Here is a 57671-nt window from a genome sequence, read left to right on the forward strand (position 1 = left end):
GTGGGTGACCTCGAGGAGGGTGAGGCCCAGGTCGCGGACGCGCTGGATGAGGCCGTGGAGCGCGGCCTGGTCGCTCACCTGCCCGCGGATGACGGTGGTCCCGTCCGCGTCGCGGATGACGGTCATGCCGTCGAACCAGGTGCTCCACCTCGCGTCGAGGCGCCCCTGGACGCGGATGCGGTACGACTCCGGACCTGGCCCCGGCTCGGGGTGGGCGTTCGGTGCTTCCATGCCGCGGACGCTAGGAGCCGACGTGGTGACCGGGGCTCACCACAGGTGGTGATTGTCGTGGTGAGCCCCGGTCCGAGGCACCGACGTCAGAGCAGGTCGAGCTCCTTGCCCCGGACGACGGCCGAGCGACGGCTCGTCACGCCGAGCTTCATGTAGAGGTTCTTGGTGTGGGTGCGCACCGTGTTGAGCGAGACCACCAGCTCCCGGGCGATCTCCGGGCCGTTCAGCTCGGTGCCCAGCAGCCGGAGCACGTCCCGCTCGCGGCTGCTCAACGTCTCCACCGGCATGTCGTGGCGCGAGGGCGTACGCCCCGGGGCCGGACGCGTGGGCACCCGATCGAGTGCCGACCGCAGGCGCCGGACGTACGCCGTGGGCGAGCGCCGCTCCGCGGCCGCGAGCAGGGTGGCCATGGGTGGGCCCTCGTCGAGGAAGGTCCGGACGTAGCCCTCCGGCTCCGCCACCCGGAGTGCCGCCTCGAGCGCCGTGACCGCTGCCTCCCCGTCGCCCTGCTGCTGGAGCACGAGTGCCCGGGTCACCTGGATCTCGACGACCGATCCCTGCCGCCCCCCGTCCGTCGCTGCGATCAGCATCCGGTCCAGGAGCGCGACGACGTCGGACAGGTCGGCGGTGCCTCCTCGACGGGCGTGGTCGGCCGCCAGGACCCGTGCCAGGGTGACGTGCTCGAACTCCCGCAGGTAGGTCAGCGGGTCGTCGAGTGACAGGCCGACGCGGTCCACCCATGCGAGAGCGGCGTCGACGTGGCCGTGTCGCGCCCACGCCCGGGCGCGGACTGCGGGCACCGGTCGGACGGGCGGGGAGAAGTCGCCGACGTAGAGCCGCTCTGACTCGTCCAGGAGGTCGATGGCCGCCTCCACGTCACCCTCCGCCTCGCGGATCCCGGCCATGACGAGGCGCCAGCGGTAGGCGTCCTGGAGGAGTCCTGCCTGCTCCCCCAGGTCCCGGCTGCGGGCGAGCTCCAGGCGGGCGGCATCGAGGTCGTCGGCCTCGCGGTGCCGGGCAGCCAGACCCACGTGCATGTCGGCCCGGCCCCGGAGGACAGGGGTGTGGTGACGGTCGGCCAGGGCGAGGGCCGAGCGGTACGTCTGCGCAGCGCTGCGCAGCCGACCCTGGACGACCTCGATGTCGGCGAGGGTGATGGAGCAGGCCAGCACGTCCGAGACGTGGTCGATCCGCTCGAACTCGACGAGGCACGCGGCGTACGACGCGTGTGCCGTCGCCAGGTCTCCGCCCGACCAGGCCGCCAGGCCACGCAGCGCGAAGGCAGCACCCCGGGTCAGGTGGTCCCCTCCTTCGCCGACGTGGTCGAGTGCGCGGCGCGCGTGCTCCAGCGTCCGCTCGACGTCGCCGCGCACGAGGGCGATGCCGGCCCGGTGGACCGCGAGGTCGCCGGGCAGGCGCCGGTACTCGTCGTCGTCGACTCCCGCACCTCGGGTCGACGGACCGGGGCGCTGCGCACCGGAGGCCAGCCAGTCCTCCGTCGCGTCCAGCAGCTCGTCGACCCCGTCGAACTCCCCGGTGGACATGCGCGCGCCGGCCAGCGCGTTGCCGAGCACCGGCCGGGCCTGCAGCACCTCCGACGGCAGGGCCTCGATCCAGCCCCGCATGATCGCCTCGCGACGGTCGCGACGGAAGGAGGGCAGGAGGCTCTCGACGAGCTCAGCGGCGCCGACGAAGTCCGCGCCGAGCAGGGAGTGCCGGATCGACTCGACGATGTCGCCCTCCTGCTCGTGCCAGGTCGCGGCCATCGCGTGCAGCTCCTGCACGAGGTCGGGCTGCGCGTCGAGGAGCCTGCCGCGCAGGACGTCGGCGAAGAGGTGGTGGTAGCGGTACCAGTGCCGCCGGTCGTCGAGCGGGACCACGAAGAGGTTGTCCCTCTCCAGGGCCTCCAGCGAGCCGCGGCCGTCGGTCCGACCGGTCAGCGCGTTGCACAGGGCGCCGTTCATCCGGTCCAGGACGGACGTGCGGAGCAGGAAGTCCTGGAGGTCGTCCGGCAGGCGTTGCAGGACCTCCTCGACGAGGTAGTCGACGACGTAGCGGTCGTCGCCGGTGAAGCCGGCGATGAAGCCGGACACGTCGTCGCGCCCGGTCATCGACAGGGCGGCGAGCTGCAGCGCGGCGATCCACCCCTCGGTCCGGCCCTCCAGTGCCCGCACGTCGGCGGGCGCGAGGTCGAGTCCCATGACCTCGTTGAGGTAGGACGCCGCCTCCTGGGTCGTGAACCGCAGGTCGGCAGCGCGGACCTCGACGAGGTCGCCGCGGGCCCGGAGCAGCGCCAGCGGAAGAGGCGGGTCGCTCCTCGTGGCCAGCACCAGGTGCACCCGCGGGGGAAGGTGGGCGAGCAGGAACGCCATCCCTGCGTGGACGGTCGGCGCCTCGATCACGTGGTAGTCGTCGAGGAGCAGGACGAGGTCGACGTCGGTCGCCGCCAGCTCGTTGACGAGGCTCGTCAGGGCGCCCTCCACCGGTGACTGCGGGTCCTCCAGCAGACCGAGTGCTCCCTCCCCCACCCCTGGCACCGCCGTCCGCACGGCGGCCACCACGTAGGTCCAGAAGCGGCCGGGGTCGTTGTCCCGGGAGTCGAGAGCCAGCCAGGCGCCGCGCGGCGACGCGGCGACCGAGGCGTCCGCGGACGCCATCCAGTCGACCAGGAGGGTCGTCTTGCCGAAGCCGGCCGGCGCCGAGACGAGCATCAGCCTGGCCTCGAGCCCACGGTCGAGGCGCTCCCGCAGCCGCGGCCGCGGCACCCGTCCCGGCCGCGGGGTCGGGAGGAACAGCTTGGTCTCGATCAGCGGAAGTGACACACCCGATCCTCCCTCCTCCTCCCGGTGCGCGCCGGTGCCGGTCCAGACCGGCCTCCTACGCCCCTCACGCGGACGCTCCCCCACGCCTCCTTCACCACGTCCTTCACCACGTGTGGTGAGCCGTGCTCACCACGTCGCTCCCTAGGTTCCGGGCCAGGCACCACCCGACCCGACTCCCGAAGGGCACGATCATGCAGAAGCTCACTCGCGGCATCGCTGCGGCAAGCGCCCGGCACCCGTGGCGCACCCTCACCAGCTGGCTGGCCGTCATTGCAGCCATCTTCTTCCTCGCGATCGCTGCCGGCGGCACGTTCGTCGACGACTTCTCCTCGCCCGGCAGCCAGAGCGCACAGGCCGTCGAGCTGCTGGACCAGAACTTCCCGGACGCCGCCAAGGGCTCCGCCATGGTGGTCCTGCACGCAGACGACGGCACCACCCTCGCCGACCACCGCGCGGAGATCGCGCAGGTGCTCGACGACGTATCAGCCGCCGCCCACGTCGAGTCGGTCGCCGAGCCGTTCGCGGCGGGCACGATCTCCGCGGACGGACGGATCGGGTTCGCCGTCCTCACGCTCGACTCCCCCGAGCGCGAGATCGGCAAGCCCGCGTTCGCGGTGCTGTCCGATGCCGTCTCCGGCATGGGCGCCCCCGGACTCCAGGTCGAGCTCGGCGGCGACGCCATCTTCCTCAACGCCGCCGAGGAGAACTCGTCGCACACCGCGATCGGCCTGCTCGTGGCCCTCCTCGTGCTGCTGGTCGTGTTCGGGACGGTCGTCGCCGCCATCGTGCCCATCGGGCTGTCCCTCGTCGCCGTCGGCGCCTCCGTGGGCGGCATCATGCTGATGGCGAGCACGATGAACGTGTCGGTGTCCGCCATCGCCGTGGCCGGCCTGGTCGGGCTCGGGGTGGGCGTCGACTACGCCCTCTTCGTCGTCGCCCGATACCGGGAGAACCGCTCAGCAGGGCAGGACAACACCCGCGCCCTGTCGAACGCGATGGCCACCTCGGGCACCGCGGTCGTCTTCGCCGGGGGGACGGTCATGGTCGCCACGGCCGCCCTGGGCATCACGGGACTGGGCATCCTGACCTCGATCGGGCTCGCCACCGCGCTGATGGTCTTCAGCGCCGTCGCTGCCGCGGTGACCCTGCTCCCCGCCATCCTCACCCTGCTCGGTGACCGGATCGACGCCGGCCGGATCGACGCCAGCCGGGTCGTGCGGCGCCACCGTCCGGCCCTACGCACCGAGGACAGCGCGTGGTGGCGCTTCGGCCACCACGTGTCCCGGCGCCCGTGGCCCTACCTCCTGGGCGCCGTGGCCCTGCTGGCCGCACTGGCAGCTCCTGCGCTGGCGATCCAGACGGCGTTTCCGGCAGCGGGAGACGCCCCCGCCCACACCACGCACCGCCAGGCCTACGACCTCCTCACCGAGGGTTTCGGGATCGGGTTCAACGCCCCGCTCACGGTGGTCATGGACCTCGACTCCTCGACCGCGGGAGCCGACGGGGTGGCCAGCGTGCAGGCGACCATCGCGGACGTACCTGGCATCGTCTCGGTGGGCGATCCCCAGACCTCCGCCGACGGCAGCACCGTCGTGTTCAGCGCCCTCCCCGACGGCGGCCCGGCCGACGCCGAGACCTCCGCCACCATCGAACGGGTCCGCGACGTCATCCCCGACAACACCTATGTCACGGGGATCACGGCCATCACCGACGACCTCAACAGCCAGCTCGAGGAGACGCTGCCCCTGTTCATCGGCGCCGTGATCGGGATCTCGTTCCTGCTCCTGATGCTGGTCTTCCGGTCCGTGGCAGTGCCGCTCAAGGCGGCCGTGATGAACGTGCTCTCGATCGGTGTCGCCTACGGAGTCCTCGTCATGGTCTTCCAGTGGGGCTGGGGAGCCGAGCTGCTCGGGCTCGACGGCCCCACCCCGATCACCTCGATCATCGTGGTGATCATGTTCCCGATCGTGTTCGGGCTCTCGATGGACTACGAGGTCTTCCTGCTCTCCCGCATCCGCGAGGAGTACGCGGCGACGCGGGACAACGCCGAGTCCGTGGCCCGGGGACTGGCATCGACCGGCCGGATCATCACCTCCGCCGCCCTCATCATGATCGCCGTCTTCCTCAGCTTCGTCAGCAGCCCGGTGCCCTCGGTCAAGATGCTCGGCCTGGGGCTGGCGACCGCCATTGCGGTGGACGCCACGGTGGTCCGGATGGTCCTCGTGCCGGCGACCATGTCCCTGCTCGGTGATGCCAACTGGTGGCTGCCGCGATGGTTGGACCGGCTCCTCCCGGTGGTGGAGGTCGAGGCCCCGGCCGCGGTCACCGCCACACCGGACGTGCAGCAGGTCGCGCCGCGCGAGGAGGAGCTGATCCCCCAGTAGCAGTGCCGCCGAGGCGCCGGGATGACCGCCGAGGAGGACGCCCGGTCACGACGCGGCGGCATCACCACGTGCGTGGTGACGGTTGAGGGCCAGCGGCAGGACGGCGGTCAGGAGGGTGGCCACCAGGGCACCGGAGGACCCGAAGATCGTGAACTGCTGGTCGACGTCGATGCCTGCAGCCGTCGTCACCGCCCACCCCAGGGCAAGGGAGCCGCTGAGGACCGGCGGCCAGGCCAGGGCCATCGCTCCGAGCCGGGGTGCGAGGACGACCGATTGGGCCATGCCGACCAGCGCGCCCGTCACCGCACCCTGGACGGCCAGCGAACCGAGGTCGGTCCGGTAGTCGACCAGCGCAGCGCCGATGGCCACGCCGGCCATCATGCCGACCGCCGTGGCGAGGATCCACGACAGCGGCCGGGGACGCGCCTCCCACATCGCCCAGACCTGGACGGCCCCGAGGACGGCCCCGGTCAGGAGACCTCCGGAGAGGGCCGGTCCCGGACCGTCCACGCGTCCGGTGAGCAGGAAGGCGGCATAGCCGCCGAGCGGATAGCCGGCGAACGACACCATCCACCGTCCGACGGAGCGGCGAGCTCCTCGGGACCCAGCGGGTCGGGTGGAAGGCGCGGCGGTACGAAGGTCTGTCATGACGTGCTCCTGTTCGTTGGACTGTGCGGGGTGAGGGGGTCAGGGCGCGGGCAGCGGTCGGCCGGCGATCCAGGCCGCGAGGAGGTGGTCGGGATGCTCGGACAGGTGGTCGCGTACGAGCACGTGGAGCAGCTCGGCGTTCCCGTGCAGGTGCGCGTCGGCCACGGCGACCAGCTGCCGGTCGCGGGTGGTGCCCGCGTGCCGGGCGGCCCGCCCGAGCAGGTCGAGGTCGCCCGTCAACAGGGCCGCGGCGACCAGGAGCGGGGTCGAGGTGGAGCTCGCGGCACGCTGGACGACGTCGGCGGGCGCGTCGGGGTGATCGCCGATCAGTCGGCGGAGGAGGTCGGTGTTGTCGTCGGGCACCTCTGCACCGTGCGCTCCGGCGCTGACGCTGCGCTGACGAGGTGTTCGTGGCCCCCGCGCGGGGCTCGGGTGCCGTAGCCTCGCAAGCGTGCTCACCGTCGCAGTGCTGGGCGCGGTCGAGGCTCGCAGGGATGGTGATCGGCTCTCGGTGCCGACAGGCAGGACCACCGAGCTGCTCGTCCGGCTCGCCCTCGAAGCAGGCTCCGGCGTGCGGGTGGACGCCCTCCTCGACGACCTGTGGCCCACCCACGCCGGTCGCAACACCCTGCAGTCGAAGGTCTCCCAGCTCCGCCGCGCCCTCGGCGACAAGGACGTCGTGGTGGCGGAGGGCGACCGCTACCGGCTCGCCGTCGAGCCGCACGCGGTGGACGCCGTACGAGTCCTCGACCTGGCGGCGCGGGCCGCCACTGCCACGCGTGCCGGGGACGCGTCGACGGCTCTGGCGACCGCCAGCGAGGGGCTGGCGTTGTTCCGCGGGGAGATCCTCGTCGATGCCGGGGACTGGGCTGCGCCCCACCGTGGCCGGCTGGAGGAGGTCCGGCTGACCCTCCTCGAGGACGCGATGGCCGCGCGCGTCGACCTCGGCTCGGGAGGGGAGCTGGTGAGCGACCTCGAGGCCCTCGTCGCGCAGCACCCGCTGCGCGAGCGCCTGTGGGGCTCGCTGATGACCGCGTTGTACCGCGGCGGCAGGCAGGCGGATGCCCTGGCCGCCTACGCGCGGGTCCGGCGGCTGCTCGTCGCCGAGCTCGGGATCGAGCCGGGTCCCGACCTGCGCAGGCTCGAGCAACAGCTCCTCCAGCAGAGCGCGGTGCTGGGCGGGTCGACCGCACCCGCCCCGGCAACGGCGCCGGGCAACCTGCCGCCGACCCGGGCCCTGCTCGTGGGGAGAGATCGCGCGTGCGACGACCTCCGCGCCCTCGTCGACGCGCACCGCCTGGTCACCGTCGTGGGTCCGGCCGGGGTCGGCAAGACCAGGCTCCTGCTCGAGGTGGCGAGGCAGGTCCGCGCACCCGGTGGCGTCTGGCTGGTCCGGCTGGAGGCCGTCGACGCGTCCGCCGACCTGGAGCAGGTGATCGCCGAGACGTTGCACGTCTCCGGGGGCGGGCAGTTGCGCGAGAGGTTGCAGGGGGCGCAGACCGTGATCCTCCTCGACAACTGCGAGCACGTCATCGCCCAGGTCAGCGCTCTGGTGAGCCCGCTGCTCGACGACCTCCCCGGACTCCGCATCTGTGCGACCAGCCAGGTGGCCATGGGCGTCGTCGACGAGGTCGTCCACCACCTGGAGCCCCTCTCCACGGAGGACTCCGTGACGCTCTTCTGGGCCCGGGCCCGCGAGATGCGGCACACCCTCGTGATCGACGCCGAGGCGACGGCGCAGGTCGAGGAGGTGTGTCGTTCGCTCGACGGGCTGCCGCTGGCCATCGAGCTCGCCGCCGCCCGCGTGCGCTCCCTCTCCATTGGGGACATCGCGCGGCGGCTCGATGACCGGTTCGCCCTGCTCCAGGACCCCAGCAGCAACCAGTCCGAGCGCAGGCGTGCCCTCGCGGGCGCCATCGCCTGGAGCTACGACCTGCTCTTCCCCGACGACCAACGGGGCCTGTGGGCACTGTCCTGCTTCGCCGGGAGCGCGTCCCTGGCGGCCGTCGAGCACGTGCTGGACGCCCTGGGCGTTCCTCCGGAGGCGGTCGTCGACACGTTGACCCGGCTGGTCGACCGCTCGCTGGTCACCGTCGACGGCACCGAGGACGGAGGGGTGCGCTACCGGCTCCTGGACAGCATCCGGGCCTACGCCGGCGACCGTCTCGCCGATGCCGGGCTGACCGCCACCGGGCACCGCGCCCACGCGCTCTGGTACGCCGCGACGGCGCAGTGGTGCGCCGACCACATCCGTGGCACGGACCAGCCCACGTGCCTGGCCATCGCCCGGGCCGAGCGGGCGAACGTCGACGCCGCACTCGCCTGGTGCCGGACGAACGAGCCCGACCTCGGGAGCACCATCGCGACCGGGTTCGGCTGGACCTGGGTCGTCCTGGGCGACGGTCCGGCCGCCGCCGCCAGGATCAGGGGCGCGCTCACCACCACCGCACCCGACGAGCGATCGGCAGCGCTCCTCGTCGCCGGATGGCTCGAGGCATCCGCCGGCAACGTCGCGCTGGCAGGGGCCGACATCGACGCCGCGGCCGAGATCGCCGACCACCTGGGCTCGGAGGTGCTGCACGCCGACGTGGCCCGGCACCGCGCCTTCCTGGCCCTGCAGCAGGGCAGTCCGCAGGAGGCGCTGGACCAGGCCGTCGCCGGGCTGCTCACCTATCGTCGCCTGACCTGCCCGTGGGAGACCGCGGCCAGCCTCCTCCTCGCGGCCTATGGCGAGCTGATGCTGGGCGACACCGCCGCCGCGGCCCGGGACGGTGTCGAAGCGGTCGACATCCTGACCCCGCTGGGCGACTCGTGGGGCTTGGTGCACGCCATGGCCATGCTGGGGGGGATCGCCCAGGTGGAGCACCGCTTCGCCGATGCCATCGACGCACTCTCGGGTGCCGTTCGCGAGTCCACTGTGCTGGGCTTCCCCGGACAGGCGGCGCTCCACAGGGGGTCCCTGGCCCGGGTGCAGCAGCGAGCGGGCGACGTCGCCGGCGCGACGGCCTCGTTCGAGCTGGCCCTCGGCGCGGCGACGGCCAGCGGCGACGGCCGGATGGCCGCAACGGCCCGGCTGAGCCTCGCCCGGCTGCTCAGGACCTCCGGCGACGGAGCTGCGGCCGTGCCTTGGCTGAGGGAGAACCTGGACTGGTACGCCGGAGCCGGCGGCGGTGACGGGGCCCTGCTGACACGCTGCCTGCTCGCCATCGAGACCGGTGACCGTGCCGCACTCGACGTGGTGCTGGCGCTCGCTCGAGCCGACGAGACGCCCCTGGTGACGGTGCTGGCGCTGGACGGACGTGCGCGACTGAGCGCGGAGGACGGCGACCACGTACGAGCACGCGAGCTCGTCGCCGAGGCGGACGCCCTCCACCCGGTGGTCGCCCACCTGCTCGACGACGCCGACCGGCCGGACCGCGCTGCTGTCGAGGCGCGAGCGGCGGCCCACCCCGGCTAGCGGCCGTCAGCGCATCGTCAGCGCCCGCCAACACAGTGACGCCATGCCCTCCGAGGCCGCCCGCAGGGCCGACTCGGCGGACCCATCGCATCACCGGGCACGACGACGAGAGGACCACGCCATGTCAGCCGCACCTGTGAAGGAGGGTGACCGTCAGGTCGCTCGTCGCACCGGCACGTCCACCACCCAGAGGTTGGCCCGCTCCGCCGCGCTGCACCCCTGGCGCACCGTGGTGGCATGGGGACTGGTCCTCGTGGCCTCGGTGGTCGTCATCGCCACCCTGATCGGGTCGGCCTTCACCTCCGACGGCAGCCTCACCACCAACCCTGACTCCGCCAGGGCAGAGAAGGTGATCGCGCAGAGCTTCGCGCAGGGCGACCGCATCGACGAGGCCGTCATCGTCCACTCCGACCGGCTCACCGCTGACACGCCCCGGTTCAGGGCCTTCGTCGCGGACGTCCTGACGTCGATCGAGGAAACGGGCGCCACCGAGGTCGTCAGGGATCCCTACGCGCCGGACCAGATGGCCGTCTCCGAAGACGGGCAGGCAGTGGTGCTGACGATGGTGCTGGCGCACGGTGCGGAGGCCGGCATCGCAGAGGTGCTCGAGCGTGTCGCCTCAGCTGACTCGGACGTCGACTTCGACGTCACGATCACCGGGTCCCACACCCTCGACCACGACTTCACCGAGCTCTCGGAGTCCGACCTCACCAACGGCGAGCTGAAGTTCGGCCTCCCGGCAGCCATGATCGTGCTGGTCCTGGTCTTCGGTGCGCTGGTCGCCGCGTTCATCCCGATGAGCATCGCGATCATCTCCATCATCGTGACCGTGGCGCTCTCCTCGATCCTCGGACAGTTCACCTCCCTGTCCTTCTTCATCGTCAACATGATCACCGCGATGGGGCTGGCCCTCGGCATCGACTACAGCCTGTTCGTCCTCTCGCGCTACCGCGAGGAGCGGCAGGCCGGTCGCGACAAGATCGACGCGATCCTCACGACCGGGGGGACCAGCGGCAAGGCCGTCCTGTTCTCGGGCAGCTCGTTCGTCGTGGCCCTGCTCGGGCTGCTCCTCGTCCCGGACACGATCCTGCGCAGCCTGGCGCTCGGCGCCATCATCGTCGGACTGGTCACCATGGCCGCGGCGCTGACCCTGCTGCCGGCCCTCCTCTCGCTCCTCGGCGACCGCGTCAACGCGCTCCGGCTGCCGATCGTGGGCCGCGACCACCCGGCCGAGAGCCCGTTCTGGACCAGGGCCGTCGGCGGGGTCGTACGCCGACCGGGAGTGGCGCTCACCCTGGGTGTCCTGGTCCTGCTCGCAGCGGCCTACCCGGTCCTCGGCCTCCGCACCGGCACCGCGGGCGTCGAGTCGCTCCCCGACTCCAGCTTCGCCAGGTCGGGGGCCATCGCGCTGGAGCGCAGCTTCCCGGGCGTCGCGACGACCGATCCCGCCCAGGTGGTCGTCACCGGTGACGTCACCAGCGACACCGTCACCGCCGCCATCGAGCGGCTCGAGGCGTCCGTCGCCGACGACCGCGACTTCGGACCTCCGCAGCGACAGGTGTCCGAGGACGGACAGGTCGCCCTCGTCAGCATCCCGCTCGTCGGCGGACCCGACCACGACCAGGCCCGGCGCGGGCTCGAGCGGCTCCGTTCGGACCTGGTCCCGGCCGCCTTCGACGACACCGGCACCACCGTGCTGGTCGGTGGCACCACTGCGCAGAACGTCGACTACTCCGACGTCATCAACGAGTGGCTGCCGATCGTGCTCGCCTTCGTGCTGGGCCTGAGCTTCGTCCTGCTCACCCTGGTCTTCCGCTCGCTCGTGCTCTCCGCCACCGCGGTCGTCCTCAACCTGCTCTCCGTGGGCGCCGCCTACGGCCTGCTCGTCCTGGTGTTCCAGCACGGGGTCGGAGCCGACCTCCTCGGCCTCCAGCAGGTCGAACGCGTGGAGGCGTGGGTGCCGATCTTCCTGTTCTCGGTGCTGTTCGCCCTCTCCATGGACTACCACGTGTTCCTCCTGAGCCGGATCAGGGAGAGGTACGCCCACACGGGCAACACCGAGGAGGCGATCGTGCACGGCATCGCCGCCACGGGCCGGATCATCACCGGCGCCGCGCTCATCATCGTGGTCGTCTTCGCCGGCTTCGCCGCCGGACAGCTGGTGATGTTCCAGCAGATGGGCTTCGGCGTCGGGGTGGCCCTGCTCGTGGACGCCACCCTGATCCGCATGGTCGTCGTCCCTGCCGCGATGACGCTGCTCGGCCGGTGGAACTGGTACCTGCCCGGCTGGCTCGGCTGGATGCCCGAGCTGCACGTCGAGGGTGACCCGGCACCTGCTCCCCCGACGTCGGCGGACGTGCAGCCGCCCGTCCCCGCGCTGGTCTGATCGACAGCCACGTCCCCGGACCACCTCGGCGGTCCGGGGACGTGCTTCGTTGTCGTGGACCCAGCAGGAGCGCCCTAGCATGACCAGCGACGACGGGAGGTGCGCCGGTGATCACCACGGTGAGCACGGTGAAGGACGACGTCGAACGCCTCCAGCGCTGGATCGATCGCAACCTCGCTGCCGGTGTCGACCGGATGGTGGTCTTCCTCGACGACCGGGACGACGCACGGACGGCCGCAGCGCTGAACGCCCTGCCCGGGGTGGTCGCCGTCGACGCCGCCGCGTGGTGGGGAGACGAGTTCCCCTCCAAGCTGAACGTCCGCCAGCGCATCAACGCCAACGCCGCGCTGCACGTCGTGCGGGAGACCGACCCCCGCGGGTGGATGTTCCACATCGACGGGGACGAGGTCCTCCACCTCGACAGGGAGCAGCTCCTGGCGCTGCCCGAGGACACCGAGGCGGTGCGGCTCGCGCCGTTGGAGGCGCTGGCCCAGTGGGAGTGGCCCGACGACGAGGTGACGCTGTTCAAGCGCCTGCTGTCCGTCGAGGAGCTGAACCTGCTGCACCTCCTCGGCATGCTCGAGCGTCCCGCCAACGACGACTACTTCCGGGGCCACACCTCCGGGAAGTCGGGCCTGCGCGTCTCCTCGGACGCATCGTTGGACATCCACCGGGTGGTCGACGACAGCAGGAACCCGGTCTCCGCCCATCGCGCCTCCTGGCTGCAGGTGCTGCACTACGAGTCCCACACCCTCGACGAGTTCGTCCGCAAGTGGACCAACCACACGACGTCCGGTCACCGCCTCGTGGCCCGCCCCGAGCGCCGCCGCCTGGCGTCCGCGATGACCGCGGAGGGCTGGGCCCAGTGGCCGGCGGAGATCGCGGACGACGTACGTCGCAGGCTGTTCGCCGCGACCGCCCTCGACGACCGGGGCGGGCTGGAGAGGCTCGGCCTGCTGGTGGCCCCGGTCATGCCCGACGGGCCGGCCGCGCCGATGCCGGGCGACCCCCATCAGGAGGCCATCGGGGCGGGTCTCTCCGCCCTCGGGGGCACGGACCGGACGAGGTTCGGTCTCGACGCCCCGGACACCCGGGAGCCAACCACCCCGGAGCAGCAGTAACGTCACTGCCGTCACAGTCTCGCGACGACGACTCCCAGAGCGGACCGTCGGGTCAGGAGCCCCCAGGATGTTCACCCGAGTGGCGATCGTGAATCGTGGCGAGGCCGCGATGAGGCTGATCCATGCCGTCCGCGACCTCAACGCCGAGGGCGGTGGCGCACCGATCCGGTCGATCGCCCTCTACACCGACGAGGAACGTACGGCGATGTTCGCCCGGGAGGCCGACGAGGCGCATCCGCTGGGCCCGGCCTCGGCCCGCCCCTACATCGACCTGGCCGTCCTCGAGCGCGCGTTGGTCGAGTCCGCGGCGGACGCGGTCTGGGTCGGTTGGGGCTTCGTCGCGGAGGACCCCGCGTTCGCGGAGCTGTGCGACCGCCTCGGCATCACCTTCATCGGCCCGAGCGCCGACGCGATGCGCAGGCTCGGCGACAAGATCGGCTCCAAGCTCCTCGCGGAGGAGGTCGGCGTACCGGTCGCGCCGTGGAGCGGCGGCGCCGTCGACACGCTCGAGGACGCGCTGGTCGCGGCCGACCGTGTCGGCTACCCCCTCATGCTCAAGGCCACCGCCGGCGGCGGCGGACGAGGCATCCGCCGGGTCGACACCGGTGCCGAGCTCGAGGACGCCTACCAGCGCACCCGCGACGAGGCCGAGCGCGCCTTCGGCAGCGGCGTGGTCTTCCTCGAGCGCCTCGTGACCGGGGCACGCCACGTCGAGGTCCAGCTGATCGCCGACAGCCACGGCACGGCGTGGGCGGTCGGCGTACGCGACTGCACGGTGCAGCGCCGTAACCAGAAGGTGATCGAGGAGTCGGCCTCTCCCCTGCTCGACGCCGGCCAGACCGACGAGCTCAAGGCGTCCGCCGAGCGGCTGGCGCTCGCCGTCGGCTACGTCGGCGCCGGGACCGTGGAGTTCCTCTACCACCCGGGCGAGCGGACCTTCGCCTTCCTCGAGGTCAACACCCGCCTGCAGGTCGAGCACCCCATCACCGAGGTGACGACCGACCTCGACCTGGTGAAGGCACAGCTGCACGTGGCGGCTGGCGGACGGCTCGAGGGAGCCAAGCCCGCGGAGCGCGGGCACGCCGTCGAGGCACGGCTGAACGCCGAGGACCCGGACCGGGACTTCGCCCCCTCCCCCGGGCGCATCGCCCTGCTCGACCTGCCCTCGGGCCCGGGTATCCGCGTGGACACCGGCGTCGGCGAGGGCGACACCATCCCCGCCGACTTCGACTCGATGATCGCCAAGATCATCGCCTACGGCCGCACCCGCGACGAGGCCCTCGCCCGGTTGCGTCGGGCGATGGCCGAGACCACGGTGGTCATCGAGGGGGGCGCCACCAACAAGGGCTTCATCCTCGACCTCCTGGACCAGTCCGAGGTCGTCGACGGCGAGGCCGGCTGGGCCGACACCAGCTGGATCGACCGGGTCCGCGCGGAGGGACGGCTCGTCGTGCACGAGCACTCCGGCATCGCCGTGGTCGCAGCAGGCATCGAGGCGTACGAGGACGAGGCGCAGGTCGAGGTCACGCGCCTGCTCGAGAGCGCGCGCGGGGGTCGCCCCCAGGTGCAGCACAAGGTCGGCCGGGCGATCGACTTCAAGCTGCGCGGCACGGCCTACAAGGTCACCGTGATCCAGATCGGCCCGCAGCGGTTCCGGGTCGGGGTCGAGGCGGGCGGGATCGAGCAGGTCGTGCTGGCCGACGTCGAGAGGCTCGACGAGTTCCGCACCCGGATGACCGTCGGCGACCGGCGCTACCGCCTGGTCACCGCCACGCACGGCCCGGTCCACGCGGTCGAGGTCGACGGCGTGACCCACCGGGTGAGCCGCGACGAGGGCGGCGTGCTCCGCTCGCCGGCACCCGCACTGGTCGTCGCCTCACCGGTCGCGGTGGGCGACATGGTCGCGGCCGGGGCCCCGGTGCTGGTCCTGGAGAGCATGAAGATGGAGACGGTGCTGCGTGCGCCGTTCGCGGCGCGGGTGCGCGAGCTGCTCGTGCTGACCGGCAGCCAGGTCGAGACCGGAGCCCCGCTGGTCCGCCTCGAGCCCGTCGAGGAGGACGCGGCCGAGGAGGAGGCGACGCCCGCCGAGGCAGGTCCTGCCCTCGACCTGCCGACCTCCACTCCGCCTGCCTCCGCGCAGGAGCGTGCCGCGCGGGGCCGGGCCGACGTCGCCGCGATGGTGATGGGCTACGACGTGGACGCGAGCGAGGACGGCGACGTGGTCGCCGGCTATCTCGCCGCCCGCGACGAGCTCGTGGCGCAGGGTGTCGACGTGGTCGCCGACGAAATCGAGCTCCTCGGCCTGTTCGCCGACCTCGCCGAGCTCAGCCGCAACCGACCCGTCGGGGAGGACCTGCACACCGAGCTGCGCGTCCACAGCTCCAGGGAGCACTTCCACACCTTCCTGCAGAGCCTCGACGTGGACCGCGGCGCACTCCCCGAGCAGTTCCGCGACCGGCTGACCACCGTCCTCGCCCACTACGGCGTGACCGACCTGGACCGGACCCCGGAGCTGGAGGAGGCGGTGTTCCGCATCTTCCTGGCGCAGCAGCGCCCGGCGCCCGAGGTCCGCCTCGCCACCGAGCTGCTGCAGCGCTGGATCGTCGAGCCCCCGCCCGGTGCGGACCTGTCGGTCGCGGCGCGCGGCCTGCTCGAGCGACTCGTCAGGTCGACCCAGCTCCGCTTCCCTGTGGTCGGCGACCTGGCCCGCAGCACCCGCTTCCGCTGGTTCGACCAGCCGCTGGTCGACGAGGAGCGCTCGAGCGTCCTGGCGGGGGTCCGGGACGAGGTGGCGTCGCTCGCCACCGACCCCGACGCGCCCGACCGGACCGCCCGGCTGGAGGCGCTGGCCGCCATCCCCGAGCAGGTCGTGCGGTTCCTCGCCGAGCGGCTCGAGAACGGCGTACCGGAGCAGGAGCCCCTGCTCGAGGTGCTCGTACGCCGTCACTACCGCGAGCACGAGCTGCACGACCTGCGGTCCGTCGTGCTCGAGGAGCGCACCTTCGCAGTGGCCGACTACGTCCTCGACGACCGCCCGACCCGCGTGGTGTCCACGGTCGGCACCATCGCCGAGCTCGGCGACCCGGGCAGCGGCCTGGTCGCGGCCCTCGGCGACCAGGTCGCCGCGCGCGAGGCCGGTCACGAGGCCGTGGTCGACCTCTACGTGCACTGGCCCGAGGCCCCGGAGGTGCCCGAGCGGGCCAGCGCCGAGCTCGCCGGCATCGTCGCGTCGCTGCCCTTCGCCCCCGACGTACGCCGGATCGCCGTGGCGGTGTGCGCCGGTGCGGACACGCCGGTCACCTACTACACCTATCGTCCCGTCGCCGACGGCGGAGTGGTCGAGGACGACCTGGTCCGCGGCGTGCACCCGATGGTCGGGCGCCGGCTCGACCTCTGGCGGTTGCGCAACTTCCACGTGACCCGGATCGAGGCGCCCGAGGACGTGCTGCTGTACGAGTGCGTCGCGCGCGAGAACCCCGCCGACCGCCGCCTCGTCGCCCTCGCCCAGGTCCGACAGCTCGCCGTGGTGCGCGACCAGACCGGCAAGGTCACCGGCCTCCCGCACGCGGAGCGGGCCGTGGAGAACTGTCTCGAGGCGATCCGTCGCGTCCGCACGTCACGCGGCGCGGCCGGGAGCAAGCTCGACACCAACCACGTGTGGGTGCAGGTCTGGCCGGTCGTCGAGGCCGATCTCGACCAGCTCACGACGCTGCAGGACAAGATCACCCCGCTCACCGACGGCGCCGGCATCGTGGAGGTGCTCGCGCAGGGCCGCCTCGGTGGCCCCGACGGCAGCGCCACGCCCGTCGCGCTGCGATTCCACGCGCGACCCGGGGCCGGCGTCACGGCGTCCGTGGAGGCTCCACCGACCGAGCGGCTCAAGCCGCTCGACGAGTACGCCGCCAACGTCGCGCGCGCCCGCCGCCGTGGCCTGGTCTACCCCTACGAGCTGGCCGGGGTGCTCACCGGACCCGACGGAGGCTTCGTCGAGCACGACCTCGACGACACCGGCACGCTGGTGCCGGTCGACCGCGGCCCCGGGCTCAACAAGGCCGGGATCCTGGTCGCCGTCGTCACCACCCCGACCCCCCTCCACCCCGAGGGAGTCACCCGGGTCGTGCTCTGCGGCGATCCGACGAAGGCGCTCGGTGCGGTGTCGGAGCCGGAGTGCTCGCGAGTCATCGCTGCGATCGACCTCGCCGAGCGGATGCAGGTGCCGGTGGAGTGGTACGCCCTCTCGGCGGGCGCCCGCATCTCGATGGACTCCGGCACGGAGAACATGGACTGGGTCGCGGCCGGGCTCAAGCGGATCATCGAGTTCACCCAGGCCGGCGGGGAGATCAACGTCGTCGTCGCGGGCATCAACGTGGGTGCGCAGCCCTACTGGAACGCCGAGGCGACGATGCTGATGCACACCAAGGGCATCCTGGTGATGACGCCCGACAGCGCGATGGTGCTCACCGGCAAGCAGTCGCTCGACTTCTCCGGCGGGGTGTCCGCGGAGGACAACTTCGGCATCGGTGGCTACGACCGGGTGATGGGGCCCAACGGGCAGGCGCAGTACTGGGCGCCCGACCTTGCCGGCGCGTTCGGCGTGCTGATGGCGCACTACGACCACACCTACGTCGTGCCCGGAGAGACCCAGCCGCGGCGGGCCAGCACCACCGACCCCGCGGACCGCGACGTCTCGTCGTTCCCCCACGTCTCCGCCGACAGCGACTTCACCTCCGTCGGCGAGATCTTCTCCGCGGCCTCCAACCCGGACCGCAAGAAGGCCTTCGACATCCGCACCGTGATGCGTGCCCTGGCCGACCAGGACCACCCGGTGCTGGAGCGCTGGGCGGGCATGGCCGACGCGGACACCGCGGTCGTCCAGGACGCCCACCTCGGCGGCTACCCGGTCTGCCTGCTCGGGATCGAGTCGCGGCCGGTCCCCCGCCGCGGCTTCCCGCCCACCGACGGTCCGGACATCTACACCGCCGGCACCCTGTTCCCGCGGTCGTCGAAGAAGGCGGCCCGCGCGATCAACGCGGCGAGCGGCAACCGCCCCCTCGTCGTGCTCGCCAACCTGTCCGGCTTCGACGGCTCACCGGACTCGATGCGCAACCTCCAGCTGGAGTACGGCGCGGAGATCGGCCGGGCCATCGTCAACTTCGACGGCCCGATCGTCTTCTGCGTCATCTCGCGCTACCACGGCGGCGCGTTCGTGGTCTTCTCCAAGGCGCTGAACCCGCGCATGACAGTGCTGGCCCTCGAGGGGTCGTACGCCTCGGTCATCGGCGGTGCCCCGGCAGCGGCGGTCGTGTTCGCCGGCGAGGTCGAGAAGCGTACGTCGGCCGACCCCCGCGTCCGCGACGTCGACGCCCGGATCGCCGACGCCACGGGGTCTGCCAGGAGCCGCCTCGTCGTCGAGCTGGCCGACCTGAAGGCAGCGGTGCGCCCGGAGAAGATCGGCGAGGTCGCCGCGGAGTTCGACGGCGTCCACGACATCCACCGGGCGGTCCGGGTGGGCTCGGTCGACAAGGTCATCTCCGTGGAGCGGCTGCGGCCCCGAGTGATCGAGGCGATCAGCCAGGGGCTCGGCGGACCGGCCGAGTGATGACGTGAGCACCGAGGCTGCTCCGACCGTCGCTCCACGTGACTGGAGCGCGGAGCCCGCGGACGTGCTGCTCGCCGACGGCACGGTCGCAGTGATCCGGTCCTTGCGCGAGGCCGACCGTGACGCCGTCCTCGAGCTGCACGAGTCGGTGTCGGTGGACACGCTGCGGCTGCGCTTCTTCTCGCCCAGCCGGGAAGCCGGTCGGCGCTACGTCGACCACCTCTTCGACCCGGACAACACTGCCTCGGCTGCTCTGGTGGCGCTCGTCCGCGGTCGGGTCGCCGGACTGGCGACCGCCGAGGTGCTCTCCCCCGAGAGGGCCGAGGTCGCCTTCCTGATCGCCGACGAGGACCGTGGCCGCGGGCTGGGCAGCCTGCTGCTGGAGCACCTCGCCGCCCTCGGCCGCCGCCACGGGGTCAGCCGCTTCGAGGCCGAGGTCCTGGGCGACAACCACGGCATGCTCCGGGTCTTCCGGGCGGCCGGGTTCGCGGCCACCCGCACGACGGTGGCGGGAGAGGTGGAGGTCGAGCTCCGCACGGACGCCTCCCGCGAGGCCGTCGACGCCGCGGACCGGCGTGAGTGGCGAGCCGCCGCGCGGTCCCTCCGCCCGCTGCTCCACCCGACCAGCGTGGCGGTCGTCGGCGTACGACGCTCCGCGGGCGGCTTCGGCCACGGCGTGCTCGAGGCGATCCGCAGCTCGTCCTATGCCGGGACGCTGCACGTGATCCACCCCGAGGCCGGGACGATCGACGGCCTCCCCACCAGCCGCAGTCTCGGCGACCTCGACGGCCCCGTCGACCTGGTCGTCGTCGCCGTTCCGGCCGACGGCGTCGCCGACGTCCTGCGCGATGCAGCCGCCAACGGCGCGGGCGCCGCAGTGGTGATCTCGTCCGGCTTCTCCGGCGCCGGCAGCGACGACCGTCGCCTCGAGCTGCTGGGGATCGCTCGCGCACACAGCCTTCGACTGGTCGGCCCCAACTCCCAGGGCGTCCTCGACAACGGCGACGGCCTCAACGCCACGCTGCTCCACGACGTGCCGACGGTCGGTGGCCTGGCGGTCGCCTCCCAGTCCGGCGGCATGGGATTCGCTCTCATCGACCTCGCCCGTGACGTGGGCCTCGGCGTCCAGTCCTTCGTCTCGCTGGGCGACAAGGTCGACGTGTCCAGCAACGACCTGCTCGCCGCGTGGATGGACGACGACGGGGTCGCGGCCGGCGCGCTCTACCTCGAGTCGTTCGGCAACGCCCTCAAGTTCGCCCGCACCGCTCGTCGCTTCGCCGAGCAGAAGCCATTGCTGGCCGTGGTCGGGGGACGGTCCCGGGCCCGCCAGGATCCGACCGCCACCTCCACCGTCGGTGTGGGTGTCGACGCGCTGCTCGACCAGTCCGGGGTGATCGCCTGCCGGACCGGCGCCGAGCTGACCGAGACCGCGCTGCTGTTGGTGGAGCAGCCGCTCCCGGCCGGGCTCCGGGTGTGCATCGTCTCCAACACCGGTGGCGTGGGCGCGCTCACGACCGACCGTGCCGACCTCCAGGGCATGGTCGTCGCGACGACCTCCGACCGGTTGAGCGATGCGTTGCTGGCAGCCGTCCCCGGCGCAGTCGACGTGCGCAACCCGGTCGACCTCGGAGCCGACGTCACGCCCGAGGAGCTCACGGCCGCGCTGCGTGAGGTGCTCGAGGCCGACGAGGCGGACGCCGTCCTCGTCCTGCTCGTCGCCAACCGGCTCACCGACCGCGACGCACTCTTCGCGGCCGTCGCGCAGGCGCGACCCTCGGGCGCCGACCTCCCCCTGCTCCTCGTCACCCCCGGCGCCGCGTTCGACGCGGCGCGTGGCCTCCCGGGGGTCACCGTCTATCGCACCACCGATGCAGCGATCGGGGCACTGGGCCGGGCCATGCGCTACGCCGCGTGGCGACGCGTCCCGGCCGACGAGCCGGAGGTCGAGCTCGGCACCCGCGGTGTCCACGCCCGCACCTGGGTGCGCTCGCGACTGGCCTCCCGCAGCGGCGAGCCGGAGTGGCTCGCGCCGGCGGCGCAGGCGGAGCTCCTCGCGCCCTACGGCATCCACCTGGTCGGTCGCCTCGCCACTGGCCCCGACGAGGCGGAGGCGGTCGCCGCGTCGATCGGCTACCCGGTGGCCCTCAAGGTGGCCGACCCGACGGTGCTGCACAAGTCCGACCGCGGCCTGGTCCGGATCGACGTACGCACCGGAACGGACGTTGCCGATGCCGTACGCCGCTTCGGCGAGGAGCTGGGCGACGACCGCGTCGAGGTGCTGGTGCAGCCGCTGGTGCTGGGGCACGTCGCCTCGGTGGGCCTCGTGCACGACCCGCAGCTCGGACCGCTGGTCCGGGTCGGCGGCGGAGCCGCGGGAACGGCCGGCAGCTGGGCCGAGGAGGTGCTGCTGCTTCCTCCCGTGGAGGCAGCCGACGCCACTCGCGCCGTGCGTGCCCTCCGGCTCTGGCCACAGCTGGTCGGCGACCATGGCCTGGAGGAGGTGGACCTCGCCCCGCTCGAGGCACTGGTGATGTCCGTGGGCCGGCTGGCCGTCGACGTCCCGCACGTTGCCGCCCTCACGCTCGAGCCTGTGGTCGTCAACGCCCACGGGATCTTCTGCGTGGACGTGAAGCTCCGCATCGCCGAGCCGGCCGAGATCGACGCCGGTGTCCCGAGGCGGCTCCGCTCCTAGTGCGCGCGCACGTCCGGGCTAGCGTCGCACCACCGCGAGGGCCTGCCGTGCGATCTCCCACTCCTCGTCGGTGGGCACGACCAGCACCGCGACCTCCGACCCGTCGGGCGAGACGATGCGGTCCTCCCCCGAGGGCGACTCGTTGCGGGTCGGGTCAAGGGCGATCCCGAGCCGGTCGAGACCACCGAGGGCCGCGGCCCTCAGCTCCGGGCTGTGCTGACCGACGCCGCCGGTGAGGACGACGGCGTGCAGCTCCCCGAGCGCGGCGTAGTAGGCGCCGACGTACTTGCGCACGCGGTAGGCGTAGACGTCGAAGGCCAGCGTCGCCGCCGCGTCTCCGGCCGCGCATCGGCGGGTCAGCTCACGGAAGTCGTTGACGCCCGACAGGCCGAGCAGGCCGGACTCGCGGTAGAGCGCCCGGTCGATCTCGTCCAGTGACAGGCCGAGCTCGCGGTGGAGGTGGCCGTGGACGGCCGGGTCGACGTCACCGGAGCGGGTGCCCATCACCAGCCCTTCCAGCGGGGTGAGGCCCATGGACGTGTCGACGGACCGCCCACCGCGGATCGCAGCGGCCGACGCCCCGTTGCCGAGGTGCAGCACGACGAGGTGGGTGTCCTCGACCGCACGCCCGAGCAACGCCGCGGCCCGTCGCGAGACGTAGGCGTAGGACGTGCCGTGGAAGCCGTAGCGCCGGATCCGGTGCTCGTCGCGCCAGCTCCGTGGCAGGGCGTAGGTGTAGGCGTGCTCGGGCATCGTCTGGTGGAAGGCGGTGTCGAAGACGGCGACCTGCGGCACGTCGGGGAACAGCCGCAGTGCGACCCGCATCCCCTCCAGGTTGGCGGGGTTGTGCAGGGGTGCCAGCGGGACCAGGTCCTCGACGGCCTCCAGCAGCCGGTCGTCGACGACCGCCGGCTCGGCGAAGAGGGTGCCACCGTGCACGACCCGGTGCCCGACGGCGGCCAGGGATTCGCGGTCGATCGCGGGCCCGTGGCGGTCGAAGGCGCCGAGCGCGGAACGGAGCGCGTCCTCGAAGTCCGCGACGCGTCGCTCCTCGGTGTGGTGCTGACCGCCGACCGAGTGCGTGAGCGCGCTGCTGTCCTCGCCGATGCGCTCCACCGAGCCGGACGCCTCGGCGGCACCCGACACGCCGTCGAGGAGCCGGTACTTCAGGGACGACGACCCCGCGTTGAGGACCAGCACGCGGTTCGTCACGAGCGCTCCTGCGCCTGGATGGCGGTGATCGCGACCGTGTTGACGATGTCACGCACGAGCGCGCCCCGCGACAGGTCGTTGACCGGCTTGCGCAGGCCCTGCAGCACCGGGCCGACCGCCAGCGCCCCGGCCGAGCGCTGCACGGCCTTGTAGGTGTTGTTGCCCGTGTTGAGGTCGGGGAAGACGAACACCGTGGCGCGCCCGGCGACAGCCGAGTCGGGCAGCTTGGTCCGCGCGACCGCGGCGTCGATCGCGGCGTCGTACTGGATCGGTCCCTCGACGGGCAGGTCCGGCGCACGTTCGCGGACCCGCGCCGTCGCCTCCGTGACCTTCTCGACGTCCGTGCCGCTGCCGGACGTGCCGGTCGAGTACGACAGCATCGCGACCCGCGGCTCGACGCCGAAGGCAGCTGCTGTGCGGGCGGAGGCGATGGCGATGTCGGCCAGCTGGGTGGCGGTCGGGTCGGGGTTCACCGCGCAGTCGCCGTAGACGAGCACCTGGTCGCGCAGGCACATGAAGAACACCGACGACACCACCGACACCTCGGGGACCGTGCGGATCACCTCGAGCGCCGGGCGGATGGTGTGCGCGGTGGTGTGCACCGCTCCCGACACCATCCCGTCGGCGAGGCCGAGCTCGACCATCATCGTGCCGAAGTAGGAGACGTCGACCACGATGTCGCGGGCAGCCTCGAGGTCGATGCCCTTGTGCGAGCGACGCTGGTGGTAGTCGTGCGCGAACCGCTCACGCAGCTCCGCGTCGTAGGGGCTGAGCAGCGTCGCGGCGGAGACGTCGATGCCGAGCTGGGCCGCCTTGGCCCGGATGATCATCGGGTCGCCGAGCAGGGTCAGGTCGGCGACGTTGCGGCGCAGCAGGATGTCGGCAGCGCGCAGGATCCGCTCCTCCTCCCCCTCGGGCAGGACGATGTGGCGACGGTCGGCGATCGCGTCGTCGAGGACCTGGTGCTCGAACATCAGTGGCGTCACGACCGAGGTGCGAGCCAGCTCGAGACCGCCCATCAGCTCCTCGCCGTCGACGTTCTCGGCGAAGAGCGTGAGGGCCGTCGCGATCTTGCGCGGCGAGTCCTTGTCCAGGCGTCCGCGGCGGTTGGTCAGCGCGGTCGACGTGGCGTGCGTGCCGAGGTCGGTGGCGATCATCGGCAGCGCCACGTCGAGCCCGTCGAGCAGCCGCCCCACCTGCTCCGGCAGGTCAAGCCCGCCGTTGAGGACGATGCCGGAGATCTGGGGGAAGTTCGCCGACTGGTGCGCCGTGAGGACGCCGAGGACCACCTCGGGACGGTCGCCGGGGGTGACGACCAGGGCGCCGTCGAAGAGCCGGTCCAGCACGTTGGGCAGGGTCATCGCCGCGACGACGAGGCCCGGGACCTCGCGCGACAGCTGGCTCTCGTCACCGCGCACCAGGCGGCCGTCGCAGGCCGCCATCAGGTCCCCGACCGACGGCGCGCTCAGCAGCGGCTGCTCGGGCAGCGCGAACGCCGGCACGCCGTCACGTCGCAACGCCTTCGCCGTACGCCCGGTCGCCGCAGGGTCGACGCGGTTGGCGATGACGGCGAAGAGCGTCGCGTGGTTGGCAGCGAGCTCGGCCTGCGCCATCGCGGCAGCCGTGCAGAGCTGACCCACGTCTCGGCCCTGGCCGTTGAGGACCAGCAGGACCGGCACGCCGAGGTTGGCGGCGACCCGGGCGTTGAAACCGAACTCCGCTGGCGCGCCGACGTCGGTGTAGTCGCTGCCGACGATGACCACGGCGTCGCTCTTCGCCGCCACCTGGTGGTAGCGCGAGACGATGCGCTCCATCGCGCCGTCGGGGTCGGCGTGCACGTCGTCATAGCTGACGCCGGCGCACTCGTCGTAGGTCAGGGAGACGGCGTCGTGCGAGACGAGCAGGTCGAGGACGTAGTCGTGCACGTCACCCGTCGACGCCTCGGCTCGGACCACGGGTCGGAAGACCGCCACCCGCGCCACCCGTCGCGACAGCTGTTCCAGCACCCCGAGCGCCACCGCGGACTTGCCGGTGAAACCCTCGACCCCGGCCACGTACACGCTGCGTGCCATGGACCGAGCCTAGCGACTGGCGCCGGTGCCGGGTGCCCGGTCGGGTCGAGCGGGCTCGGGCACACTGAGCACCGTCCGGTCCCTACCCGAGGAGAATCGTGTCCGACCCCACCCTGGCGAGCCGCGTCGCCCCCACCGGCACCCTCCGTGTCGTCGTCAACCTCGGCAACCCCGTCCTGGCGCAGGGCACCGAGGAAGACCCCCGCGGCGTGACGGTCGCGATCGCACGCGAGGTCGCGGACTGGCTGGGCGTGCCGCTCCACCTCGAGTGCGTGGACGCCGCGCGCGACTCCTACGCCGCCATCGTCGAGGGTCGCGCCGACCTCTGCTTCCTGGCCAACGAGCCCGCCCGGGAGGAGGGGGTCGCCTTCACCGCCCCCTACGTCCTCATCGAGGGCGTCTACGTCACCGACGCGGACTCGCCGCTCCAGAGCTCGGACGAGGTCGACCGCGACGGCACACGCATCGGGGTCCGGGCGGGGTCGGCGTACGACCTGTTCCTGAGCCGGTCGCTGCAGCACGCCGAGATCGTGCGCGCGGACGAGGCCACCGACGTGTTCGAGGAGCAGCGGCTCGAGGTCGCCGCCGGGGTGCGCCAGCCGATGGAGGACTACGTCGCAGCGACGGGCCGTCGGATCCTCGAGCCGGCCTTCATGCAGATCTCCCAGGCCGTCGGCCTCCCCCGGCACGTGGACGCCGACGCGGTGTCAGCGGTCGCGGCCAAGCTCGAGGAGCTGAAGGCCTCCGGCTTCGTCCGCGACGAGCTGGCGCGCAGCGGCGTCGAGGCCACCGTCGCGCCTCCAGCACCGGACTGGGTCGGTCAGGACGGGTAGAGGTTCTGCAGGCGCACCTGGCCGCGGGACACGAGTCGGTCGTCGCCGTCGCGCGTCTCCACGATCCACACCTGCTGCGAGCGACCCCGGTGCAGTGGCGTGGCCTCCGAGGTCATCGCGCCCTCCGAGACGGCGCGGTAGAAGTCGGTGTTGTTGTTGACGCCCACCACCTGCCCCCGCTCGCCGAGCCACGTGCCGGCGCCGATGCTCGCCAGCGTCTCGACGACGCTGCAGTGGACCCCGCCGTGCACGATGCCGTAGGGCTGGTGCAGTGCGGGGCGGGCCACCCACGTCGCGGCCACCCGATCGGCCTCGACGCTCGTGAACTCGAGACCGAGGTAGTCGATGAACGCGCCGTTCTCGCCACCGACGAGATCGGTGGGACCGGTTGAGCCGTCGGGATCATTCGTCATGTCCACCATGATGGCGCGAGCGGTCAGGCGCGCGAACGACGGGCCCAGAGTCCGCCGACGTAGGCCACGAGCAACGCTCCGACGACCGAGCCGATGAGCCCACTGGGGCGCAGCGCGAGGCCGTCGCCGGCGAGCAGGCTCGCCAGGAGGCCGCCGACGAACGAGCCGATGAGACCGGTGACGAGTGCGGTCGTCCAGTCGATGTCGTTCATCGAGCGGCCGAGGATCAGCTGGGCGATGCCGCCGGCGAGGATGCCGAAGCACAGGATGGCGAGGATGAGCATGCCCGAAAGGGTAGTCCCGAACCGCACCTGGAGCGTGGTGCCGCGCAGGTCGATCAGAACGGCCTCATCGCACGTCCTGTGGCGTAGCCTCATTGTCAGCATCGGATCACATGACGTTGGGCTCGGGACCCGACGACCGGTCATGGAACGCGTGCCGTCTCACGAGGGATCGGTCCGGCCTGCGATGTGCGCTCGATCCTCGACCGTCGGCGACCCCGGGCCCGACGAGCCGCCCGTCTTCGTCTTCCGCGACGTCGATGGGCAGATCGAGGACCCGCAACGGCTCAAGCAGCTCAGGGACACCGGACTGCTGGCGGCATGGAACCGCCCCGCCCTCGACGCCGTGACCCACCTCGCCGCGCAGATGACCGACTCGCTGGCGTCGATGGTCACGCTCGTCGAGGTCGACCGCCAGGTCTTCCCGAGCGTCGAGGGACTGGCCGGGTCGCTGGTCGAGCCGGACGAGACGCCGATCTCGCACTCCCTCTGCCAGTTCGTGGTCATGAACGACGCGCCGCTGGTCGTGTCGGACGCCAGGACGCACCCCGTCCTGGCCGGGCACCCGGCGGTCGAGAGCGGCGACGTGGTCGCGTACGCCGGCTATCCCGTGCACGCGCCGGACGGCGCCGTGATGGGCGCCCTGTGCGTGATCGACGAGGTCGCGCGCACCTGGACGCCTGAGCACCTCTCCGGCCTGCAGGACCTCGCCAGGACGGTGGACACCGAGATCGCGCTGCGTCTCAGCCGGCGCGCGCTCCACCTCGACCACGAGCGACTGATGCGCGTCCTCGACGGCACCTCCCACACCCTCATCCTCATCGCGGACGTGGACGGCGTCATCCGCACGATGAACCACGCCGCCGAGATCGCCCTGACTCCGGTCGCTGACCTCCTCCCGCCGGAGAGCCTGTCCGACCTCACCGGGTCCCGCCGGCCCTGGGAGCCCCCGGGGGACGTCGAGGACGATGCCCAGGAGGTGACCCTGCTGCTCCCCTTCGGGGAGCAACGCACCTACTCGGTCCGGGTGAGCGCCGTGTGCGACCCCGAGGGCGTGGTCGACGGCTACATCGTCGTGGGCGAGGACGTCAGCACCCCACGACTGACGCAGGACCTCCTGCAGGACGCCTCGCGCCAGCAGGTCGATCTCGTCGAGCGCCTCAAGGCCCTCGACGACCAGCGCAGCACGTTCATCGCCACCGCCAACCACGAGCTCCGCACGCCTCTGACCAGCATCCTGCTCTCCGGCGAGATGCTGCGTGAGGACGACGCCCAGGAGCTCACGAAGAGACAACGCGACCTGGTCGACGTGGTGGTGCGCAACGGCCGCCGCCTGCAGCGCCTCGTCGAGGACATGCTGGGCTTCTGCCAGATCCAGTCCGAGCCCGGTCTCCCCCACGCCGGGGTCGAGGTCAAGCAGCTCACCGACCAGGCCTGGGCCGGTGTCCAGGGCCACCTCGCCGGTCGCCACCTGACCACTGCCCTCGACGTGCCGTCGGACGTGCCCGACGTGCCCGGCAACCCCCAGCAGCTCGACCGCGTCCTCACCAACCTGCTCATCAACGCCATCAACTTCACCCAGGACGGTGGCACCGTCCGCCTGGCGGTGGAGTCCGACTGCGAAGGCGTCACGTTCGAGGTCCGCGACACCGGCCGCGGGATCCCCGAGAAGGATCAGTCGGCCGTGTTCGAGCCGTTCTTCTGCACCCACGACGGACGCAGGGACGTCACGCAGGGGGCTGGCATCGGTCTCGCCGTCGCGCGTCGCATCGTCGAGTCCCACGGGAGCCGCATGAGGCTGACCTCCAGCGTGGGCGAGGGAACGACGATGAGCTTCACGATCGCCCACGCGGTGGCGTAGGGAGCCCGCGTATCGTCGAGGAAGTGAGCCACGCCCCGTCACCCACCGTGACCCTCGACCACCGCTTCGCGCGCGACCTCCCCGAGCTCGCCGTCGCGTGGCAGGCCGAGGACACGCCGGCCCCGGCGCTGCTGGCGCTCAACGACTCGCTGGCCGTCGAGCTCGGCCTCGACCCCGACTGGTTGCGCAGCCCGGCCGGCATCGGCCTGCTGACCGGCACCGACGTGCCGGACGGTGCGACTCCGGTCGCGCAGGCCTACGCCGGCCACCAGTTCGGCGGCTACTCCCCCCGCCTCGGTGACGGACGAGCGCTCCTGCTCGGCGAGCTGACCGACTCCTTTGGTCGCATCCGCGACCTGCACCTCAAGGGTTCGGGGCGTACGCCCTTCTCGCGCGGTGGTGACGGGCTGGCGGCCGTCGGACCGATGCTCCGCGAGTACGTCATCAGCGAGGCCATGCACGCCCTCGGTATCCCCACCACCCGCTCGCTCGCCGTGGTCGCGACGGGTCGCGGCGTGCACCGCGAGACCGTCCAGCCGGGTGCCGTGCTGGCGCGGGTGGCGGGCAGCCACCTGCGGGTCGGCTCGTTCCAGTACGCCGCCGCCACAGGCGACGTCGACCTGCTGCGGCGCCTCGCCGACCACGCGATCGCTCGCCACCACCCGGAGGCCGCGGAAGCGGAGCAGCCGTACGACGCGCTCTTCCGCGCCGTCGTCGCGGCGCAGGCCTCCTTGGTCGCGCGCTGGATGCTGGTCGGCTTCATCCACGGGGTGATGAACACCGACAACATGACGATCTCGGGCGAGAGCATCGACTACGGCCCGTGCGCGTTCATGGAGGCCGTCGACCCGGCCACGGTCTACAGCTCCATCGACACGGGCGGTCGCTACTCCTACGCCAACCAGCCGGTCGCGGCGGAGTGGAACCTCGCCCGGTTCGCCGAGTCGCTGCTGCCCCTGCTGGCCGAGACGCAGGACGAGGGGGTCGCGATCGCCACCGAGTCACTCAGGACCTTCCGCGGCCACTACGCGGCGGTCTGGTCGGCCGGCATGCGCGCCAAGCTCGGACTCGCCGGCGCTCCCGACGACGCGACCACGTCGCAGCTCGGCACGGACCTGGTCGCCCTCCTGCAGGCCGACCGGGTCGACCACACCTCCTTCTTCCGAGCGCTCGGCGCGGCGGCCCGCGGTGACGCGGAGCCGGCCCGAGGTCTGTTCCTCGACCTCGAGGGCTTCGACGCCTGGACCGCGCGATGGCTCGCGCTGGGCCCCGACGCCACGGCGATGGACCGGGTCAACCCCGTCTACATCCCCCGCAACCACCTCGTCGAGGAAGCACTCACTGCCGCCACCTCCGGAGACCTCGACCCGCTCGGGCGGCTGCTGTCAGTCGTCTCCCAGCCCTACGACGTACGCCCGGGGCTGGAGCGGTACGCCGAACCCGCGCCGGACTCGTTCGGCGACTACCGCACGTTCTGCGGGACCTAGGACGGTTCCGCCCCGTCGGCCCCACCTGGCCGCACCCCCGGTGCGACAGCAAGGGCCCCCGCCGTAGCGGGGGCCCTGCTGGTGCTCCGAGGTTGCGTCAGGTCAGCCGAGCGACAGGGGCAGGGCGAACTGGTTGCCCGTCGTCGCCGGCAGTCCCAGCTCGTCGGTCGTGGCCGAGCGCATCTTCCAGGCGGACTGGGTCGGTTGGTTGGTCGGGACGCCGCAGTTCCAGCCGCTTGCGCCGGAGTTGTCGAAGCCGCCGATGGCGGGCATTGCGGCAGAGGTGGCGAAGCCGTTGGCGACCGTCTCGATCACCATCCACTGGTTGAGCGAGTGCGAGTAGACAGCGCTCTTGCCGTACATCGTCTGCGGCGTCGAGTTGCCGGCGTTCCAGTAGGCGTCACCCGAGCAGTTGCCCGCGTAGTAGAGCTGGCCCTTGGCAGCCTGGCCGTCCCAACCGACGTTGAGGATGTAGCCCGTGGAGGTCTCGATCAGGACTCCTCGGCTGTACTGGGCGACGCCGTTGCCGGCGCCGGGCGAGCCGGCGGAGATGATCTTGCCCAAGGTCACGCCATTGCGGTCCTTGAGGACGGCCCCGCCGCCCGAGGCACCTGCCGGGCCGGCCGGACCTGTAGCGCCCGTGGTTCCCTGCGGACCAATCGCACCGGTGTCACCCTTGATCCCCTGCGGACCGATCGGACCGATGGGACCGACGGGACCGAGCGGTCCGATCGGGCCTTGCGGACCGGTGGCGCCGGTGGTGCCCTGCTGGCCGTTGGCTCCCTGCGCACCCACGGCGCCTGTCGCGCCCGTCGCACCGGCAGCGCCCGGCGCTCCGGTGTCGCCCTTCGGTCCGACCGGACCGCGGAGGTTCACGACAGCGGCCCAGCCACCAGCGGTCTTCTCGTAGGCGTCGTAGGTGGTGGTGTTCAGGTACCAGTCGCCCATGGCACCAGTCCCGGGCGCCGGGGAGGTCGTGCCCTGGAGCCACTTGGTCCCGTCGACGCCGGTGTCGCCCTTGGTGCCGTCGACGCCGGTGTCGCCCTTGGCGCCGGTGTTGCCCGTGGCTCCCTGCGGACCGACCGCCCCGGGCGCGCCGGTGGCGCCCATGATGTTGACGCGCAGCTCCCAGCCTGACGGGGTGTTCTTGTAGGCGTTGCCGGTGGTGGTGTCGACGTACCAGTCACCCGTGACGCTGCCTTCCTCGGTCGGCGCGCCGACGCCCGAGTTCCAGCGGGTCTTCAGCGTGGCCACGGCCTCGGTGCTGAGCTGGCGGGTCTCGATGGTGCGGTTCTTGATGTCCGCGGAGGTGATCGAGCCGTCCTTGATGTCGCGGCCCGTGATCATGGCGCCGGCGGTGGCTCCGCCGACACCGGCCGAGACCACGAGGGCGCCGGCGACGACCAAGGCAGGAACGGTGCGGCCCTTGAGGCGCGCAGGAATGGAGAAAGGCACGAAGATGACTCCCGGAGTCGGTGGCGTCCACCCGATTGGCGGAGCGGCGCCTGGAGCCTAGGAGCGTCCCGGACGCCTGTCCGGCGAATCGATCAAGATCACGGCCTCCATGGCGGGCCAGCCACTCAACCCTGACCGGATTGAAGAGCTCTGCGGTCACTCTGAGGTGCGAGCACGAGGGTTGCGCGCTCATCGGCAGATCCGGACGTCAGTCGCAGAGCGTCTGTCCGTACTCGATCAGCGGTTGGAGGTCCATGCGGCCGTCGGGTCGGGAGTCGTCGGTAGCCCAGATCTTGGTGAACGTAGTGGACGTGCCACGGCCGCCGGTGTCGTTGTCGATGATGGTGACGTGATCGGCGACGCGGACGGCGACCACGCCGCTGTCGCAGGCGAGTGGAACCGAGTCGACGGTCAGTGGCCATGCCGTGCCGACGTCGCTTCGGTGGACTGTGGTCGTCTCGCTGAAGGCCTCGTTCGGTGAGCCGCACGCGCTCAGGAGAGCGACGCAGCCGAGAGAGATGAGGAGTCGGTGCACGCCCGGAGTGTATGGCGCACCTCGACCAAGTGGCGCCAGACAGCGGGCCACATCTCGGCAGATCCGCGCTCACATCGCGGCATGAGCGGACGCTTTGGAGAAGCCGTCCTCCGTCTTCTGTCGAGGTGGCTGCTTGCTCTGCGCGGTCAGACCGCGGACGGGCCGCCGGGCCGTCCCGGGGAGGGGGCGGCCCGGCTGCTAGCTAACCCACTGCGGGGCCTACAAGATGCGCCTATCGCTGGGTCAGATGCGCTTCTCGCAGTCCCGCACCCGCTCACCCTGACAGACGTCGCGCTGGAGTCCACCGCTGACGCGGTCCTTTCCGGGGCCGCCGATGAGGCGATCCTTGCCGGGGCCGCCCGCGATGGTGTCGCGGCCACGGTCGCCAACAAGGCGGTCATCGCCGCTGCTCCCGTCGATGAGGTCGTTGCCAGGGCCGCCATAGATCGTGGCCTCGTAGTTGGAGCACCGAGGCTTGGTCCAGGGGTCTCCGTCATAAAGTACGTGCCTGGCCTCAGCGTCGAGTATGTCTCGGCCCTTCATTCCCTCGATGGTCGTCCGGCACGCGATGACCTTGATGTGGTCCGCGCGGTCGGTGCCGATGACGTCGGCGCGCTTCGCGGCCACTGTGAGTCCATTGAAGCCGCGGACGCGGACCGAGTCCTCCACGCCCATCTTGGTGGCCGTCACCCGGGAACGGCTCAGGTCGGCGCGCACGCGGTCGTGGCTATGGAGGTCGAGCAGCAGTTCGTTGTACCCGCCGTCGCCCTTGATCCGCGTCGCCTTTCCTCCCAGGCTGTTCGACACGTAGAGGTCGTTCCCGCCGCCGAGCGCGATGTCGCGGTTATACGTCGTCGCCGCGTCGACCTTGACGCGCTCGGCGCTGTTGGTTCCGCGGAACGTGAACCGTCCGTACTCGGCCGACGTAGTGAATTCGAGCCCGGCGAACTGGCCCGTCCAGGTGAGCGCCGTGTCGACCCTCGTCACCGTGCCGCTGGCGTCCATGGTGACGTCGCCGTTGGCGGATCGAACGCCCAAGATGCCGCCCGGGTCGTGGGAACGGGCGGATCGACCGCTCAAGACGCCGCCCGTGCCCACTGACACCGCGCCCGGGGCGGTTTGGATGCCGCTCCAACTAACTTCGCCGAAGGCGAGGTCGATGATGTCGGCGTTCGGCTGGCCTACCATTCCGGTGATGACGACGCCGTAACCGCTGGCGCGGATGATGTCGGCCTCGGTGTCGGTGCCGTCGACGGTGCCCGCGTAGATCGTGGCTCCGCCGAGCGCGGAGGGGATGAACGTGTCGGCCCCTCCGCCGAGGATCATGATGACGCGGGGAGCGTAGGTCGCGCGCTGGATGGTTGCGCACACCATGTCGTCGCCGCCGAGCGCGTCGACATTCGTCGCGCCGTTCGTGACGATGACGTCCGCGCCCTCCGTTCCGGTGATCTGGCCCCCGGGCGTCCCGACGATGGTCGCCGCCTGCCCCTGACATGTCTCGCCCGCTGCGGCGGCCGTGCCCACAGGTGCGAGCAGCGCCGCGCCTAGAAGCGCGACGGCGGCCAGACTGATGGTCCTCATGATTCCCCTTGATCGTTGACGAAGCAGTATGACTACGCAACGGACCAGAAAGTTGTCACGAAGTGCTGACGGACGCCGACGTCCGCTCATCGGCATGAGCGGGTGACCTCAACGCGGCAGATGCGGATGTTCACAGCGGGGTCTGCGGGACGGTCGAGACAGCCGCTTGACTCTCGCAACCGCGAACGCCGACAACTAGTCACGAGGTCGGCGCGTCTTAGCAAGGACCGTCGCATGCGACGTACCGTGACCGACACGCTGCCCACCGTCATCGGGGGGTGGCTCACCCAAGGGGGAACCGTGCTTCAACGTTCGACCACACTTGTTGTCACCGCGCTTGTTACGGGGGCGCTGAGCGCACCGTCTTCGGCGGCTTCGGCCACTGCCGAGACCTGCCAAGGCCGGGCGGCCACGATCGTCGGCACTGGCCCGACCATTCAGGGCACGCCGGGTGATGACGTCATCGTCACCGGCACCTCCCAGCGTACCTACGCTGTCGCTGGGAACGACCTGGTGTGCGTGAGCCCGTCCGCCGTGTTGGTGGTCGCGGGCGACGGCGATGACGTGGTGGACGCGTCCCAGGCTGGGTTGACAACAAGCGTTACCTATCTAGGTGCTGGTCTCGACCGCTACCTCGGGGGACCTGGCCCAAGCTATGTGTACGCGGACGGGACGGATGACACCGTGACAGACGCCTGGCGGGCGTACCTGACGGTCACCGCGCCTGTGACGGGGACACCTGGCACCTACACCGGTGGCGGGATCGCCGTCTGGTCGGCCGACCAGGACGTGGAGATCGACCTGGACACCAACATGGTGACGGTCGGCGGGGTCCATGCGGTCAACCTGTCTGGGATCGTTCACGCGGGCGTAGTCGCGCCGCGCGCGGTGTTGCGAGGCAACGCCGAGGACAACTACCTGTGGGGGGCGGGATGCGATGTGCTGTTCGTCGGGAAAGGCGGAAACGACACCCTCCGCGGTGCTTCTTACTCCGACGACTCCCCCTACGCCCAGATCAAATCGGAGTGCGTGGGCATGAAAGCCACTATGCGTGGTGGATCCGGCGACGACAGCATCCAGGGGTGGCAGGGCCTCAACCGGTTGGTCGGGAACGCAGGCAACGACGAACTCCAAGGCCGCGCCCTATCAGACGTGCTTCTCGGTGGCAGCGGCCGCGACGACCTCAGGGGCGGCGAGGGGTCGGACGTGCTCCGCGGAGGCGGCGGACGCGACACCGCCTACGGGCAGGATGGCCGGGACCGCTGCGATGCCGAACGCGAGCGTCGCTGCGAACGCTGAAACCGCTAGGGCTGACGATCGCCCGGGGCGCTCAATCGGCATGAGCGGACGCCCGACTTTCGGCAGATCCGCGCATATCGCGGCACATGAGTGCGTTCCCGGGCGGGACGAGAACGTAGGTGGAATGCGATGTGGTGGTCGGTGGGTCCGGCACGATGGGACGCGTGAGTCCTGACTTCGCCTGTCGCGAGCTGCCGCACGGCGGCATTGAGTTTGACCTTCTCGGGCCCTGGTCGCCAGAGGCTGCGGAGGCATTCCACGAGTCGGGAGCTGACCGCCTGGTTGCCAACTACGCGCGCGGATTCGCGGCTCGCGATCTGCGGTTCCTCGTGGGTCTCCCGCTCCGTGAGCTCGAAGTTCTCGCTCGCACCATCGACGACCTTGGACCGGTTCACGAGCTTGGCGACACACTGGAGTCGTTGGCGATCACGACAGGTTCAGGCACACAGATCGACCTCGCTCGCCTTCCCCGGCTCGAGGACGTCTCGTGCGACTGGCGCCAGGTAGCCGACAGCATCGCGGAGACCGATGCCCTCGAACGGGTCTCGTTGCTGGCGTACGACTCTCAGGACCTGCAGCGCCTCGCCCATCTGCGCCAGCTGCGCGCTCTGCGGATGAAGGAGAGGCCCGCGCTGCGCACCCTCGAAGGAGTGCAGCAACTCTCGTGGCTCGACACACTGGAGATCTACACGGCCCCGCTGCACGACATCACCGCCCTGGCAGAGGTGAGGTCTCCAGCGCTTCGCGCGCTGGCTCTGGGCGGCTGCAAGCAGGTCACAGAGCTCGACGCGGTGGCGGCGTGCGAGGCACTGGAAGAGCTCGACGTGAGCGAATGCGGCGCGATAGTGAGTCTGTCTCCGATCGCCGACCTGGATCGGCTGAACCGGCTGTACTTGTACGGATCGACCAACGTGCTGGACGGTGATCTGTCACCGCTGCTCGGACTACGTCGGCTGCGCGATCTGCGCATGGCGAGCCGCCGGACCTACACGCCGAGCCTTGCCGACGTGAAGCGCCAGCTCGGGCTGGAGGACTGAGCTCTCCAGAAGCGACCCCAGGAGGAGCTCATCCGGCGCACCGACACGGGCCAGACCAACTTCGACGAGCTGCACTCGTGGGACTGACTGTCAGGTGAAGGCGCCATGACTGCCGCCTGCGCCGACTGAGTGCCTCTTGCGGGTTGGTCGCAGTGCGAGCACGCTTGACCTACGAACTGCCGAACGAGGAGTCCTCATGGACACCGGGACCGCGTTGCTGGTCAGCGTTGCCGCGGGCGCACTGCTCGGCGCAGCGTCATCCTTGGTCACGCGTCGGGTGAGCTTCCTTGCGGGCATCTTGTTCGCGGCAGCTTTCGCGGCCGTTGGCCTCGTCGTGCTCGCGGCTCGCGGCGAGGAAGCCTTTGCTCCGGTCGTGGGGGCGATGCTTGCGTTCGGCGTCGTTGCGACACTGCTCGATCCGCGCGCCAGGCGCGGTACGAACTGGACCACCGGTGAGCAGGTGGTCGTCGGGACCACCTTCGTCGTGTTGGCGGCCTTCGTGCTCACGCAGCGAAACGAGGACGGCTCGCTGTCGTCGTTCCTGCTGTACCTCGCGTACATGCTGCCCATGTACGGCGTCGGGGTATGGGCCGCGCTGTCATTCCGGTCATCACGGCGGTGAGTCAGGTTCCGTTCCGCGCACTGACGCCATGTCCAGACCCCTGCGTGGCCCACGAGACGCGCTAGACGCGCGGTCAGATGCGCTTCTCGCAGCGCCGAACCTTCTCGCCCTGGCACACGTCGCGCCCTTCCCGACCTTCCACGTTGTCCCTGCCCGGGCCGCCGATGAGGCGGTCATCGCCGTACCTCCCGGTGATGGCGTCGTTGCCGGGGCCGCCGATGAGGCGGTCGTCGCCCATGCTCCCAGTGATGGTGTCGTTGCCAGGCCCGCCATCGATCGTGGCCTTGTAGTTGGAGCACCGGGGCCTGGTCCAAGAGTCTTCGCCATAGCCTTCGTACTTGACCTCAGCGGCCGATCCGTCCCGGCCCTTCATTCCCTTGATGGTCGTCCGGCACGCGATGACGATGATGCCGTTCGCGCGGTTGGTGCCGATGACGTCGGCGCGCCTCGCGGTCACGGTGAGGTCGTCGAAGCCGCGGACGCGGATCGATTCCTCCACGCCCGCCCTGGTGGCCGTCACCCGGGAACGGCTCAGGTCGGCGCGCACCCGGCCATAGCCAACGAGCTTGAGCAGCAGGTGGTTGCGCCCGCCGTCGCCCTTGATCCGCGTCGCCCTTCCGCCCAGGCTGTCCGACTCGTAGGAGTCCTTGCCGCCACGGAGCGCGATGTTGCGGTCATACGTCGTCGGCGCGTCGACCTTGAGGTGCTCGGTGCCAGCGGTACCGCGGAACGTGAAGAGCCCGTACTCGGTCGACGTGGTGAAAGCCAGCCTCTCGAAGTCGCCCGTCCAGATCAGCGCCGTGTCGGCGCCGGTCACGGTGCCTGTGGCGTCCATGGTGACGTCGCCGTTGGCGGATCGAACGCCCAGGATGCCGTCCGTACCCACGGACACCGCGCCCGGGGCGGTCTGGATGCCGCTCCAACTGACTTCACCGAAGGCGAGGTCGATGACGTCGGCGTTCGGCTGGGCTGCCATGCCGGAGGTGACGAGGCCGTAGCCGCTGGAGCGGATGACGTCGGCCTCGGTGTCGGCGCCGTCGGCCGTGCCCGCGAAGATCGTGTGCGATCCGCCGTTGGAGGCGGTGAACGTGTCGGCCCCCGCGCCGAGGATGGCGAAGACGGGGTTGTAGCCGACCCCGTCCTCGATGGTCGCGCACACGAGGTCACCGCCGCCGAGCGCGTCGACCCGCGTCGCGCCGTTCGTGACGATGACGTCCGCGCCCTCCGTGCCCACGATCTGGGCCCCGCGCGTGCCGACGATGGTCGCCGCCTGGCCCTCACATGTCTCGTCCGCTGCGGCAGCCGTGCCCATTGGCGCGAGCAGGGCAGCGCCCAGCAACGCGACGGCGGTCAGACTGATGGTCCTCATGATTCCCCTTGACCGTTGACGAACCCGTATGACTACGCATCGGCCCAAAAGGTTGTCACGACCCGCTGACGGAGACTGGGCCACCCCGGGGGGATGGGTCGCCCCGCCCGACGGACACAACGCCCGCCAGGCCCAGTGAAGACCCTGGAGGTCGAGCAGCGCGGCTGCCGTCGAGGAGGTGGCGCGCACGCTGCTCACAGTCGGCCATGCGACGGTGCGCCGACCTCACGGCCGGCTGACCACGAGCACCGGCGCGGGCTCCACCACCGGCTCACCCGGGACCTCGCTTCGAGCCCAGACCCGGTCCCCCAGCAGCACCAGCACCGCGGGCAGCATCACGAGACGGATCAGCGTCGCGTCGAGCAGGATCGCGACGGCAAGGCCCACGCCCATCATCTTCATCTCGAGCATCGAGAGCGTGGCGAAGATCGCGAACACCGACACCATGACCCCGGCCGCGCTGGTCACCACGCCCGCAGTGTCGATGACGCCCTGCTCGACCGCGAGCCGTGCAGGCAGTCCACGTCGTACGTGCTCGCGGATCCGGCTCAGGACGAAGACGTGGTAGTCCATCGACAGGCCCACCAGGATGACGAGCACGATCATCGGGATCCAGTCGATGAGGAACCCCGGGGACGTGAAGTCGAGCGCCCCCGCGAACCAGCCGTGCTGGAACACCAGCGTCATCATCCCGAAGGCCACGGCCACCGAGGCGAGGTTGAGCACCGACGACACGAGCGCGAGCAGGACGCTGCGGAACGCAACGACCATCATCACCATCGTCAGCAGCACCACGAAGCCGATCACGATCGGGAGGTACGTCGCCAGGTGCCGGGCGGAGTCGTACGACTCGGCCGCTCCCCCGCCGACCGCGCGGTCCACGTCCAGTCCGGCGAGCGCCGTGGGCACGAGGTCCTCACGCAGGAGCTCGACCGCATCGTCCACGCGCGGGTCGCTCTCCTCGTGCGGGATCGCCAGGTCGAGGACCATCGTCCGGCCGTCGTCCGAGACCCGGGCGGCCGACGCCCCGCCCGCCACGAAGTCGCCGGTCCGGGCGGCTGCCTCGTCGAGCGCCGAGAGGGCCGAGCGCACCTGCGCCGGGTCGGTGTCCGCGTCGCCGGCGCGCACCACGACCTCGACGGAGGCGCCCTCGAGAGGGAAGGCCTTCGCCATGTCGCTCGCGGTCGCCACCTCGGGGATGGAGGCGGGCAGCGTCTCGAGGTTGGCGGAGTGCACCTTCATCCCGAGCATCGGAACGGCCAGCGCCACCACGACGGCACCGCCCAGGACGAGCGCAACGGCCGGACGTCGCAGCACCGGCTCGAGCAGCCGCCGGCTGATCCCCCCGCGGCCGATGCGGCGGTTGAGCCGCCACAGACCGGGCACCCGGGGCCGGTCGACCCAGCGGCCGAGCTTGACCAGGAGTGCGGGCAGCACGGTGATCGAGCCGAGCACGGCGATCGCGACGACAAGGATCGCGCCCGTGGCCAGCGAGTTGAAGGTGACGCCACCCACGACGTAGAGGCCCGACATGGCGACCACCGCGGCGAGGCCGGACACCAGGATGGAGTGGCCTGACGTCTCGGCGGCGATCTCGACGGCGTCGAGGGTCGAGCGACCGCGGGCGCGTTCCTCGCGTTCACGCTTGAGGTAGAACAGCGAGTAGTCGACGCCGACCGCCATGCCGATGAGCACGATCATGCTGGTGACGGTGGGTTCGGCCGGGACCAGCCACGAGACCGGAGCGGTGATCCCGATTGTCACGGCGACGCTGCTGGCCGCCAGCAGGACGGGGATCCCGGCCGCGACGAGAGCACCGAAGGCGAACATCATCAGCACGAGCGTCACCGGCAGGCTGATCCCCTCGGCAGAGGCCAGGTCGGACTCGATCTGCTCGCCGACGCCTTCGTCGATCGTGAGGTCTCCGGCCTGGCGGACCCGCAGGTCGGCGTACTCCTCCTGCACGGCCTCGGTCACCGCCGTCAGCCCCTTGGTCTCCTCGTGGTCCGCGGCCAGGCGCACGGCCACGAGCAGCGCGGACCGGTCCGAGCTCCACACGGGCGCCATCGCCTCCTCGACACCGGGGACCTCCGCCATCTCGCGAACGATCTCGGCGGCCGCCGCCTCTGCCCGCGCGGGGTCGAGGCCCGAGGCGCCGGCAGTGACGAGGACGTTCTCGGTGAGCGGGTTAGACAGGCCGGCGTCGTCGATCCACTGGGCAGCGCGACCGGACTCGTGCTCGCGGTAGTCGGCGTCGTCGGCGGTGTTGGTCGGCACCGCCGACGCGAGCACCACGGCCACGACGACCAGGGCCAGCCAGCCGAGGATCGCGCGCCACGGGTGGGTGGCGCTCCAGCGGGCGGCCCGGAGCGGTGCTCCAGCAAGAGGGTTGCGGACGGACATGGCGGGCTCCTGGCGTCGAGGTGGACGAACGTCCTCAGCCTCGGCCTCGGACAGGGGCCCGGTCGCTGGCGCCAGGCCCCCTGTCGGGGTGGACCTAGGTCTACTGCCCCGAGCGGCTGGAACGGGGAGGATGGGGGGCATGCGCACGTCAGCTGGTCCGTGGACCGTCACCGGGTTCGCCGCCTGCCAGCTCCTCCTGGTCGTGCCCTCGATCGTCGCGGTCGTGCTGGTCGCCGTCGGAGGGCTGCTCGCCCTCGTCACCATCGGCGTCCCGATCCTGCTGCTGGGGTTGCCGGCGCTGCGCTGGATCGCCGATCGGCACCGGTCGATGGCCGCGCGCACCCTCGGTCACGACGTCCCTGCCGACTACCTCCCCACCGAGGGCCTGAGCACCCTGGCCAGGGTGCGCACCTGGGCCGTCGACCCGATGACGTGGCGCGACCTGCTCTGGGTCCTGGTGTCCCTCACGGTCGGCTTCGCACTGGCCCTCGTCACCGTCCTGCTGCTGGTGCTAGTGGTCACCGGTGCCTTCTGGTGGTACGGCGCTCCGCACGTCATGCGGCTGCGTGCATCGATCGACCGGATGTTCCTCACCCGCGGCCACACCGAGCAGCTCGAGCAGCGCGTGGTCGACCTGACGGTGTCGCGGGCCGACACCGTCGACCACAACGCGACCGAGCTGCGACGGATCGAGCGCGACCTCCACGACGGTGTGCAGGCGCGCATGGTGGCCGTCGGGATGACGCTCGGACTCGCCGACGACCTGTTCGAGCGCGACCCCGAGGCAGCGCTCCGACTGCTGACGGAGGCCCGGGACACCACGGGTGCGGCGCTCGCCGACCTCCGTGCCGTCGTGCGCGGGATCCACCCGCCCGTGCTCGCCGACCGTGGCCTGACCGGGGCCGTGGAGGCGCTGGCCCTCGACATGGCGCTGCCTGTCACCGTCCTGTCCGACCTGGCCGGCCGCCCGCCCGAGCCGGTCGAGTCCGCGGCCTACTTCGCCGTCGCGGAATGCTTGGCCAACGTCGGCAAGCACTCCGGCGCGACCCGGGCCTGGGTCGACCTGCACCACGACGCCGGCGTGCTCCGCGCCTCCGTCGGCGACGACGGACGAGGCGGAGCCGATCCGCGACACGGCAGCGGCCTGATCGGCATCATGCGGCGTCTCTCCGCGTTTGACGGCACGATGGTGGTCTCTAGCCCCGACCGGGGGCCCACGCTGATCACGCTGGAGATTCCGTGCGCCTTGTCATCGCCGAGGACAACGCTCTCCTCCGCGACGGGCTGATCCGGCTGCTGGAGGCCAACGGGTGCACCGTCGTCGCTGCCGTCGACAACGCACCGCAGCTCGAGGTCGCGCTGCGCGACGTCGACGCCGACGGCGCCGTGCTCGACGTGCGGATGCCGCCGACGTACACCGACGAGGGGCTGCGAGCGGCCATCGCCGTACGCACCGCCCGCCCCGGCTACCCGGTGATGGTGCTGTCCCAGTACGTCGAGCAGCTCTACGCGCGCGAGCTCCTCGCCAGCGGCGAGGGCGGCGTCGGCTACCTGCTGAAGGACCGGGTCGCCAACGTCGGCGAGTTCGTCGACGGCGTGCGGCGGGTCGTCTCCGGGGGAACCGTGCTCGACCCGGAAGTGATCGCGGCGATCATGAGCCACCGACGCGACGAGCCGCTCGACCGGCTCTCCAAGCGCGAGCGCGACGTGCTGTCCCTGATGGCGGAGGGGCGCTCCAACGCAGCCATCGCCGGCGCGCTCTTCGTCTCGGAGAAGGCCGTCGCCAAGCACACCAACAGCATCTTCACCAAGCTCGACCTGCCGCTGGCTCCGGACGACAACCGCCGGGTGCTGGCCGTGCTCGCCTGGCTGCGCTGAGGCGTCAGCCGGTGACGCCGAACCGCTCCACGCGGATCGCCTCGGGGTCGAGGCCCGACTCGACGAGCAGGTCCTCCGCGAAGCCGGCGAAGCGGGCCGAGCCGCAGACGTAGGCCAGCTCAACCCCCTCCAGGAGTGGGGCGAGCTCGGCCGCGGTCAGGGCTCCCGGCGGTCGGGCGGTAGAGGACTCCCGGGTGTGGACGATCGACGCGCCCGCCTGTGCGAGCTCCTCGGCGTAGGGGAGGTCGTCGGGGGTGCGCGCAACGGCCACGACGCGGAGCAGGTCGGCACGACCATGGTGCCGCGCGGCACGGGTCATCGAGACGGCCGGGACGACGCCGGTGCCGCCGACCAGGCACAGCGCCGGCGTGTAGGTGTCCCAGCGGAACCACCGCCCGATGGGGCCGCGCAGCTCGAGGACGTCGCCCACCTCTGCCACGTCGGCGAGGAACTCCGAGACCTCACCACCGGGCAGCCGCTCGACGAGGAACTCCACGAGCGGGTCGCTGTCGTCGGAGGCGACCGAGTACGACCGTTGGGCGGTGTAGTCGTCGGGTGCGCGCAGCCGGATCAGGTAGTGCTGACCGGGCCAGTGGCGCTGCCGGTCCTCGACGTGCATCCGGAGCCGGACGAGGTGGGGCGCGGGGAAGTCCTTGGTGATGATGCGTCCGGTCGTCCAGGTCGTCGCACCGACGCCGGAGGCGGTCGACGCGAAGGAGTCGTCCGTGCTCACCGCCGGCTCACGCATCGCCCTGGTAGCGCTGCTCGAGCCACGGGTCGCCGCGGTCGTGGTAGCCGTTGCTCTCCCAGAACCCCGGCCGGTCCTGGGCGATCAGCTCGAGCCGGCTGATCCACTTGGCGGACTTCCAGAAGTAGAGGTGCGGGACGAGCAGTCGCACCGGTCCCCCGTGCTCCGCGGTCAGCGGCTTGCCGTCGAACTCCCACACGACCCACGCCTTGCCGTCGGTGACGTCCGCCAGCGGCAGGTTGGTCGTATAGCCGGTCGACGAGTGCGCCATCACGAACGCCGCCTCCGCCTGCGGCCCGGCGGCCGCGAGCAGGGTGTCGAGCGAGACGCCGGTGAACACGGTGTCGAGCTTGGTCCAGGTCGTCACGCAGTGGATGTCCCCGCTGTACGACGACGTCGGCAGCTGCTGCACCTCGTCCCACGTCCAGGTCGTCGGCCGGTCCACGAGGCCGTCGACCCCGATGCTCCACGCCTCGCGCTCGATCCGCGGCGTGGCCTCGGCGGTCAGCACCGGCCAGCCCGCACCGGTGTCGTACTGCCCGGGAGGCAGGCGGCCTGCGGAGTCGGGTCGGCGTCGGCTGAAGCCTCGGGTGACGGGCATCGGTCGCTCCTCGGGTGGCGGTGTCAGCGCGGTCGTGCTGAACGCCAGCCTACTCAGGCGACGGACGACGGCGAGGCGCGCCGTCGGCAGCCTCGCGAGGTGCGGGTGGCTGCCGGAGCATCCTGCGCAGGACGACGAGGCCCACGATCGTCACGGCAGCTCCCATCGTCGTCGGGAGGGCCCCGGGTCCGAGAGGCGACGTGGTGACGATGTCGAACCAGGCGTGGAAGACGGCGACGATCAGCACGCTGCCGCGCCCCAGGTGCAGCAGCCAGGCGAAGATCAACGAGGCGACCCAGATGCTGAGGGCGAATCCCACGAGCCCGATGAGAGGCATCGCGCGGTAGCTCGGGGTGATCCCGAACAGGGGCAGGTGCCACAGGGCCCACGGAAGGCTCACCAGTCCCGCCGCGCTCACGACGGATCGCGTCTCCTCGAGGCTCGGCTGCAGGAAGCCGCGCCACCCCAGCTCCTCCCCCATTCCGTAGAAGACGAGGTTGGCGCACCACCAGACGGCGACCGGGAGGGAACTGAACTCGGCGGACGAACCGAAGGCTGACCAGTCCAGCGACGCTAACCCTTCTCCGGACGCCCAGGCCGACAACGGGGCAGCGACGACGAGCAGGGTCGGCGGCACGAGCAGCGCGAAGGTCCACGCCCGTCGTCGCCCTCGCCAGGCCACGAGCCGGCGGCCCAGCTCGCGGAGCCCCACAGATCCGTGCAGGCAGTGGGTGACGACGACTGCTGCGACTGCGGGTCCGAGCCCGCCGACGAGGTGGAATCCCGCCCAGGGCCGCATCGGCAGCCACCCCTGCACCGCCGCCAGCTGGGGAAGCCAGGCACCCCAGCTGAAGGCGAACGTGAGGAGGACGAACGCAGGCGCAGGTCGGTGGCGTACGGCCTGGCAGAGCCGACCGGCAGCGCTGGGGCCGCCGTCGACGACGAGCCCACGCGCGATGCTGTCCATGTCGTCGACCGTGCCCGCCTCGTCGATCTCCCGTGAAGAGGCGAAGGTCCCGGCTCCTCTCGCCGATCCCTGCAGGTGCCTCTATACATGAAGATGTTTTCATGTGGCGTAGTCTTCAGTCATGAGTGTCCCCCTCTACCAGGCCAAGGCCGAGTTCTTCAAGACGCTCGGGCACCCGGCACGGATCCGGATCCTGGAGCTGCTCTCCGAGCGCGACCACGCGGTCCACGAGCTGCTGGAGCTCATCGCGATCGAGCCGAGCAACCTCTCGCAACAGCTGGCCGTGCTCCGACGCACGTCGCTGGTGGTCTCGCACCGACAAGCGGGCGAAGTGGTCTACTCGGTGAGCGTCCCAGAGGTGCGTGATCTGCTGCTGGCGGCCCGCAGCATCCTGTCGGGCATCATCGCCGCGCAGGCCGAGCTCGACTCCGAGCTGACATCGACCGGCAGGGCGTGAGCACCGCCACGGACGTCGCTCGCACGGCGACGGCGCGGATCACCCTCCTGCTGCCGCGACGCTCTGACTGGACGCACCTGCGTCCGGGTCGCGACCTGACGGCGGGCGTGATGGTCGGCCTGGTCGCCCTGCCGTTGGCGCTCGGCTTCGGGGAGAGCTCGGGCATGGGGGCATCCGCGGGCCTGGTCACCGCGATCGTTGCGGGCGCCGTCGCCGCGATCTTCGGCGGCAGCCGGGTGCAGGTCAGCGGCCCGACCGGGGCGATGACCGTCGTCCTGCTGCCCATCGTCGCGGTCCACGGACCTGACGGGGTGCTCGTGGTCGGCCTGATGGCGGGTGTGGTCCTGGTCGGACTCGGGTACGCCGGCGCGGGCCGGTTCATCCGCTACGTGCCGGTCCCGGTCGTCGAGGGGTTCACCATCGGCATCGCGGTCATCATCGCGCTCCAGCAGGTGCCGGCTGCCCTCGGCGTCGACGTGCACGCGGAGAAGGTCCTCGTGCTGGGATCGCGGGCGATCGAGACCTGGGTGGCACATCCTGCGGGGATCTCGCCGGCGGTCGCAGCGGGCGTCACCGTGCTGGTCCTGGCCCTCGCGCGGGTCGTGCCCCTGCTGCCCGGGTCGCTGGTCGCGGTCGTCGCGGCGACGCTCGCGAACTCCGCGCTCGGCTGGGGAGCCACGACCATCGGTCACATCCCGAGCAGCCTGCCGGTGCCCTCGGTGCCCTCGGTCCCCTGGGGTGATCTGGACGCCCTGGTCCTGCCGGCCGTCGCCGTGGCCGCCCTGGCCGCGTTGGAGAGCCTGCTCTCCGCGACGGTCGCCGACGCGATGAGCGTCGGGCAGCGCCACGACTCCGACCGTGAGCTCGCGGGCCAAGGTCTGGCCAACCTGGTGACGCCCCTGTTCGGCGGCATCCCGGCGACCGCCGCCATCGCGCGTACGGCGGTCAACGTCCGTTCCGGCGCGACGTCGCGTCTCGCCGCCCTCTCGCACGCCATCGTCCTGCTGCTCATCGTGCTGGTCGCGGCCCGCTGGGTCGGCGAGATCCCTCGGGCGGCACTGGCCGGCGTCCTGATCGCCACGGCCGTCCAGATGGTGCGGGTCTCCAGCCTGACCGCGCTGCTCCGCTCGACCCGGGGCGACGCCGCCGTGCTGACGGTCACGGCCGTCGCGACGATCACCTTCGACCTCGTCACCGCCGTCCTCGTCGGACTGGTGCTGGCCGGCTTCTTCGCCCTCCGGGAGACCGCCCGGTCCGCGCGGCTCGAGGAGGTCCCGCTCGACGACAGCGACCACGCGGACGAGGAGCAGTCGCTCCTGGACGAGCACATCGTCGCCTACCGCCTCGACGGCCCGCTGTTCTTCGCCGCGGCCCACGACTTCCTGCTGGAGCTGGTCGACCTGGCCCACGTGCGCGTGGTCGTCCTGCGCATGTCCCACGTGAGCGCCATCGACGCGACCGGCGCCCACCTGCTGGCAGACATCGTCCGCCGCCTCGAGGGTCGACACGTCACGGTGCTGCTCTCCGGCGTCCAGCCGCACCACGAGCGGGTGCTCCGCGAGCTCGGGGTCCACGACCAGCTTGCTCATGAGCGCCACCTCTTCGCAACGACCCCGGACGCCATCTCCCATGCACGGATCCACGCCGCCCGGGTCGCGCACTCCCCCGCCGAAGGGGCTCCCTGAGCTCAGAAGCCGCTGCACGCCCCCGCATCGTCGAAGTGGCCGGGGGTCGAGGGGTACGCACTGCCGGTGCCGTGGCCCTTGCCGTCAGCGTTGTTGACCAGCGCGAGCTCGTCGTACGCGGAGGTGCCCGCGGTGGCCACGTCGGGAGCCGAGCCGCCGGCGGCCGGTCGACCGGCGCCGACACCGGTGGCCCACTCCCGGACGAACCGCTCCATGGCGGGGTTGGGGATCCGGACGTCGTTGAAGCCGCCGTAGGCCGCGTTGCAGTGGCTGTAGAGGTTGTAGACGCCCGACCAGTCGATCAGGCGGTCACCCTCGTTCGGACCGTTCTGCGACAGGTCGCCCTGCATCACGTCGCGGTCCCAGCCGCCGTACATCCAGTCGACGCCCTGGTGGTGCTGGTTGTTGTCGGTGGACGACGGGGTCGAGGCACTGTCGTCGGCGCGGTCGGTGATCTCGAACCACGAGCACGGATCCGTGGTCCCGTCCTTCTTCGTGGTCGTCGGGACCTCGAGGATGCTGCACGTACGACCGGTCCAGCCGGTGCCGTTGAAGGCCCCGTAGACGCCGCGCGGGCGCCAGTCGATGACGTCCTCGTCCTTGCCGCCGAACAGGTGGTCGATGAACTCGCCGTTCACGCCCGGGTTGATCAGGCACGCCGTGTTCGTCGGCGCACAGGCGGCGCCGAGCCCGCCCCAGAGGGCGTCCTTGCCGCGACCGCCGAAGACGGCGTCGCCGCCGGAGTCGCCGTTGGCGAGGTCGTCACCCGCACCCGCGTGGATGGAGTCGCGGCCGGTGCCGCCACGGATCCGGTCGACGCCGCCGTAGGTGATCCCGTCGAGCGCCATCGGCGCACTGGTCGCGGTCCCGACGAGGTCGGTGCCGTTGACGTCGTGCAGCAGGTCGGTCTCCCGGCTCACCGAGCCGGCCAGGCGCGACCGGTACGTGATGGCCGGCGGCTGGGTCAGGCTGGACGAGACCGAGCGTGAGCCGTCCTCGTACCTGTTCCGCACGCCGCCGCGGTCACCGAGGATCGCGTCCTCGCCGTCCTCGCCGAAGAGGACGTCCGCGCCGAGCTCGCCGTAGATGTCGTCGTCGTCGGTGCCACCCCGGATGGTGTCGTCGCCGTCCTGGCCGTAGAGCACGTCCTGACCGGCGTCGCCGAGGAGGGTGTCCTTGCCCCAGCTGCCCGACGTCTCGCAGGTCGAGGTGGCTGACGGGCTCACCGCGGGGCAGAACCGCGTGGAGGCGGCGCCGCCACCGGCCACCCGGACCTTGGCGTGGCCGACCCGCGCCGAGCCGTAGCGCTCCGCGTAGACGCGGTCGGTCGTGCCGCCGTCGACCACGCGGGCGACGGACCCGTTGTCACCGACGACGAAGTCGTCGTCGCCGTCGCCGTGGATGAGGTCGTCCCCGTCGCGGTATCCCTGGCGGCTGGAGCCGCCCGCGATGTCGTCCTGGCCAGCAGTGACCGCGGCGCCGTCAGCGTCCGGGGTCGACCAGGCCGAGCCGGGAGGCGCGGCGACGATCTCGGACGTGGAGAGTGCGAGGTCACCGTGGATGACGTCGGCCCCTCCCTCGCCCTCGACGTAGTCGTCGTCCCCGCCGCCGCTGATCCGGTCGTTGCCGTCCTGGCCGAGGAGGACGTCCACGCCCTCCTGGCCGGACAGGGAGTCGGAGGAAGCGTGCGTGGTGGTCGCGGTGGCAGGTGCCACGCCGTTGAGGTCGTAGAGCACCACTGCACGCCCCGGGACCCTCGCGGACTGGGTCGCGTTGGCGCGGAGGGTGCGCCAGTCGATCCCGGACGTGACCCGGGTGAGCAGGCCGTTGTCACCGATCGCGAGGTCGGAGCCGGCGCCGCCGTAGACGTTGTCGGCACCGTCGGGCTGGCCGGTCGCGCCGGCAGCACCGGAGGTGATGGTGGCGAACGAGCCGCCGGCGACGTCGTCGTCGTCCGACCCGCCGAGCACGAGGTCGGAGCCCTGGCCGCCCTCGGCGTAGTCGGCACCGGTGCCACCGTCGGTCCGGTCGTCCCCGCCCTGGCCGATCAGCACGTCGTTGTCCGAGTCACCGGTGATCGTGTCCGGGCCCGACGCCGCGGTCGAGGAGGTCTCACCCAGGTCGTAGGGCGTGATCGCCCGCTGCACGACGAGGCGGTTGGCCGTCAACGGGCTCCCCACGGGTGCGGCGAGCAGCGTGGTGGACGCACCGGTCGGAGCCGGACGGGTCACGGACCCGTTGTCGCCCAGGACGACGTCCTCTCCTGCATCACCGGCGAGGGTGTCCCCCGCGTCGGGCTGGCCGGCCGGGTTCGTCGCCCCGGTCGCGGGCGTGAACGAGCCTCCGACGACGTCGTCGTCGCCGGCGTCACCGTGCACGAGGTCGGAGCCCGGACCGCCCTCGCCGTAGTCCGCCGCGTCGCCCAGCGAGAGGGTGTCCGCGCCGCGCTGGCCGAAGATGACGTCGGTGTCGGCGTCCCCCCGGATCTCGTCGTCACCGGCGAGTCCTGGAGCCGCGGCCGCGGACTCGTCGGCCAGGTCGACCGATCGGGTCGACGCCAGCCCTCGGCCCGCCATCAGCGGGTGCGGGGTGCCGGTCCTGGTCACGCGGGCGTTGTCGCCGGCGATCACGTCCTGCCCGGAGCCGCCGTAGAGGTGGTCCGTGGCGTCCGGTCGACCCGGCTCGGAGCCGGCGAAGAGGCCGGAGGCGAGCTCGGAGGAACCACCGACGATGTCGTCGTCGCCCGCCTCGCCCCAGATCCTGTCCGTGCCGGGGTCGCCCTCGACGTGGTCGTCACCGGTGCCGCCGTAGGCCACGTCGTCGCCGACGCCGCCGCGGACGGCGTCCGCGTCGTCCCCACCCACCAGGTGGTCGTCGCCACCGAGCGTGGCGTCGGTGGAGCCGAGGTCGGTCGGGTACGGCGCGCTGATGAGCACGTCGGTCTGGGCGTTGTCACCCACGAGCACGTCGGCCCCGCCGGCGCCGAGCAGCACGTCGGCCCCGTCGGTGGTGCCGGCCTGCGAGGTGCCACCGAGGAGGACGTCGTCCTCCGTGCCGCCGTCGAGCCAGTCGGCCCCCTTGTTGCCCTGGAGCCGGTCGGCGCCGTCTGCGCCGTAGAGCGCGTCGTCACCGTCGTTGCCGTAGACCTGGTCGGCCCCGGCCTCGCCGAATCCCTGGTCAGAGCCGCTGCCGCCGTGGACGAGGTCGTCGTCGTCGCCGCCGTGGAGGCGGTCGACGCCGGCGTTGCCGCAGACGCGGTCGGCCGCGCCCGAGGCGTACACCCAGTCGCCGGCGCCGCCGGCGTTGACGACGTCGACGCCGTTGCCACCGAGGATCAGGTCGCTCGCGTCGAGCGCGTTGGCGGTCTCCCCCGGCTGCTTGCTCACCGGGTCGGACTGGGTCGCGCAGGCATCGACGGTGGTGTCGCCGAAGATCCTCGAAGGGCCGTCAGCGCCGTAGATGCGGTCACTGCCCGTGCCGCCGACGAGCAGCTTCTCGCTGCTGCCGGCCCCCGGGAGCACGCCGACGTCGCGCGCGCTGCCCAGGACGTCGCTCGCCGAGCCGGGCTCACCCACGGTCGCCGGGGAGGCCACGACGTAGTCGTCGTCGGGACCGCCGTAGATCTCGTCGGTGCCCAGACCGCCGGTCAGGACGTCGGCTCCGGCGCCGCCGTAGACGACGGCCTTCTGGGTCGCGCTGGAGCCGGTGGTGACGAAGTCCAGCCCGTTGGAGCCGTAGACCGTGTCGGAGCCCACGCCCGTGTCGACGATGTTGACGTCGGTCGCCGCGTCGCCCGCGCCGGTGCCGCTCTCGCCGATCGTGTCGTAGCTGCCCGTGTAGACCGTGTCGTCGGCCGACCCGCTCTTCATGACGTCGCTGCCCGCGCCGCCGACGAGCACGGACGACCTGGCGCGGTAGAGCGCCTCGGTCCCGGCCGAGCCACCCGTGGTGCCGGCCTTGATGCCGGCGGAGTCCGCGAGGGGGCTGTCGTTCGCGGTGCCGATGGTGTCGGTGCCGCCGTTGCCGGAGAGTCGCACCCGGCCGAGGCCGGCGGCGATCTGGTCGGCGCCGGAGTCGAGCGGGTCGACGGCGAACAGAGCGGCGTCCGACGGAAGTGCCACCGTGGCGGCGTTGAGCGGGTCCGTCAGGGTCGTCGTTCCGGACGTGCCGTCCGCTGCCGGGGCCAGGCTCACCGAGAGCGACGCGACGGACGCGGCGTACAGCGAGCCGTCACCGGTCACGGTGTCGTCGCCGTTGCCGACGGTGATCGAGTCGGCGCCGGTGCCTCCGGCCACGTTGGCCGTCGCCCACTCGAGCGGGTCGACCGGCTCGGCGAGGTCGGTGCGGTCCAGCGTCGTCACCAGGTCGGACCCGGCCCCGGAGTCGACCCAGGAGTCGCCCTCGCCGGTGCGGATGACGTCGTCGCCGATGCCGGTGAAGACCACCGCGGTCTTGTCGAACGGTCCGGGCGGCTCCAGGGGCTCGACCGGCGCCGAGCCGCCCGTGAAGCTGATGGTCAGGTTGCCCTCGTAGCCGCGACCGTCGACCACGACGGTCTCGATCGCGTTGCCTCCGGGATCCGGGAAGGACTCGGTGAGGCCCAGCCCGCGGATCTCGACGGCCGCGGGGACCTCCGTGGTCCCATCCCTGTAGCCCGGGACCTGGCGGACGACCCAGGTCTCGTCCTTCTTGTTCGCAGCCCACGCACTGTCGCCGCGCGGGCCCGCGCCGCCGTGCGCGCCGGCGAAGACGTACAGCACGGTCCCGCTCCTGCCGCCGAGCCTCGGCGGCGGCGGGGTGCAGTCGGGCTTGAGGTTGAAGTCGAGCAGCTTGATGTTGACCAGGGTGAAGTCGAAGTCGACCGCGAACGGGCTGAAGCCGATCACCACGAAGATCTTGATGTAGAGGGAGAGCTCTCCCCCGACGTTGAACAGGCAAATCGGGTTGTTGGCGACCGCACCGGAGAACTCGAACAGGCGGAACTTGCCGTCGCTGTTGGGGTCGTTCCAGTAGAAGCCGACCGTGAGCTTGATGCCGCCCAGCACGCCGACCTCGAGGATGCCGATCGAGACCGAGGCTCCGGCCTCGAGGTACCCGGTGAACTGCACGACCGGGATGGGCCTGCCCGAGGCGTCGACGGTCTTGAAGTAGAGGCTGTCGAGCACCTGGGCGCCCTCGCCGGTCTCGATCGCCCGGCGGATGCCGTAGGTGTCGAAGCCCGCGGCGATGCGCAGCGTCACGGACGCGCCACCGCCGATGACCATCATGACCGGCGGCGGGGTGTAGATCGGACCGAACGACTTCTGGAACTGGAAGCCCAGGCTCAGCGCGCCGCTGTCGAACTCCACCAGCGCGATGTCGCCGCCGGAGATGAGGTCGAAGAGCTTGGTCGGGTCCTCGAGCACGGGGATCGAGATGACCTTCTTGAGGTCGGCGAGCTTCGAGGTCCCACCGGGGGTCGCCAGGTTGTTGGACTTGTCCTTGGCGGCGATGGCGTTGGAGGCCGCCGTCTTGTCGGCGTCCTTGGTCGCGATGAGGGACGACGCGTTGCCTGCCGTGGCGTTGGTCGTCGCCACCCTCGGGCCGGCCAGGGTGAAGCTGCCGATCACGACGCCGCACGTGGCGCCGGTGCAGTTCACCGCGGTCAGTGCCTTGATGATCTTGATGGCGTCGAGGAACGGCTTGATCTGGGCTCCACCCGGGAGCGTGTTGAACGTCTCGGCCAGCGAGGCGATGGTCACGGCCTTGCCGCCCGCCGCCTTGGACAGGTCGGAGATGACCGGCATCGGGGTGAAGATCGTGTCGATGACCGGCTGCAGCGGCTTCGTCGCGTCGACGAGCTGCTGCACGTACGGCTTCAGGGCCTGGCCGAAGAACTCACCGGTGTTGAGGGTCACCCGGTTGAACTGGATGACCAGGGTGGAGTTGTTGGTCGGCTTCACCGGGTTGGTCGGCGGCGGCGGGGAGGTCGCCGCGCTGCTGGCCCCCCACGACCAGGTGAGACGGAAGTCGGTGCCGATGCCGGGCAGGGCTGCGTCGGCGGAGGCCTGGAGGTGCCAGTTGATGTCGACCTTGGCGTTGACGCTCACCTCGATGACGTCCTTGACCTTGAGGCGGCCCATCTCGGCCAGCGTCAGGTCGGAGTCCAGGTCTGCCTTGTCGTCCAGCATGTCGATGCCGAAGTGCCCGACGAACTCGGGCGCGCTGCCCAGCTTGTCGACGTCCACGTCGATGATGGCCAGCTGCGCGGTGAGGTCGGGTCCGGTGCCGGTGGCCTGGTCGAGCCGGAGAGCGGCGCCCACCTCGAACTCGTACTTGTCGGAGGTGTCGATGTAGAAGCCCCGGCTCCGGCTCAGTCCGAGCTTCACGTCCAGCGCCCAGCCGACGCTGCCGCTGACCGAGCCGGACTCGCCGGTCTTCAGCGACAGCCCGGGGAGACCGAGGTCGACTCCGAGCTTGGCGGTGATGCACTCGCCCCGGCCGCCCACGTCGTCCAGGCAGCCGTTGAGGGGCGAGATCTTGCCCGTGCCCATCTTGAGCGCCACGGTGACGCCCTCGATCTGCAGCACCGACGTGTCGTTGGCGCACGTGGCGCCCGGCACGCGTGCGTACGCCTTGGTCTCGGCGACGTAGTCCGTCGTGGCCGCCACGGCGCCCTTGTCGGCGAAGGTGAGCACGGAGCCGCCGACGAGGTCGGCGACCACCCGGTACGCCGTCGGCGTCACCGTGCCGGTCTGGAGGGCGCGGAGGACCTTGTAGCCCGTGGCCCCGGGGACCTTCGTCCACGACACCGTGTTGAACTTCGCCGTCGCCACGGGGGTGGCCGTGAGGGTGGCCGCGTTGGTCACGACGGTCGCCTCGGACGGGATCGAGTCGTGCTTGACGCCCTTGGCGTCGGTGTAGGTCGAGACCACCTTGTAGACCCACTGGGTGGTGTCACCCGCGGCTGCGGGAGTGGGCGTCGTGACCACCCCGGGCGCCGCCGGGGGCTCGAGGGTCGCGGTGCAGGTGAAGTCGACCTGCACCCCCGTCGGTCCGTTGACAGGGATGTCGAGTGCCTGCGCGAGCTGGGTCTGGAGCAGGCCGCGGGCACCACTCACGGTGGTGGGGTCCTCGTTGTTGGCGATGAAGTCGTCGATCTCCACCCGGGTGGCGCCCATGAAGTCGGCGCCGGCCTGGAGGTCCTTGCCGATGACGGGCAGCTCGCCGTCGCTGGCTGCGGTCCGCAGCGCGACCTCGGAGTAGAACAGGTACTGCTTCAGGCCCTCGGCCAGCGTGTCGAACTTGAACGCGGTGCCGTCGAGGATCTTCTGCAGCCCCGTCGGCAGGGTGATGTCGGTGTTGGCCTCGCCGAAGACGGTCGCGAGGGAGTCCCCGGCGCCGAGGCTGGTGGTCACCGTGAGGTTCTCGTTGGTCGGAGACGGCTTGGTCCCGTTGACGTAGATCGGGAACTCGGCGCAGAGGACCTGGGCGGCCTCGTCGCAGTCAGCACCGCCGTTGGTCACCGCGACGTCGAAGTCGCTGGTGAAGTAGTCGGCGATCGACGGCGTGTCCTCACCGGTGCCGCCGGTGGCCTCGACGCCGAACCCGGCGTGGACGCTGCCCGGGTCCGATGCCTTGCCGAGGTCGATGCCGACGGGGCCGATGCTCGCTCCCATGTAGGCGTCCTCGGCAGCGAGCGCCACGTCGAAGGTGACCCCGGACGCGCTCTCGTCGACCAGCGTGTTGTCGAGGGGGTCCTCCATCGCGGCCGCGCTGAGCGGGAGCAGGAGACGGAGGTTCACGGTGCCGCTCGCCTCGATGCTGAGCTCGCCGCCGCCGCTGGCCGCGATCAGCTCCTGGCCCTCCTCGAGCTCGAGGCTCAACGAGCGCGAGACGCCGTACGCGCGCTCCCAGGTCAGGTCCAGCCGCAGCTGGGCGTCGCCGCCGTCGTCGACGAGCCCGAAGTCGATGGTGGAGTCGTTGCCGAGGGAGGCCTGCGCCATCGCCACGGTCTCCTGCAGCGTGGCGGGCGTCATGGTCTGCAGCACGTGGACCGCACCGAGCAGCTCGTTCTCCACGAGGTAGGGCGTGTCGGCGACCGGCGGGTCCTTGGGGAACTGCGGGGAGAGGACCAGCGTGGTCTCCGTGGCGTCGACGATCGTGGCGACGGTCGAGCCGACGACGATCCGGCGCCCGATGAAGGTCGCGCCGAACTCGGCGCCCGGGTCGGTCAGGGTGGTGGTGGCCGGGACGGCCGGGACTTCGGGGGTGGTCTCGGTGGCATCCACGGCCGGGACGCCTGCGTTCTGCGTGTACGCCGCGCCCACGGCGCCGCTGGCACCGGCGCCGAGCAGCTGCCCGACGGACGAGCCGACGAGCGGGATCGGGAGGTCGAGCCCGCCTCCGGTGAGCGACGTCAGGTCGGTGCCTGCGCCTTCGAGCGCGCCCTGGACGCCGCTGAACAGGGAGAGCGGGTTGTCGGGCTCGAAGTCCAGGGCCTGGAGCAGGGCCGCACGCGCCGGGTTGGCCGGGGTGACGGTGAGGTCTCCGGCGTCGATGCCGTCGGCGAGTCCGTCGACGGTGCCCGAGACGGTGAGCGCCGTCGACCCCTGGCCCGGGGCGAAGGCGTCGGGGGCGTCGTCGACGCTCACCGCGAGGTTCGCCTGGACGGAGCCGTTGAGCTTCTGGGTGAAGACGGTCTCGGCCCCCGGGTCGGCCACGGCCTGCAGCCGGACCTTCTCGACGAACGCGGGGATGGGGAGGTCAGCGCCGGGCTCCAGCGTGAGGACCTGGAGGTGCTGGTCGGCAGGGGTCGCCAGCACGACGTTGCCGCCGATGCTGAGGCCAAGGAAACCGCTGCTCGTGGCGATCTGCACGGGCGAGGTCACGTCCGCGTCGGCGACCAGGACGTCGCGCGCGTCCTTCGAGCCGCGCAGCAGGATCCGGTCGCTGGCGAGCGGAAGCGAGGTGATGATCCGGCCGAGCCCGCTGGCGTCGACCTGCTGGAAGGGGCACGGGGCGGTGCCCGTGCCGGGGTCGCAGTCCGGGACCTCGACGGTCCCGTCGAGGTAGGTGAGGGGGGCGCTCAGGTCCAGCGCCATCGGCAGCGTGACCTGGACGTCGGGCGTGATGGTCGCGGTCGAGAGGTCGGCGTTGGCGGTCGCGATGCCGGTCGTCGTGGCGAGCGCGTCCGCGAGCTGCGGGGCTCCGGTCTTGGGGTCGGCGGCCTCGATGGCGAACGTGGTCCCGTTGGCGGGGGTGCCTGCCGACCAGCCCTCCGCTGTCAGGGTCAGCGAGTTGCCGTCGACGATGGTGGCGACCGTGCCGTAGGACGTGCCGGCACTGACCTTGCGACCGACGAGGTCCGCTCCGCCGGTGTTCTGCGGCCCGTTGAAGTCGACGCCGGTGGCGTCGAGCCCGGTCGCCGTGAAGGTGCCCGCGCCCGTGGTGGCGGCGCCGAGAGGGTTGAGCTCGACCGTGCCGTCGACGGAGCGCGTCGTGCGCACGGTGAAGTTCACGATGTCGGGGCCGGGGACGAAGACGGCCGCGTCAGCCCCGTCGGTGAGGACGTCGATGCTCCACCCGGAGGCGTACGTCGCCGTGTCGAGGGCCACGAGCATGTCCTGCAGCGAGGCGAACGACGGCTGTCCGGGCGTCTGGTCGTCGGGGTCGGCGTCGGGCACCTGCTCGGCGAGGAAGGCCTTGATGCCGCCGACCGCGTCGATGGCGTTGCCGATGGAGCCACGCATCAGGGGCAGGTCACCGTCCCCGGCGTCCTGCATGCCGATGATCGCCGATGCCGCCTGGGAGAGCCCGGCCGCGAGGTCGCGCGGCGTCAGGGTCAGGAACGGCTCGGCTGCCTCGGGGACCTCCGCGGTCACGCTCGGTGCCTCGAAGGTCGCCGGCGACTGCGACGTCAGGGTCACGGTCGCGCTGACCTGCGGGAGTCCGGCGACCACGTCGGTCGCTCGCGGCTGGGCCACGAGCGCACCAGCGAGGGAGCCGGTGCGCGTCGCGGTCACGAGGCCGGAACCGGCGCCGTCGGCCGCCAGCTCGCCGTCGTCGACGGCCGGCGTGGTGGGGTTGTCGTACGCCAGGGAGCCGGCGGCGTCGTTGTCGGGGTTGGCCCAGCTCGTCGCGACGTTGCTGGAGAGGTTGTAGTCCTCGTCGCCTGCCGTGCCGACCACCTTCACCCCGAGGATGCCGAGTCCGGCGTCGAGCTGCTCTCCGTCGCGGAGGCCGGCCCGGGTGGCGATGGTCATCGAGGGGCTCCGCAGGCTCGCGAGGTCCGTGGTCGGGTCGTAGGCGAACGTGAACGAGCCGGACAGCGTCCCCTCGACCTGGATCCCGGTGCCGGTGGAGAGGCTGAGGGTGCCGTCCTGGTCGCGGATGTCGAGCCCGGCCTGCTGGGAGACCGTGCGGGTGAAGCCGACCGAGATCGTGAACGCATTGGGGTTGGCGGCGGTGAAGGTCCAGTCGTCACCGGTCGCGCCGTCGATGTAGGACGTCAGCGCGGCCAGGGTCTCCTGGGTCCCGGCCTCCGCCAGCGGGCCACCGGAGCCGAGGGCCTCGGCGAACGCGGTCTTCAGCTCCACGGACCCGGCGGGGGTGACCGCCAGCGTCGGCAGCTGCTCGGCGAGAGCAGTGCTCGAGGCGACCTGCGGCAGGAAGTCGGTGGCGAGCCGCTCGAACAGACCGGTCACGGCCGTCGTGGCCGCGTCCGGTGCAGCGGCCTGGGCGGGAGTCGCCGCGCCGACAGCGAGGCCGCCGACCACGACGAGGGCGAGGGAGGACGCGAAGGCAGACTTCAGTGGCGACGGCACAGTGGAGATCCCGGGGGGGGAGGCTCAGGCCAGCACAGGCCCTGAGGAAGGTCGGAGGTGGCGGTCGCGGTCCATCTCCTTCGTGACGTCGCGGTCCCGCTGCCCGTTACAGCGTCAGACCGGATCGTCACCGTCCCCGTTGATCGAAGTGAGCCACAGCGGAGGAAGGTCAACAAGGGCTGTACCCAACTTGGGGGAGGTGTCTAGACCATCCGGGCCGGCGCTAGGCTCCGTCGGGTGTCCGCCACCCTCGTCGCGAAGGATCTGTCCGGAGGGCACGGTCACCGGGTCCTCTTCGAGGAGCTGGACCTCACCGTCGCCCCCGGCGACGTGATCGGTGTCGTCGGCGCCAACGGCGCAGGCAAGTCGACGCTGCTGTCCCTCCTCGGCGGTGTGGCGACGCCGATGGCCGGCTCGGTCGACTGCGCGCCACGCGACGCGTTCGTGGGGCTGCTGCCCCAGGAGCACGAGCGGGTGCCGGGCGAGACCGTCGCCCACTACCTGGCCCGCCGCACCGGAGCAGCCGACGCGACCGCCGCGATGGAGGCCGCCGCTGCGGCCCTCGGGTCGGAGGCACCCGGCGCGGACGACACGTACGCCGTGGCCTTCGACCGCTGGATGGCGAGCGGCGCAGCCGACCTCGACGACCGTGTCCCGGCGGTGCTGGGCGACCTCGGGCTCGACGTCGGACCCGATGCCCAGATGACGACGTTGTCCGGCGGCCAGGCGG

The 57671-nt window shown here is 71.6% G+C and carries 34 protein-coding genes (1 of these 34 running past the window's edge); 17 read left to right on the forward strand and 17 right to left on the reverse strand.

Annotation, left to right across the window (positions count from 1 at the left end; translation table 11 throughout):
* A partial coding sequence (locus BM127_RS17875) for a hypothetical protein (protein WP_091200981.1) occupies nt 1-231 on the reverse strand: 231 nt, incomplete at its 3' end.
* Nucleotides 232-317: 86 nt separating this feature from the next.
* The gene (locus BM127_RS17880; protein ID WP_091200790.1) at nt 318-3053 is read right to left on the reverse strand and encodes a winged helix-turn-helix domain-containing protein; all 2736 of its coding nucleotides are present in this window, start codon (nt 3051-3053) and stop codon (nt 318-320) included.
* Nucleotides 3054-3244: 191 nt separating this feature from the next.
* Here BM127_RS17880 and BM127_RS17885 point away from each other — a divergent pair, with 191 nt between their 5' ends.
* Nucleotides 3245-5437 carry an MMPL family transporter gene (locus tag BM127_RS17885; protein ID WP_091200792.1) on the forward strand — a complete coding sequence of 731 codons (2193 nt, stop codon included), beginning with the start codon at nt 3245-3247 and terminating at the stop codon, nt 5435-5437.
* 45 nt (nt 5438-5482) lie between these two features.
* On the opposite strand, the gene BM127_RS17890 is transcribed toward BM127_RS17885, so the two are convergent.
* Nucleotides 5483-6085 carry a hypothetical protein gene (locus BM127_RS17890; protein ID WP_091200794.1) on the reverse strand — a complete coding sequence of 201 codons (603 nt, stop codon included), beginning with the start codon at nt 6083-6085 and terminating at the stop codon, nt 5483-5485.
* Between the two features lie 39 nt (nt 6086-6124).
* Nucleotides 6125-6448 (reverse strand): hypothetical protein, encoded by a 324-nt coding sequence (locus BM127_RS17895; protein WP_091200796.1) that lies wholly within the window; start codon nt 6446-6448, stop codon nt 6125-6127.
* A gap of 88 nt (nt 6449-6536) precedes the next feature.
* Between BM127_RS17895 and BM127_RS17900 the strand changes: the two genes are divergently transcribed.
* The 5 genes from BM127_RS17900 (at nt 6537) to BM127_RS17920 (ending at nt 21340) form a co-directional block, all read left to right on the forward strand.
* A complete protein-coding gene (locus BM127_RS17900; protein WP_231263244.1) occupies nt 6537-9542 on the forward strand; it encodes an AfsR/SARP family transcriptional regulator in 3006 nt (1001 codons plus the stop codon).
* A gap of 121 nt (nt 9543-9663) precedes the next feature.
* Nucleotides 9664-11928 (forward strand): MMPL family transporter, encoded by a 2265-nt coding sequence (locus BM127_RS17905; protein ID WP_091200798.1) that lies wholly within the window; start codon nt 9664-9666, stop codon nt 11926-11928.
* Nucleotides 11929-12035: 107 nt separating this feature from the next.
* Nucleotides 12036-13049, forward strand: coding sequence for a glycosyltransferase family 2 protein (locus BM127_RS17910; protein WP_091200800.1), 1014 nt, complete (start codon nt 12036-12038; stop codon nt 13047-13049).
* 67 nt (nt 13050-13116) lie between these two features.
* The gene (locus tag BM127_RS17915) at nt 13117-18648 is read left to right on the forward strand and encodes an ATP-binding protein (RefSeq protein ID WP_091200802.1); all 5532 of its coding nucleotides are present in this window, start codon (nt 13117-13119) and stop codon (nt 18646-18648) included.
* Between the two features lie 4 nt (nt 18649-18652).
* Nucleotides 18653-21340: a bifunctional acetate--CoA ligase family protein/GNAT family N-acetyltransferase gene (locus BM127_RS17920; RefSeq protein ID WP_091200804.1), complete on the forward strand. Its 2688-nt coding sequence runs from the start codon at nt 18653-18655 to the stop codon at nt 21338-21340.
* 18 nt (nt 21341-21358) lie between these two features.
* Here BM127_RS17920 and BM127_RS17925 read toward each other — a convergent pair whose 3' ends face one another.
* Together BM127_RS17925 and pta are read right to left on the reverse strand one after the other, a co-directional pair.
* Nucleotides 21359-22552, reverse strand: a complete 1194-nt coding sequence (locus BM127_RS17925) for an acetate/propionate family kinase (RefSeq protein ID WP_091200806.1) — start codon at nt 22550-22552, stop codon at nt 21359-21361.
* Nucleotides 22549-24624 (reverse strand): phosphate acetyltransferase, encoded by a 2076-nt coding sequence (gene pta / locus BM127_RS17930; protein ID WP_091200808.1) that lies wholly within the window; start codon nt 24622-24624, stop codon nt 22549-22551. The genes BM127_RS17925 and pta overlap by 4 nt, the downstream gene beginning before the upstream one ends.
* Before the next feature lie 98 nt (nt 24625-24722).
* Between pta and BM127_RS17935 the strand changes: the two genes are divergently transcribed.
* Nucleotides 24723-25457 (forward strand): transporter substrate-binding domain-containing protein, encoded by a 735-nt coding sequence (locus tag BM127_RS17935; RefSeq protein WP_091200810.1) that lies wholly within the window; start codon nt 24723-24725, stop codon nt 25455-25457.
* On the opposite strand, the gene BM127_RS17940 is transcribed toward BM127_RS17935, so the two are convergent.
* Complete coding sequence (locus BM127_RS17940; RefSeq protein WP_091200985.1) at nt 25445-25870, reverse strand: PaaI family thioesterase; 426 nt, start codon at nt 25868-25870, stop codon at nt 25445-25447. The genes BM127_RS17935 and BM127_RS17940 overlap by 13 nt on opposite strands.
* Nucleotides 25871-25893: 23 nt before the next feature.
* On the reverse strand, nt 25894-26154 hold the full coding sequence (locus tag BM127_RS17945) for a GlsB/YeaQ/YmgE family stress response membrane protein (RefSeq protein ID WP_091200986.1): 261 nt from the start codon (nt 26152-26154) through the stop codon (nt 25894-25896).
* Nucleotides 26155-26338: 184 nt separating this feature from the next.
* Between BM127_RS17945 and BM127_RS17950 the strand changes: the two genes are divergently transcribed.
* Both BM127_RS17950 and BM127_RS17955 read left to right on the forward strand, forming a co-directional pair.
* Nucleotides 26339-28012, forward strand: a complete 1674-nt coding sequence (locus BM127_RS17950; protein ID WP_175507445.1) for an ATP-binding protein — start codon at nt 26339-26341, stop codon at nt 28010-28012.
* A 23-nt stretch (nt 28013-28035) separates the two neighbouring features.
* The gene (locus BM127_RS17955) at nt 28036-29499 is read left to right on the forward strand and encodes a protein adenylyltransferase SelO (protein ID WP_091200813.1); all 1464 of its coding nucleotides are present in this window, start codon (nt 28036-28038) and stop codon (nt 29497-29499) included.
* A gap of 102 nt (nt 29500-29601) precedes the next feature.
* Here the strand turns inward: BM127_RS17955 and BM127_RS17960 are convergent, their stop codons facing one another.
* The 3 genes from BM127_RS17960 to BM127_RS23080 all read right to left on the reverse strand — a co-directional run bounded on the left by BM127_RS17960 (nt 29602) and on the right by BM127_RS23080 (nt 33070).
* The gene (locus tag BM127_RS17960; protein ID WP_198554354.1) at nt 29602-30954 is read right to left on the reverse strand and encodes a collagen-like domain-containing protein; all 1353 of its coding nucleotides are present in this window, start codon (nt 30952-30954) and stop codon (nt 29602-29604) included.
* Between the two features lie 208 nt (nt 30955-31162).
* Nucleotides 31163-31489, reverse strand: coding sequence for a DUF2511 domain-containing protein (locus tag BM127_RS17965; protein WP_157829583.1), 327 nt, complete (start codon nt 31487-31489; stop codon nt 31163-31165).
* Between the two features lie 243 nt (nt 31490-31732).
* Nucleotides 31733-33070, reverse strand: a complete 1338-nt coding sequence (locus BM127_RS23080) for a hypothetical protein (protein ID WP_269213204.1) — start codon at nt 33068-33070, stop codon at nt 31733-31735.
* A gap of 246 nt (nt 33071-33316) precedes the next feature.
* Here BM127_RS23080 and BM127_RS17975 point away from each other — a divergent pair, with 246 nt between their 5' ends.
* The 3 genes from BM127_RS17975 to BM127_RS17985 all read left to right on the forward strand — a co-directional run bounded on the left by BM127_RS17975 (nt 33317) and on the right by BM127_RS17985 (nt 36028).
* Nucleotides 33317-34369 carry a calcium-binding protein gene (locus tag BM127_RS17975; RefSeq protein ID WP_175507446.1) on the forward strand — a complete coding sequence of 351 codons (1053 nt, stop codon included), beginning with the start codon at nt 33317-33319 and terminating at the stop codon, nt 34367-34369.
* Nucleotides 34370-34533: 164 nt separating this feature from the next.
* A complete protein-coding gene (locus tag BM127_RS17980) occupies nt 34534-35406 on the forward strand; it encodes a leucine-rich repeat domain-containing protein (RefSeq protein ID WP_139227788.1) in 873 nt (290 codons plus the stop codon).
* A 196-nt stretch (nt 35407-35602) separates the two neighbouring features.
* Nucleotides 35603-36028, forward strand: coding sequence for a hypothetical protein (locus BM127_RS17985; RefSeq protein WP_091200822.1), 426 nt, complete (start codon nt 35603-35605; stop codon nt 36026-36028).
* A gap of 73 nt (nt 36029-36101) precedes the next feature.
* Here BM127_RS17985 and BM127_RS21965 read toward each other — a convergent pair whose 3' ends face one another.
* Nucleotides 36102-37367 carry a hypothetical protein gene (locus tag BM127_RS21965; protein WP_139227789.1) on the reverse strand — a complete coding sequence of 422 codons (1266 nt, stop codon included), beginning with the start codon at nt 37365-37367 and terminating at the stop codon, nt 36102-36104.
* A gap of 255 nt (nt 37368-37622) precedes the next feature.
* Nucleotides 37623-39800 carry an MMPL family transporter gene (locus BM127_RS17995; RefSeq protein WP_091200824.1) on the reverse strand — a complete coding sequence of 726 codons (2178 nt, stop codon included), beginning with the start codon at nt 39798-39800 and terminating at the stop codon, nt 37623-37625.
* A 139-nt stretch (nt 39801-39939) separates the two neighbouring features.
* On the opposite strand from BM127_RS17995, the gene BM127_RS18000 reads away from it, so the two are divergent.
* Both BM127_RS18000 and BM127_RS18005 read left to right on the forward strand, forming a co-directional pair.
* Nucleotides 39940-41088 carry a sensor histidine kinase gene (locus BM127_RS18000; RefSeq protein WP_198554355.1) on the forward strand — a complete coding sequence of 383 codons (1149 nt, stop codon included), beginning with the start codon at nt 39940-39942 and terminating at the stop codon, nt 41086-41088.
* The gene (locus BM127_RS18005; protein ID WP_091200829.1) at nt 41040-41678 is read left to right on the forward strand and encodes a response regulator transcription factor; all 639 of its coding nucleotides are present in this window, start codon (nt 41040-41042) and stop codon (nt 41676-41678) included. Before BM127_RS18000 ends, BM127_RS18005 begins: the two co-directional genes overlap by 49 nt.
* A 4-nt stretch (nt 41679-41682) precedes the next feature.
* Here BM127_RS18005 and BM127_RS18010 read toward each other — a convergent pair whose 3' ends face one another.
* The 3 genes from BM127_RS18010 to BM127_RS18020 are packed head-to-tail and all read right to left on the reverse strand — an operon-like array spanning nt 41683 to nt 43994.
* Complete coding sequence (locus BM127_RS18010) at nt 41683-42411, reverse strand: FAD-binding oxidoreductase (RefSeq protein WP_231263242.1); 729 nt, start codon at nt 42409-42411, stop codon at nt 41683-41685.
* Nucleotides 42412-42418: 7 nt separating this feature from the next.
* Nucleotides 42419-43027 (reverse strand): sulfite oxidase-like oxidoreductase, encoded by a 609-nt coding sequence (locus BM127_RS18015; RefSeq protein ID WP_091200833.1) that lies wholly within the window; start codon nt 43025-43027, stop codon nt 42419-42421.
* Nucleotides 43028-43076: 49 nt separating this feature from the next.
* A complete protein-coding gene (locus BM127_RS18020; protein ID WP_091200835.1) occupies nt 43077-43994 on the reverse strand; it encodes a CPBP family intramembrane glutamic endopeptidase in 918 nt (305 codons plus the stop codon).
* Nucleotides 43995-44115: 121 nt separating this feature from the next.
* Here BM127_RS18020 and BM127_RS18025 point away from each other — a divergent pair, with 121 nt between their 5' ends.
* On the forward strand, nt 44116-44451 hold the full coding sequence (locus BM127_RS18025; protein ID WP_091200837.1) for an ArsR/SmtB family transcription factor: 336 nt from the start codon (nt 44116-44118) through the stop codon (nt 44449-44451).
* The gene (locus BM127_RS18030; protein ID WP_231263241.1) at nt 44448-46136 is read left to right on the forward strand and encodes a SulP family inorganic anion transporter; all 1689 of its coding nucleotides are present in this window, start codon (nt 44448-44450) and stop codon (nt 46134-46136) included. Before BM127_RS18025 ends, BM127_RS18030 begins: the two co-directional genes overlap by 4 nt.
* A 2-nt stretch (nt 46137-46138) precedes the next feature.
* On the opposite strand, the gene BM127_RS18035 is transcribed toward BM127_RS18030, so the two are convergent.
* A complete protein-coding gene (locus tag BM127_RS18035; protein ID WP_091200841.1) occupies nt 46139-56941 on the reverse strand; it encodes a calcium-binding protein in 10803 nt (3600 codons plus the stop codon).
* Nucleotides 56942-57178: 237 nt separating this feature from the next.
* On the opposite strand from BM127_RS18035, the gene BM127_RS18040 reads away from it, so the two are divergent.
* Nucleotides 57179-57671, forward strand: the beginning of a protein-coding gene (locus tag BM127_RS18040; RefSeq protein WP_091200843.1) for an ABC-F family ATP-binding cassette domain-containing protein. Its footprint extends 1151 nt past the window's final position; 493 of the gene's 1644 nt are visible here — the first part of the coding sequence; it begins with the start codon at nt 57179-57181; the stop codon falls past the right edge of the window.

It is taken from the genome of Nocardioides alpinus, from assembly GCF_900112035.1.
Classification (GTDB): domain Bacteria; phylum Actinomycetota; class Actinomycetes; order Propionibacteriales; family Nocardioidaceae; genus Nocardioides; species Nocardioides alpinus.

Bases quoted from the DNA above. Each gene is read 5' to 3' on its own strand.
- BM127_RS17940 (WP_091200985.1), bottom strand. From the start codon at position 25,870: ATGACGAATGATCCCGACGGCTCAACCGGTCCCACCGATCTCGTCGGT.
- BM127_RS23080 (WP_269213204.1), bottom strand. From the start codon at position 33,070: ATGAGGACCATCAGTCTGGCCGCCGTCGCGCTTCTAGGCGCGGCGCTG.
- pta (WP_091200808.1), bottom strand. From the start codon at position 24,624: ATGGCACGCAGCGTGTACGTGGCCGGGGTCGAGGGTTTCACCGGCAAG.
- BM127_RS18015 (WP_091200833.1), bottom strand. From the start codon at position 43,027: ATGCCCGTCACCCGAGGCTTCAGCCGACGCCGACCCGACTCCGCAGGC.
- BM127_RS17995 (WP_091200824.1), bottom strand. From the start codon at position 39,800: ATGTCCGTCCGCAACCCTCTTGCTGGAGCACCGCTCCGGGCCGCCCGC.
- BM127_RS17890 (WP_091200794.1), bottom strand. From the start codon at position 6,085: ATGACAGACCTTCGTACCGCCGCGCCTTCCACCCGACCCGCTGGGTCC.
- BM127_RS17905 (WP_091200798.1), top strand. From the start codon at position 9,664: ATGTCAGCCGCACCTGTGAAGGAGGGTGACCGTCAGGTCGCTCGTCGC.
- BM127_RS18020 (WP_091200835.1), bottom strand. From the start codon at position 43,994: ATGGACAGCATCGCGCGTGGGCTCGTCGTCGACGGCGGCCCCAGCGCT.
- BM127_RS18000 (WP_198554355.1), top strand. From the start codon at position 39,940: ATGCGCACGTCAGCTGGTCCGTGGACCGTCACCGGGTTCGCCGCCTGC.
- BM127_RS18025 (WP_091200837.1), top strand. From the start codon at position 44,116: ATGAGTGTCCCCCTCTACCAGGCCAAGGCCGAGTTCTTCAAGACGCTC.
- BM127_RS17985 (WP_091200822.1), top strand. From the start codon at position 35,603: ATGGACACCGGGACCGCGTTGCTGGTCAGCGTTGCCGCGGGCGCACTG.
- BM127_RS17945 (WP_091200986.1), bottom strand. From the start codon at position 26,154: ATGCTCATCCTCGCCATCCTGTGCTTCGGCATCCTCGCCGGCGGCATC.
- BM127_RS17885 (WP_091200792.1), top strand. From the start codon at position 3,245: ATGCAGAAGCTCACTCGCGGCATCGCTGCGGCAAGCGCCCGGCACCCG.
- BM127_RS17950 (WP_175507445.1), top strand. From the start codon at position 26,339: ATGTGCGCTCGATCCTCGACCGTCGGCGACCCCGGGCCCGACGAGCCG.
- BM127_RS17915 (WP_091200802.1), top strand. From the start codon at position 13,117: ATGTTCACCCGAGTGGCGATCGTGAATCGTGGCGAGGCCGCGATGAGG.